This window comes from Nocardioides sp. Soil777 (genome assembly GCF_001428425.1).
In the GTDB taxonomy this organism is placed as follows: Bacteria; Actinomycetota; Actinomycetes; order Propionibacteriales; family Nocardioidaceae; genus Nocardioides; species Nocardioides terrigena.
Map to the genome: position 1 here is coordinate 167,608 of NZ_LMSN01000018.1, position 57,671 is coordinate 225,278.

The following is a 57,671-nucleotide window of genomic DNA, read 5'->3' on the forward strand; positions in this document are numbered from 1 at the left end:
GTGAGGCCGTGCGGGCCTTCCGGGCAGAGGGCCGTCGCCACATCGCGGTCGCGTCCTTCTTCCTGGCACCCGGCTTCCTCCCGGACCGGGCCGCCGAGCTGGCCACCGAGGCCGGCGCCATCGCGGTCTCGGAGCCCTTGGGTGCCCACCCGGAGGTTGCCCGCGCCGTGCTGGCGCGCTACGCCGTCGGCGCGGTGGAGCTCGTCCCCGTCTGATCCTCCGGACCGACCTGCGGGCCCGCGGGCCCGCCGCCGCGGCGGTCCACCAGTCGGAGCGCCTCTCGCCGCGACAACGGCGAGAGGCGTTCGGCGTGCGCGGCGACGTACGCGCGCACCCAGTCGGCGTCGGTGCGGCTGTGCTCGCGCAGCGCCCACCCGATCGCCTTGCGGACGAAGAACTCCGAGCCGTACGTCGTGCCCTCGAGGTTGGCCCCGATCGCGTCCACGAGCAGCACGGTGTCGGTGTCACCGCGGTGCCGGAGCTGTGCCAGGACCGCGGTCCGCCGGAGCCACATGCTGTCCTCGGCGGACGCCCAGCGGCGTACGACGGGCGTGGCCGCGGCCCGGTGACCGGCGAGCACCCCGCCGACCAGGTGGCTCGCGACCTCGTCGACCACGTCCCACCAGGCCCCGGTCTCGATCAGGTGGTGGAGCAGGGGCAGCAGGTCCGGATCGACCCAGGCCGCGTAGTAGCGGTGCCGGAGCAGGGCGATCGTGGCGTACCACTCCTCGCGGTGGGTGGCCCCGTCCCACAGCTCGCGAGCCGTGGCCCGCCACGTGTCGGGGTCGCCGAGGCGATGCCCGGCGAGCACCGGGCGCAGGAGTGTGCGCAGCTCCGGTGCGGAGAGCCCGCGGTAGGGCATGGCCGACTTCATGTAGGCCTGCTGCCGGCGTGCCCGGTCGGGGTCGCCGGCACCGGCCAGGGCGTCGCGCACCGCCTCCACCAGGGCCGACTCGGCACTCATCCCACGAGGCGCTCGAGGAGGTGCTCGAGCTGGCGGGCGGGATCAGTGGTCACGCCGCCGTGGACCGGACCGGGCTGCAGCACCGTGCTCCGGGGCGCCTTGAGGAAGCCGAAGCGCGGGCCGAGCGGCTGTCCCGATGCCGCACCGCCGCGGGAGTCCCCGCGGGCCACGCCCTCGACGAACTCGAGCGCAGTGCACACCTGGCCGGGATCGAGGCCCGGGTCCAGGGCCGCGAGCCGGTCGGCATCGCAGTGCCACGCCACGTCGAGGAAGTCGGCGGACTGGCAGTAGAGGACGACACCGACGTTGAGGAACTCCTCGCGGTCCGGTCGCGGCACGCAGCGCAGGACGACGTACTGGTAGGACAGCCGCTTCACGCGACACCGCCCGGGAGCCACTGGCGGGTGCCGAGGCGCGCGGTGAGGAACTCGACGTACGCCGCGCGCAGGGCGTCCGGGGTCTCGGCGCCCGGCACGGGCTCGAGCCACTCGTCGGGCACCCGGGACAGCACCCGCGCGAAGGTGTCGCGGTCGAGCCGGGGACTGATCTCGGCGTCCGCCGCGGCGACGCCGGCGAGGTGGTTGCCGAGGACGTGGTCGGAGGCGTCCCACGGCTGTCGCGCGAAGCGCGCCGGGTCGGTCACGCCGCTGGCCCAGCCGTGGTGGAAGTAGAGCGAGGCGCCGTGGTCGATCACCCAGAGGTCGCCGTGCCACAGCAGCAGGTTGGGGTTGCGCCAGGACCGGTCGACGTTGGCGCAGAACGCGTCGAGCCAGATGACCTTCGCCGCCTCGCCGTCGGCCGCGGGGCCGTCCGGGTCGAGCACCGTCCCGTCGTAGCCGAAGGCACCCGGCAGGAAGTCGACGCCGAGATTGAGGCCCGCGCTCGCGTTGAGGAGGTCCTGGACCTCCTCGTCGGCCTCGTAGCGCGCGATCTCGGGGTCCAGGTCGAGGGCCACCAGGCGCGGCGTGCGCAGCCCGAGGTGCTCGGCCAGCCCACTGACGATCACCTCGGCGACGAGCACCTTGAGACCCTGTCCCGCGCCCCGGAACTTGCACACGTAGGTGCCCAGGTCGTCGCCCTCGACGATCCCCGGCAGGCTGCCGCCCTCCCGCAGCGGCGTCACGTAGCGCGTGACGAACACTCCGGGAAGGGTGGTCTCCTCGGTCTGCGACGAGCGGGCGGTCACGTGACCGGGTCCTCCTCGACGAGGCGCCTGCGCTCGCCGGCGACGTCGAAGTCGGCAGGGGGCCAGGCCGGGGCGAGGTCCTCGAGAGCCTCGTGCAGCATGGTGGCGACGGCCCAGTTGCGATACCACTTGCGGTCACTCGGCACGACGTACCACGGCGCCTCGGGGGTGTTGCAGCGCTCCAGGGCGATCTCGTAGGCCTCTTGGTAGGCGCGCCACTGCGAGCGCTCGTCGATGTCGCCGGGGTTGAACTTCCAGTGCTTGGTCGGGTCGTCGAGCCGGGCGAGGAGCCGCTCCTTCTGCTCCTCGGCGGAGATGTGGAGCATGCACTTGATGACGGTGACGCCACTCTCGACGAGCTCGGCCTCGAAGCGGTTGATGGCGTCGTATCGACGGGTGATGGCCGAGCGCGTCGTCAGCTCGCGGACACGCGCGATCAGCACGTCCTCGTAGTGCGAGCGGTCGAAGACACCCACGATGCCCGCCTCGGGGACCGCGCGACGGATGCGCCACAGGAAGTCGTGCCGACGCTCCTCGGCACTGGGAGCCTTGAAGGACGTGATGCGCACGCCCTGCGGGTCGATCAGGCCGACGGAGTGACGCAGCACGCCGCCCTTGCCGGAGGTGTCCATCCCCTGGAGGACCAGCAGCACGCGGCGGTGACCGCCCGCCCTGCCGTGGGCGTACAAGCGCTCCTGCAGCTCGGCCAGGGGCTCGCCCACGAGCGGAAGTGCCGCCTTGCCGGCGGCCTTGTCACCGTCGAAGCCGGGCGTGGACCGTGGGTCGATGCTGCCCAGGTCGACGGGTCCTTCCGGCAACCGCAGGAGCGGTCGCACGGACTCCGCCGTGGTGCCGGGGATCTTCGTCTGCTCGGTGGTGGCCACGGGTGCAGTATGTCCCAGCGCACGGGCACCGCGTGGGCGCCGACCGGCGCCGCGCGTCACCGCCGCAGCAGGCCCTCGGCCTCGTAGAGGTCCCGGCCGCGGTCGGTGAGGTCGGCCAGCTCGTCGAAGAGCGCGTCGTCCACGCGGGTGAAGTTGAAGCAGCTCTTGCCCTGCCGCCGTCGGGTCAGCTCGGGGCTGATCGTCGGCTCCTCCGGCGACATGTAGACCGACATGAGGTGGTAGCTGACGTAGCGCTTGCCGATGCGGACGGAGGCGAACAGCTGACCGTCCGGGTATCGGTCGGTCGGCGCCCCCAGGAGCACGTAGGTGTCGGGCGACGGCTCGTCGACCTTGTGGCTGGCCGCGGTGTTGGCGTCCGTGAGGTTGTCGGAGACGAGGAACGCATCCTCGTGGACGCTCAGGCGACGCCGTAGCTCGGCGTGGACCGCCGGAAGATCGGGCATGGGACGAGCCTAGAACTCCTCGTCGAGCCCCGCATCGTCCAGTGCCTCGACGTCCAGCCCGTCGCGCGCCAGCTCGTCCTTGACGATCGCGAAGGCCATGCCCGCTCCATAGCCCTTGCGTGCCAGCATGCCCACGAGTCGCCGGGTCGCCTTCTGCTGGTCGAGACCGCGCACGGAGCGCAGCTTCTTGCGGACCAGGGCCCGGGCCGCGGCGTCCTCGTCGTCGGGGTCGATCTCGTCGAGCGCCTCGCGGGCCACCTCGTCGTCGATGCCCTTGCGACGCAGCTCCTGGGCCAGGGCCCGACGGGCCAGGCCCTTGCCCGGCTGGCGGGAGGCGATCCACGCCCGGGCGAAGGCCTCGTCGTCGACCAGCCCGACCTCCTCGAACCGGTCCAGCAGTGCGGCCGCCACGTCGGCCGGGACGTCCTTCTTCGCCAGCTTGTCGGCCAGCTCCTGGCGGGAGCGGGCCTGACCGGTCAGCGCGTCGAGCAGGATCTTGCGGGCCACCGACTCGGGATCGGCGTCGGGTCCCTGCGCCGCCGTGTCGGGCGGTGCGGGAGTCCGCCGCGCACCCCGGTCGCCGGAGCGTCCGGCGCCCGGCTCGCGAGACCGGAGGGAGCGGGCCGACCGGCTCGAGCGGCGACCCGACCGACCGGTGGGCACCCGCTCGAAGGGCTCGTCCGGCCCGTCTGTCGACGGTGCGGCCGACCTGGTCCAGGCCTCGACACCGTCGTGGACGTCCCCCGCCCACGACGGCATCGGCCTGGACTCACCCGGCCGGGAGGCGTGCTCAGAAGTCATCCACGCCGATGGGGTCGTCTGACAGGTCGGACGGGGCGTCGACCTGCGGCCCGACACCGAGCTTCTCGAGGATCTTCTTCTCCAGCTCGTTGGCCAGGTCGGGGTTGTCCTTGAGGAAGGTGCGGGCGTTCTCCTTGCCCTGGCCGAGCTGGTCGCCCTCGTAGGTGTACCAAGCGCCGGACTTGCGGACCAGTCCCGCCTCGACGCCGACGTCGATGAGGCCACCCTCGCGGCTGATGCCCTTGCCGTACATGATGTCGAACTCGGCCTGCTTGAACGGCGGGGCGACCTTGTTCTTGACGACCTTGACGCGGGTGCGGTTGCCCACCATCTCCTGGCCGTCCTTGAGGGTCTCGATGCGACGCACGTCGAGGCGGACCGAGGAGTAGAACTTGAGCGCGCGACCACCGGTCGTGGTCTCGGGCGAGCCGAACATGACGCCGATCTTCTCGCGGAGCTGGTTGATGAAGATGGCCGTCGTGCCCGAGTTGTTGAGCGCACCGGTCATCTTGCGCAGCGCCTGGCTCATCAACCGCGCCTGGAGACCGACGTGGCTGTCACCCATCTCGCCCTCGATCTCGGCGCGCGGCACGAGCGCGGCCACCGAGTCGATGACGATCAGGGACAGGGCGCCGGAGCGGACCAGCATGTCGGCGATCTCGAGCGCCTGCTCTCCGGAGTCGGGCTGGGAGACCAGCAGGGCGTCGGTGTCGACGCCGAGGGCCTTGGCGTAGTCGGGGTCGAGCGCGTGCTCGGCGTCGATGAAGGCGACGATGCCGCCGGCCGCCTGGGCGCTGGCCACCGCGTGCAGGGCGACCGTCGTCTTGCCCGAGGACTCGGGACCGTAGATCTCCACGACACGGCCACGGGGCAGACCGCCGAGGCCGAGAGCCACGTCGAGGGCGATCGCACCGGTCGGGATCACCTCCAGCGGAGCACGGGTGTCGTCGCCCAGTCGCATGACCGAGCCCTTGCCGAACGACTTCTCGATGTTGGCGAGTGCGGCATCCAGTGCCTTCTCGCGGTCTCCACCAGCCATGTGTGTGTCCTTGTCTTGTCCGTCGGGTAGTCAGGTACGTCTGCGACGCTAGGACGAGCCACCGACAATGCCTGATCAGCACCGCCGAACGCTGTGGACAACCTCGTCGTGCGTCGTACCTGTGGACACAATCTAGCCCGAACAGTTGTTCGAGTCATGGACGGCGCGCCCGCGTGTCGCGACTAGCGGCGGATGCCGGTCCCCTCGGCCGGGGAGGCCGGCCGCGTGGCCGCACCCGCCCGGGCCCCGGCCAGCAGCACGGCCAGCGCCAGCACCCCGGCGAACGCCGCCAGCACGGGGTAGCCGAGCCACCCGACGATCAGGCCGGCGAGGGCACCGCCACCGGCCGCGGTGAGCGACATCGCCATGTCGGCCGTGCCCTGCACGTCGGTGCGAGCGGAGACCGGGGTCAGGTCGGCGATGATCGTCGACGCGGCCACCGTGGCGCACGACCATCCCAGGCCGAGCAGGAAGAGGCCCGCGAAGATCTGCCACGAGGACCCCTCGGGCGCCAGCCCGCACAGCACCAGGGAGACGAGCAGCACCACTCCCCCGGCCTGCAGCACCCGGGGTCGTCCGAGGCGGTCGGAGGCGATGCCCACGAGGGGCGAGAACGCGAACATCCCGAGCACGTGCACCGAGATCACGAAGCCGATCACGTGCAGGTGCGCACCGCCGTGCTCCATGTGCAGCGGCGTCATGATCATCACCGTCACCATCGCGGCGTGGGCGCAGGCCATCCCGGCGATCGCCGCGACCAGGGCCGGCTGCGCGCCGACCGCCGCCGTGAAGCGGGACCACGACCGGCCGGAGCGTGCCTCGGCCGTGGCGCCGGCCGCGGCCTGGGCCAGCAGGAGCGGGTCGGGCCGCAGCAGCACCGCGATCCAGACCGCCGCTGCGACGAGCACCACTGCCCCGATGGCGAAACCGCCGGTGAGCTCCGGGATGCCGAGCCGACGCGCGAGTCCTGCCCCGACCCCCGTGAGGTTGGGTCCGGCCACGGCGCCGATCGTGGTCGCCCACACGACCACCGAGAGCGCCCGGCCCCGGCTCGCCTCGGGTGCCAGGTCGGTCGCGGCGTAGCGAGACCCGTTGTTGACCGCGGTGGTCGCGCCCAGCAGCACGGCCCCGGTCAGCAGGACCAGCATCGAGTCGAGCACCCCGGCGGCGACGCACAGCGCCGCCCCGGAGGCACCCGCCAGGTAGCCGGCCACCAGCCCGGCGCGGCGACCCCGCCGACCCATCAGCCGGGCGAGGACGTAGGCGGCGAGCGCCGTCCCGAGCACCTGGAAGGTCTGGGCCAGGCCGGCCTGGGCGTCCGAGCCCGAGATGTCGCGGGCCAGCAGGGAGGCCGTGGCCACGCCGATGGTCACCCCGACCGCGCCGACGGCCTGGGAGACGACCAGCACCCGCACGGTCCGGGCCTGGACGTCGGCGTGCCGGGCGAGCGGGTCGTCCCCGGTGGCGCTCACCGCTCGGAGTCCGGCAGGTCGAGCACGCGCCAGACGGCGGCCCAGACCTGCTTGGGGGACACGCCGGCGTGGAGCGCCTCGACGACGGTGCGGCTGCCGAGCTCCCCGATGACGTAGAGCTCCGCCCAGGAGCGCGAGGACTCCGTGCCGAGCGCGTGGTCGAGACGGGCCCAGAACTCGGTGTGCCTCATCCGTGCACCGCCACGACCTCGAGCCACTGCTCGGACCCCTTGCCCGGGACACGGACGATCGAGACGTCGACCCAGCCCGCGCCCACCAGGACCTCGCGCAGGGCGTCGGGCCGCCAGTAGGTGAAGTGCCGCGGACCCCGGATCGACCCGTGCGTCGACCATCCCTCGCCGTCGCCCTCCTTGACCGCGACGCGGAGCAGACCGCCGCGCCGGGTGAGCGCTGCGAGACGCGTCAGGACGGCGGGCAGGTCCGGCCGGGCCACGTGCAGCAGGCAGGCGTTGGCCCACACGGCGTCGTACGGACCCTCGTCGGAGGACAGGTCGTCGGTCAACGGGTCGAGGACATCGGCCTCGTGGCCCTGCGCGCGCAACAGCTGCACGAAGGCCGGGGTCACGTCGGTACGACGCACGCGCAGGCCGTGCTCCTCCAGGAGCGCCGCGTCGCGACCTCCCCCGGAGCCGACCTCCAGCACCCGCGCGCCCGCGCCGAGCTCCTCGACGAGGCCACGGACCGCCGCACGCACGGACTCCGGCACGGCCGGTGCGTTGGCGGCGTACGCGGCGGCGTCCAGGTCGTAGGCGCGCACCGTCGCCGAGGCGGCGTCGGTCACGCCACACCCACGTCGTGCACGTGGTGCAGCACGTCGTGGAGGTGGTAGATGCCCAGCGTCTCCACGGTGAACTCGCTCCCGTCGGACCGGAACCCCCGCCGCGCGCCCTCCTCGGCGGTCACCGTGGCGTAGACACCGGCCACGTGTCCGGCCGCCTCGACCAGCTCGGTGTCCACGGTGGCGGGGTCCTGCTCGGCGTAGCGCGAGGCGACCGCCGTCTCGTCCTGGTCCCAGCTGGCGAAGTGCGGCTCGTCCTCCACCAGCATGAGGGCGACGCGCTCGGCGAAGACCCGGTGGACGTCGCGGACGTGGCAGGCGTACTCGAGGGCGGACCACACTCCGGGTGCCGGACGGAATGCGGCGTCGACCCGCGCCAGCACCCGCGACCAGACCATGGCCGAGTCGTGGAGGAGGCCGGGCAGCGCGGCCAGCGTGTGGGCACCGGGGTCGAAGCCGCACTCCGGGCACGGTCGGTCGAGCACCCAGGTCCAGTCCTTGGTGTCCGGTGCGATCGGGTCGGGCTCGGGCATGGCTCCATCCTCCCAGCGGTCGGGGTCGCGCTCCACGTCAGGTGAGGAGGAGCTTGTCGAGACGCCTCCGGACGATCACCAGGCCGATGAGGCCCATGACGAGCAGGTAGACGACCGAGATGACGCTCTCCCAGCCCGGGGTGCCGGTCGTGAGCTCACGGCACAGGACGACCCCGCGGTAGAGCGGCGTGGCCTCGACGATCCAGCGCAGGGCGCCGTCGTACGCGGTGATCGGGAAGAACGTCGCCGAGAACAGGAACATCGGCATCTGTATCAGGGTGATCTTGTCGAAGTCCTGGAAGGACTTCATCCACGTCGTCAGCGCCATGCACACGGCGCTGAAGGCGAACCCGATCAGCATGGCGGCCGGCAGCGCGAGCAAGGCCCACCACGTGTGCAGCATCCCCATCGCGGCCATCACGAGCAGGAAGACCGCCGAGTAGGTCGACCCGCGGATCTGGCCCCACGCGATCTCGCCGCGCGCGATGTCGGCCGTCGTGAGCGGGGTCGCCAGCATCTGGTCGTAGAGCTTCTCGTACTTGAGCTTGAAGAAGACGTTGTAGGTCGAGTCCATCAGGGCACCGTTGAACGCGCTGACCGCGAGCATGCCGGGCGCCACGAACTCGGCGTACGGGATGGCCTGGCCGTTGAACTCGAAGCCGTCGACGAGCTGGCCGACGCCGATCCCGATGGAGAAGAGGTAGAAGACCGGCTCGAGGAAGCCGGTGACGAAGAGCTTCCACGAGGAGCGGTAGGTGATGTAGTTGCGTTGCACCAGCAGGCCGAGGGCCTGGACCGACGTGAGCGGCTCGTAGGGGGTGACCGACATCAGAGCACCAGCCTCCGCTCGAGACCGCGGGCTGCCCAGAACCATCCGAAGGCGGTGACCCCCGCGAGCACGCTCACGTTGACCAGCGCCACCGGCCAGTCGACGGTGTCGAGGCAGAGCATGCGGGACAGGTTGACCCCGTGCCACATGGGGGTGAGGCGGGCCAGCCACTCCATGACGGGGCCGAGGTTGCTCACCGGGAAGAACGCGCCGGAGAAGAGGGTCAGCGGCATCACGCCGAGCCGGAAGATCACCCCGAAGGCCTCCTCGGACCGGACCCGCACCGCGATGCCCATCACGACCGTGGCGAAGGCCATGCCGGTCAGCAGCTGGACGCCGAAGGCCAGGATCGGTCCCCACCAGCTCTCGAAGACGCCGAAGGGCGCCAGCACCACCATGAAGACGCCGCAGGCGGTCGCCAGGCGGAACAGGACGAACATCAGGTGCGCGCCGGCGATGTGGCGGGCCTCGAGCGGGGTCGCGGCCTGTGCCCAGTAGGTCTTGTGCCACTTGAGGCCGCCCATGACCGGGTAGGTCGTCTCCCCCACGGCGATGCCGAGCGCGTGCGCGACCACCAGGCCGGGGACGATGAAGGCGAGGTAGGACGTGGCGCCCTCGAGCTGGGACGGGTCGACCTCGATGAAGCCGCCCAGCAGGACGCCCATCGCCAGGACGTAGAACAGCGGTGAGAAGAACGAGGAGATGATGCCGCCGCGCCACGTGCGCTTGAATACCGTCCACCAGTAGTCGCGCTGGCGCCCGATCCCCTCGGCCAGCGAGAGCCCGCGCGGCTCGGTCGTCGGGTCCGTCGTCGGCTCGGTCGAGCGGTCGGTCGTGGGGTCGGCCATCAGTCCACCAACGTCCGACCGGTGAGCTTGAGGAAGACGTCCTCCAGCGTGGAGCGTCGCACCAGCACGGCGATCGGCTCGAGGCCGCGCTCGTGCACCTTGGCGATGACCTCCTCGCCGTCGGGGCTGTAGACGAGGATGCGGTCGGGCAGCACCTCGAGGCGGCCGAGGTCGCCGATCTTCTCGGCGATCTGCTCGTGGACGTTGCCCTCGTCGACGATGCCGAAGCGGAGCTCGGCGACCTCGCGCGTCGAGTGCTCCTCGATCAGCTGGCGGGGAGAGCCCTCGGCGGCGATGAGCCCCTTGTCCATCACGACCAGCCGGTCGCAGAGCTGCTCCGCCTCGTCCATGTAGTGGGTCGTGATCACCAGCGTCACGCCGGCCTGCTTGAGCCGGAACAGCTGGTCCCACAGGACGTGGCGGGCCTGCGGGTCCAGCCCGGTGGTCGGCTCGTCGAGCAGGAGCAGGTCGGGTCGGTTGACGAGGCTGCGGGCGATCGTGAGCCGCCGCTTCATGCCGCCGGACAGGTCCTCGACCCTGGACTTGGCCTTGTCCGTGAGCTGCACGAACTCGAGGAGCTCGTCGACGCGGCTGTTGACCTCGCCGCGGGGGATGCCGAAGTAGCGGCCGTAGATGAACAGGTTGTCGCGGACGTTGAGCTCGTTGTCGAGGGTGTCCTCCTGCGGGCACACCCCCAGCCGGCCGCGGATCGTCGGACCGTGGGTCGCCGGGTCCATGCCCAGGATCGTCAGCTCGCCGCCGCTGATGGGGCTGACGCTGGCGATCATGCGCATGGTGCTCGACTTGCCGGCGCCGTTGGGGCCGAGGAAGCCGAACGCCTCGCCGCGGCGGACGTCGACGTCGATGCCCTTGACGGCCTCGAAGTCGCCGAACGACTTGCGCAGCCCCCGGGCCAGGATCATGGATTCCGTCACGGACGCGACCCTATAGAGGGCCACCGACATCGCTCGACCCGATGTCCCCGACCCGCGTGGAACACTCCGCAGCATGGACGCGGTCAACGGACAGGTCAGGTCGACGTACGACGCCGTGGCCGCCGACTACGCCCGGCACTTCCCGGGCACCGGGCCCGAGGCGGCGCTGGACCTGGCGACGATCGACCACCTGCTCGCCCTGCTCGGCCCCGCGCCGCACGTGCTCGACGCCGGGTGCGGGACCGGCCGGATGGGGCGCTACCTCGCCGACCGCGGCGCCCGGGTCACCGGCGTCGACCTGTCGTCGGGCATGGTCGCCATGGCTCGTCGGGACCACCCCGACATCGGCTGGGTGGTCGGGACGATCACCGACCTGCCGTACGACGACGGGGCGTTCGACGCCGCGATGTACTGGTACTCGACCATCCACTCCCCCGACGACGACCTGCCGCGCATCGCCGCCGAGGCGCGCCGCGTCGTGCGACCGGAAGGCCTGGTGCTCGTCGCCTTCCAGGTCGGCGAGGCCGCCCGCGACGTCGGTGAGGGCTACCGGGCCCTCGGCCACGACGTACGGCTGACCCGCTTCCACCGGTCGCTGCACCGGTGGTCCGCGGTGCTGGAGGCAGCCGGCCTCTCGGAGGTGGCGCGGCTCCAGCGTGCGCCGATGGGCGAGAAGGATCCACAGGGGTTCCTCCTCGCCCGGCGTCGCGACTAGCCGGGGCCGCTGCCCAGGAGCGAGCGGGTCAGGACGGCGCCGTCCGCCTGCAGCTCGTCGGAGGCGGCCGCGAGGTCCTCGTCGGAGGGCGACCGCTCGGCGATGGCGGCCCGCAGCACCGCCCGGCGGACCAGCTCCTTGGAGTACGACGCGGTGGTGCCCGCGGACGCCTCGGCCGCGGCGGCGATCGCCTCGTCGCTGAAGCCCACCTCGGCGGCGTACAGGCCGATGAGCTGGCGGCGCGCAGAGACGTCCGGCAACGGGATCTCGACGGCGAGGTCGACCCGACCGGGACGCTGGGAGAGGGCGCGCTCGAGGGCCTCGGCCCGGTTGGTGGTCAGCAGGAAGACCACGTCGGCGTCCTGGTCGAGACCGTCCATCGCGTCGAGGAGCGTGAACAGCAGGGGTGACGCGCCGCCTCCGAAGTGACCGTGGTCGCGGTCCTCAGCGATCAGGTCGACGTCCTCGAGGACGACGATCGCGGGCTGGTGGGCGCGGGCGATCTGCGCGGCCTGCGCGACGTACGCCATCTGGGTCCCGGAGAGCAGGACGACCGTGGTGTCCGGACCCGCTCCGACCAGGTGCCGGACCGTGTGGGTCTTGCCGGTGCCGGGCGGGCCGTAGAGGAGGATGCCGCGCTTGAGGTGTTGTCCGCGCCGGCGGAGCTCGTCGCGGTGGACGGCGAGCTCGACGACGTGGCCGCGCACCTGGGTGAGCGTGCCCTCCGGGAGGATGACCCGGTCGGCGGGCAGGTCGGGACGCCGGACGAACGTGATCGCGCCCATGGACGGCTCGTAGGGGTTGCCGGCGAAGCTGATGACCTGGCCGCGGAGCACCGAGCGCGACACGGCGAGGTCGCGGACCTCGGCCAGCAGGGCTGCCCCGACCTCCGGGTCCTGCACGATCACCTCGAGGCGTGCCTCGCCGTGGAACTGCGGGTTGTGGCCGCGCTGGAGGACGACCACCTGGCGCCCGTCGTAGCGGAAGAGGTGCAGCCCGAAGGCCACCGTCGCCCGCTCGTCGTCCGGCCCGGTGGGGACGTTGAGCCGGTCCACCTGTCCCTGCCGGAACCGTCCCCACTCGGCGTTGGCGATGAGGTCGCCCAACGAGCTGTGGTGCCGCTGGTCGCCGCCGCCGACCCCGACCAGCCGTGCGTCGGCGTCACGCCCGGCGATCTCGGCCAGCGCGATGTCGGTGTCGACCCAGCGGTGGACGTCGACCTTCTCGACCACCACCGGGAGCTCGTCGGCCCGCGTGCCGAGGTGCTCGTCGAGCACCTCCAGAAGCGGTGTCCCCCGCTGCGCCGGCTCCTCGCGCGTCAGCTGCCTGACCAGCCGCGCCAGGTCGGCGCGCAGCTGGTCGTCTCCCCCGATGTCCGTCATGGCGCGAGCCTAGGGACTGGCGGGGACAGCCGCGACGAGATTCTGCGGTCCTACTTCTTGCGGGCGGTCTTCCTGGCCGTACGCCGCTGGGTCCCGCGCGCCGCGTCGGCGGCCTCCTCCTCGGTGGTGGCGCCCTCGGTGGAGAGCCGCCCGCCGGCGTTCTCCAGGTGGGCGCGGACGAACCAGTGGAACTGCTCGAGCTCACCGGTCTGGCCGATGAGGAGGTCCTCGGTGACGGGGTCGATCTCGCCGACGACGTCGATCGCCGTGCGGTTGTCCTCGATCACCCCGGTGTAGACGAGGTCGAGGGCACCGAGGTGGGCCTGTGCGGTGTCCTTGCCGAGCGCGTAGTCGTCCCACGAGCGGGCGTCGACGAGCGCGCCGGGCGTGCCGATCGGAGTACCGCCCATGGTGGCGATCCGCTCGGCCACCGCGTCGGCGTAGCCACGGACCATGTCGACCTGCGGGTCCAGCATCTCGTGGACGCCGATGAAGTTGGGGCCCACGACGTTCCAGTGCACGTGCTTGAGCACGAGGTGGAGGTCGGTGTAGGCGTAGAGCCGGTCCTGCAGCGCGGCGACGACGGTGGTGCTCTCCTTGGCGCTGAGGCCGGGGACGTGGAAGGTCTGGGCGGGGGTGCTCTTGGTGGCCATGCCTCGACACTAGGCAGGTCGGGGAAGACCGTGCCCACCCCTGCGGGCGGTGCGACGGTCGTCGCCGGCCAGCGAGGCGGACCCGCTGTCGGTGCCGTAGGACAGACTGGGCCCATGTCAGCCCTCGACCACTTCAGTGCGCCGACGCGCGCCTGGTTCGAGGCCGCCTTCGCGCAGCCGACGACCGCCCAGGAGGGCGCGTGGGACGCCATCGCCGCGGGCAAGCACGCGCTCGTCGTCGCGCCGACCGGCAGCGGCAAGACGCTGAGCGCCTTCCTGCACGCCATCGACTCGCTGCTCACCGCGGAGCGCCCGGACGACAAGACCCGCCGCACGCGGGTCCTCTACATCTCCCCGCTCAAGGCGCTGGCCGTCGACGTCGAGCGCAACCTGCGTGCTCCGCTGACCGGCATCCGGCACACCGCCGAGCGGCTCGGCACCAGTCTGCCCGACCTCACCGTGGGCCTGCGCTCGGGTGACACCTCCCCGGCCGACCGGCGCAAGCTGACGAGCAGCCCGCCGGACATCATGATCACCACCCCCGAGTCGCTGTTCCTGATGCTGACCAGCCAGGCCCGCGAGTCACTGCGCGGCATCGACACCGTCATCCTCGACGAGGTGCACGCGGTGGCCGGTGGCAAGCGCGGCGCCCACCTCGCCGTCTCCCTCGAGCGCCTCGACGCCCTCCTCGACCGACCCGCCCAGCGCATCGGCCTGAGCGCCACGGTCCGGCCGTTGGAGGAGGTCGCCCGGTTCCTCGGCGGCAGCGCCCCGGTGGAGATCGTCTCGCCCCCCAGCGAGAAGCAGTGGGACCTCCGGGTCGTCGTCCCCGTCGAGGACATGACCGCACCCGAGGAGTACGACGAGGAGTCCGGCGACCCGCAGCGCGCCACCAGCATCTGGCCGCACGTCGAGGAGCACGTGGTCGACCTGGTGGAGCAGCACCGGTCGACCATCGTCTTCGCCAACTCCCGCCGGCTGGCGGAGCGGCTCACCGCCCGGCTCAACGAGATCGCCACCGACCGGGCGGCGGGCGACGACACCGACGAGCCCGCGGCCGGCCCGCCGGCCCAGGTGATGGCCCAGTCCGGGCAGAGCAGCGGCGCCGGCACGATCATCGCCAAGGCCCACCACGGCTCGGTCTCCAAGGAGCAGCGCGCCCTCATCGAGGACGACCTCAAGCGGGGCCGGCTCCCCTGCGTCGTCGCGACCAGCAGCCTCGAGCTCGGCATCGACATGGGTGCGGTCGACCTGGTCATCCAGATCGAGTCGCCCCCCAGCGTCGCCAGCGCCCTCCAGCGGGTCGGCCGGGCGGGCCACCAGGTGGGCGAGGTCAGTCGCGGCGTCCTCTTCCCCAAGCACCGCGGCGACCTCGCGCAGACCGCGGTCGCGGTCGAGCGGATGCGCAGCGGCGCGATCGAGTCCCTCTCTGTCCCGACCAACCCGCTCGATGTCCTGGCCCAGCAGGTCGTGGCCTGCACGGCGCTGGAGGACTGGGAGGTCGACGACCTCTACGACCTCGTCCGCCGCGCGGCGCCCTACTCCGCCCTCCCCCGCAGCGCCTTCGACGCGACCCTCGACCTGCTCAGCGGTCGCTACCCCAGCGAGGAGTTCGCCGAGCTGCGACCGCGCATCGTGTGGGACCGCGTCACCGGCGTGCTCTCCGGTCGGCCCGGGGCCCAGCGGCTGGCCGTCACCAGCGGCGGCACCATCCCCGACCGCGGCCTCTTCGGCGTCTTCCTCGTCGGCGACAAGGCGAGCCGGGTCGGCGAGCTGGACGAGGAGATGGTCTACGAGTCGCGCGTGGGCGACATCTTCGCGCTCGGCGCGACCAGCTGGCGGATCGAGGACATCACCCACGACCGGGTGCTGGTCACGCCCGCCCCCGGCATCCCCGGACGCCTCCCGTTCTGGAAGGGCGACTCGCTCGGCCGGCCCGCCGAGCTGGGCGAGGCGATCGGCAGCTTCACCCGCGAGCTCGGCAGCGTCACCCCCGACAAGGCGCGCCAGCAGGCCCGCGACCGTGGCCTCGACGAGTACGCCGCCGGCAACCTGGTCACCTACGTCACCGAGCAGCAGCAGGCGACCAACGCGCTGCCCAGTGACACCCAGCTGCTGGTGGAGCGGTTCCGCGACGAGCTCGGCGACTGGCGCCTCGTCGTCCACTCGCCCTACGGCACACCCGTGCACGCGCCCTGGGCGCTGGCCATCAACGCCCGGCTGCGCGAGCGCTACGACATCGACGGCCAGGCGGTCGCGTCCGACGACGGCATCGTCATCCGGATCCCCGACACCGAGGACGAGCCGCCGGGCGGTGACGTCGTCGTCTTCGAGCCCGACGAGATCGAGCAGCTCGTCACCCAGGAGGTCGGCGGCTCCGCACTGTTCGCGAGCCGCTTCCGCGAGTGCGCCGCCCGCGCGCTCCTGCTCCCCCGCCGGGACCCGGGCCGCCGCAGCCCCCTGTGGCAGCAGCGCCAGCGCAGCGCCCAGCTGCTCGAGGTCGCCTCCCAGTACCCGTCCTTCCCGATCGTCCTCGAGGCGATCCGCGAGTGCCTCCAGGACGTCTACGACCTGCCCGCGCTGGTCAAGCTGCTGACCCGTGTCCAGCGTCGCGAGATCACCATCGTCGACGTCGCCACCCAGACGCCCAGCCCCTACGCCCGCAGCCTGCTCTTCGGCTACGTCGCCCAGTTCGTCTACGAGGGTGACTCCCCGATCGCCGAGCGCCGGGCCGCCGCGCTGTCCCTGGACCAGGGCCTGCTCGCCGAGCTCCTCGGTCGCGCCGAGCTCCGCGAGCTCCTCGACCCGGAGGTGCTCGCCGAGGTCGAGGCCGAGCTCCAGTGGCTCGCTCCCGACCGCCGTGCGCGCGACGCGGAGGCGGTCGCCGACCTGTTGCGGCTGCTCGGCCCGCTGAGCCGTGCCGAGGTCACCGCCCGGTCGACGGACGGCGCCGACGTCGACTCCTGGCTGGCGGCCCTCTCCGACGTACGCCGCGTGGTCCCGGCCCGCATCGCCGGCGAGGAGCGCTGGACGACGGTCGAGGACGTCGGCCGGCTGCGCGACGGCCTCGGCGTGCCCGTGCCGCCGGGCACCCCGGACGTCTTCACCGAGCCCCACGAGGACCCCATCGGGGACCTCATCGCCCGCTACGCACGCACGCACGGCCCCTTCACCACCGCCGACGTCGCCGCCCGGCTCGGCCTCGGCGAGGCCGTCGCGCGCCACGCCCTGCAGCGGCTGGTGTCCCGTGGCCGGCTCCTCGAGGGCGAGTTCCGTCCCGCCGGCAGCGGCAGCGAGTGGTGCGACGCCGAGGTGCTCCGCAAGCTGCGTCGGCGCTCCCTGGCCCGGCTCCGCAAGGAGGTCGAGCCCGTCACCCAGGACACCGTGGCGCGCTTCCTGCCAGCGTGGCAGCGGGTCGGCGGCAAGCTGCGGGGCGTCGACGGCGTGGTCGCCGCGATCGACCAGCTCGCCGGTTGCCCGGTGCCCGCGAGCGCGCTGGAGCCGCTGGTGCTGGCGGCCCGGGTCCGCGACTACGAGCCGTCCTACCTCGACGAGCTCACCGCCTCCGGCGAGGTCGTGTGGGCCGGCCACTCGCCCCTGCCCGGCAGCGACGGCTGGGTCAGCCTGCACCTCGCGGACCAGGCCGAGCTCACGCTCCCCGACATCAGCGACGTCGAGCCGAGCGCCGTGGAGCGGGCCGTGCTCGAGGCCCTCGACCCCGGCGGGGCATGGTTCTTCCGCCAGCTCTCCGACCGGGTCGGCTCGACCAGCGACCCGGAACTCTCCGCGGCCCTGTGGTCGCTGGTGTGGCAGGGCCGGCTCACCAACGACACCGTCACACCGCTGCGGGCGCTCGTGCGCTCGGGCAACGCCAGTCACCGCACCCGGCGCACGCCACCTCGTCTGCGCGGCGGCCGGCGCACCGGCACCGGCCGCATGCCGGTCCGCACCGGTCCCCCCGAGACGGCCGGGCGCTGGGCGCTGCTGCCCGAGCGCGACTCCGACCCGACCCGCCGCGCCCACGCGACCGCCGAGCACCTGCTCGAGCGCCACGGGGTGGTGACCCGTGGCGCGGTGATGAGCGAGCGTGTGCCCGGAGGCTTCGCCGGGGTCTACAAGGTGCTCTCCGCCTTCGAGGACACCGGGCGCTGCCGACGCGGCTACTTCATCGAGGGCCTCGGGGCTGCCCAGTTCGGGTCGGCCGGGGCGATCGACCGGCTGCGCACCTTCAGCGAGCCGGCCGACTCCAAGCCCGACGCCGTCACCCTGGCCGCCACCGATCCGGCCAACCCCTACGGCGCGGCCCTGCCCTGGCCGGAGACGAGCGGTCGCGGGGCCGAGCAGCCCGCCGACCCCGCGACGGCCAAGGCCGCCGAGAAGGCCGGGCACCGCCCGGGACGCAAGGCTGGCGCCCTGGTCGTGCTGGTGGACGGCGACCTCACCATGTACGTCGAACGCGGCGGACGCACCCTGCTGACCTGGAGCGACGACCCCGACCGGCTGGTCCCGGCCGCCTCCGCGTTGGCCGATGCCACCCGCCGTGGTGCACTGGGCAAGCTCGTCGTCGAGCGCGCCGACGGCGCCGCACTGCTCGGCGGCGGGACCACCCCGCTGCGGGCCGCCCTCGACGAGGCCGGTTTCGTGGCCACCCCGAAGGGACTGAGGATGCGTGCCTGAGGGAGACACCGTCTATCGAGCGGCCCGCAAGCTCGACCGAGCACTCACCGGTCACGTGCTGGTCGCCAGCGACTTCCGCGTGCCCCAGCTCGCCACCGTCGACCTGTCCGGCGCCACGGTGACCGGTACGTTCTCGCGCGGCAAGCACCTGCTCACCCACATCGAGCACGAGGAGTCGTGGACCCTGCACACGCACCTCAAGATGGAGGGCAGCTGGCACGTCTACCCCCTCCACGAGAAGTGGCGTCGCCCGTCCACCCAGGCCCGGGTGGTGCTGCGCACCGACGCCCGGGCCGCCGTCGGCTTCTCGCTGGGGATCGTGGAGCTGGTGCCCCGCTCCCACGAGCCCGACGTCGTGGGCCACCTCGGCCCCGACCTGCTGGGCGGAGACTGGGACGAGGCCGAGGCGCTGCGCCGGCTGCGGAGCGACCCCGCCCGCCCGGTGGCAGAGGCGCTGCTCGACCAGACCAACCTGGCCGGCATCGGCAACATGTACATGGCCGAGCTCTGCTTCACCAGCGGGGTTCACCCGCTGCGGCCGGTCGGGGAGGTCACCGATCTCGAGCGACTCGTGCGGCGGGCCAGGCAGATGCTCGACCTCAACAAGGAGCGGGCGATCCAGTCGACCACCGGGGACCTGCGACCCCGCGAGCGGATGTGGGTCTACCGCCGCGACAACGCGCCCTGTCGCCGCTGCGGGACACCGGTACGGGTGGCCATGCGGGGACCCGCCGAGAAGGAGCGGGCGTCGTACTGGTGCCCGCGCTGCCAGCCCGAGGACTGACGCGGGGCAGGGCTCACGCGGCGGTGGTCAGGCGGCGGAGGCGACCACGTCGCCGGCGGCCGTCCGGACCGACGTGATCGGGGTGGCCTCGACGGACTCGACGCGGCGCAGGCCCTGCGCGAGCTCCTCGACGGCGACGGCGTCGGACACCTCGCGGAGGACGTCGGACAGGGGCAGGTCGAGGGCCGAGCAGAGCGAGGCGAGGAGCTCCGACGAGGCTTCCTTCTGGCCGCGCTCGATCTCGGAGATGTAGCCGAGGCTGACCCGGGCGTCGGCGGACACCTCGCGCAGGGTCAGGCCACGCTGCATCCGCTCGCTGCGGAGCACGTCACCGAGGATGCGTCGAAAGAGCACCATGGCGCTGTCCTTCCCGTCCGTCGAAGGGCCCGCTCGTGGCGGGCTCCGTGGTGGCCAACGCTACCCGAGCGCTGGTTCTTCCCGGGTGAGCATGCCCGCAAGCACCGACAACGCGTGCCGGCAGGTCGCCTCCTGGACGGCGGACCGGTCCCCGGTGAGGGTCAGCAGCCTCGTCTCCACGCCGTCCGGGCCGGCCACCGCGACCCACACGTGTCCCGCCGGGTGTCCCTCCTGCTGGTCCGGACCAGCGACGCCCGTGGTGGCCATCGCGTACGTCGTACCGAGCAGGTCGCGGACCCCCGTCGCCATCGCCGCGGCGCACTCGCCCGACACCACGCCGTGCTCGGCGACCAGGTCGGCAGGGACCCCGAGGACGTCGACCTTCACGTGCGTCGCGTAGGCCACGACGCCCCCGGTGACGCACGCGGACGCCCCGGGCACGGACGTCAGCGACGCCGCCAGGCGTCCTCCGGTGAGCGACTCAGCCGTGGCCACGGTGGCGTCGCGAGCAGTGAGCAGCGCCACGATCTGCCGGGGGTCCGTCGCCATGCTGGGGACTCTAGCTACGTTGGCGGGCATGGCACTCCCCATCGAGGACTACGCACTCGTCGGCGACCGCGGCACGGCGGCGCTGGTCGGCCGGGACGGATCGGTCGACTGGCTGTGCCTGCCCCGCTTCGACTCCCCCGCCTGCTTCGCCGCCCTGCTGGGCGACCACGACAACGGACGCTGGGTCATCGCCCCCGCGGACGCCGAGGGGGTCGAGAGCACCCGGCGCTACGTCGGCAACAGCGCGATCCTGGAGACGACGTTCACGACGCCCACCGGCGTGCTCGTGCTGCGCGACGTGATGCCGACCCACGACGGCCGCGCCGACTTCGTGCGCAGCGTGCGGTGCAGCGAGGGGTCGGTCCGGGTGGCCCACGAGTGGGTGGTGCGCTTCGACTACGGCCTGGTCCGGCCCTGGGTGACCCGCCAGAAGGTCGGTGGCCACGAGGTCATCGTCGCCACTGCCGGGCCGGACAAGCTGATGCTGCACGGCCCGCGGCTCCCGCGCGCCGTGGACGGCCACCACGCCGACGAGTTCGACCTGGCGGCCGGCGAGTCCATGACGTTCTCCACCACCTGGGTGCGGTCCTGGCACGAGCTGCCCGAGCCGGTCCCCTTCGACACCCGCATCGAGGCGACCCGGGTCGAGCACGAGCGCTGGGCGCTCACCTGCACCGCCGACATCCCCCACGGCGACCTGGTCCGTCGCAGCCTGCTCACCCTGCGCCTGATGACCCACGACGAGACCGGTGGGATCGTGGCGGCTCCCACCACCTCGCTCCCGGAGGACTTCGGCGGCGAACGCAACTGGGACTACCGCTTCTGCTGGCTGCGCGACGCCGCCCTCACCCTCGAGTCGCTGATCGGAGCCGGTTACACCGACGAGGCGCAGAGCTGGCGCGACTGGCTGCTGCGGGCGGTCGCGGGCGACCCCCAGGACCTCCAGATCATGTACGGCATCGACGGTGGCCGCCAGCTCCCCGAGCGCGAGCTCGACCACCTCGCCGGCTACGCCGGGTCCCGACCGGTGCGCATCGGCAACGGCGCCGTGGACCAGCGCCAGACCGACGTGCTCGGTGAGGTGATGATCGCCCTCGAGGACGCCCGCAACGGCGGGCTCGAGGAGACGCCGCAGAGCTGGGCGTTGCAGCGGGCCCTCGTCGACGAGCTGGCCACGCACTGGGACGAGCCGGACCACGGGATCTGGGAGATCCGCGGTCCGCTGCGCCACTTCACCCATTCCCGGGTGATGGTCTGGGTCGCCTTCGACCGGGCGGTCAAGGCGGTCGAGGAGCATGGGTTCGACGGACCCGTCGACCACTGGCGCACCCTGCGAGACCGCGTGCACGCGGAGGTGCTCGAGCGCGGGTACGACGCGGAGCGCGGCACCTTCACCCAGCACTACGACACCCGGGAGCTCGACGCGAGCCTGCTCAACATCCCGCTGGTGGGCTTCCTGCCCGGCGACGACGCGCGGGTCCTCGGCACCGTCGCGGCCATCGAGGAGGACCTGATGCACGACGGTCTCCTGCACCGCTACCGGACCCAGACCGGCGTGGACGGGCTCGAGGGCGGGGAGCACGCGTTCCTCGCCTGCTCGTTCTGGCTGGTGTCGGCGTACGTCGCGTCCGGTCGCCGCGACGACGCGCGCGCCCTGATGGACCGGCTCTGCGCGCTGGCCAACGACGTCGGCCTGCTCTCGGAGGAGTACGACACCGTGGCCGGTCGGATGGCCGGCAACTTCCCCCAGGCGTTCAGCCACCTCACGCTGGTGCAGGCGGCGCTCGCGCTGCGCTGAGGGTCTCCCCCGGACGCGCCGACGGCCCCCGTCCCACGCTCACGCGCAGGACGGGGGCCGCCGGGAGTGGACCGGTCAGCGTCGGACGCGGAGCCGGACCACCTCGCGCGAGCGCTGGGTCTCGTCGTTGCCGAGGTAGCGGACCACCACGGTGTAGCGACCCGGACGCAGGCCGGCGAGGCGCACGGTGGCCTTGCCGCCCGTGAGCCGGACCGTCTTCTTCACGACGGCCGTGCCTTGGACCGACCGCTTGACGGCGACCTTGACCTTGCCGCGGGCCTTGGTGCCCTGGGCGCCGACCCGGACCTTCACGACCGGCGGCTTGCCGGCCTTGTCCGACGCGGTGGCACGAGCGGCCGACGCCGACTTGAGGACGTCCACGACGACCGTCGACTCGGCCAGCGTGGTGGCGCCCACGACGTACCGGACCGTCAGCGTGTGCTCACCGACGGTCGTGAAGACCGGCAGCTTGACGTTGACGACGCCGTTGGTGACGGGAGCCGAGGCGAGCAGCGTCGCGCCCTCGCGGATCTCGACCGTGCCGTCGGTGGCGTCCTTCTTCGACCCGGTCATGACCTTGACGTGCGCCATGGCCCGGGTGCGGTCGACGACGACCCGCTGGGGGGTCACCTTCGCCTCGACGGTGGCCGTGCCCGGGTCCGTCGGGACGTCGTCCTGGGTGTTGATGCCCACGATCTCCGGGCTGTGGTCCGAGGAGCGGTACGGGTTCGGCGCGTAGAGGTTGGTGACGTTGGTGTTGAAGCGCGCGTACTCGTAGTAGACGGACTCGTAGCCGTTGATGTCCCAGACGTCGACCGCGTCGACGTCCTCGAGCGCCGGCGCGTTGGCCAGGACGTGGTCGAGCGAGCCGACCATGCCGTCGAAGTTGTACGTCTCCTCCTCGGGATCACTGGTCGACTCGAGGTTGGTGTAGCCGGCTGCGTTGAGGATCTGGATCGGGTCCTCCTCGGAGTAGGCGTTGAAATCGCCGGCCAGGAAGACCCGGGTGATGCCGCGCTGGGTCTTGAACGCGTCGGCGAAGGACACCAGTGCGTTGGCCTGGATGACGCGCCGGTCGTTGGCGTTGCCCTGGCCGTCGGGGTCCGGGGTGCCGGAGCCCTTGGACTTGAAGTGGTTGACGATGACGGCGAACGCGTCGGCGTCAGCGGTCCCGACCTGCTTGAAGGCCTGGGCGACCGGCTCGCGGGCGTCCTCGAAGGCCTCGCCGGCCGACGACTGGTCGCTGACGACCACCGACTCACCGACGAGCGACACGTTGGCCGGCTGGTAGATGAAGCCGTTGCGGATCACGTCCTGCTCCTCGGTCGGCGGCAGGGTCGCCGCCGAGGGGACCGCGGCCCACGTGCCGGCACCCGCGTCCGCGTTGAGGGCGGCCACCAGCTCGTTGATCGCGAAGTCGCGCGGCTTGCTGAACTTGACCGAGTTCTCGAGCTCCTCGAGGGAGACGATGTCGGCGTCGGCGGTGTTGATGGCCGAGACGATCTTGTCCCGCTGCCGCACCAGGTTGGCGTCGTTGGCGGCGCCGCGCGGCCCGTCGGGGTTGCAGCGGTTGTTGCTGATCGGGTTGCCGTCCCGGTCGGTGAAGTAGGTGCAGGTGCCGAGACCGGAGGCCTCGAACTCCTCTCCCGTCGTGGGGAAGAAGTTCAGCACGTTGAACGTCGCGAGCGTGACGTCGCCGCCGACGTTCTCGGGGGCGGCCGGGCGGGTCTGCTCGACGTCGATCGCGCCCGTGGGCGCCCCGACGACCTGGGCCTGCGGCAGGATCCGCCAGGCGTTGAACCCGTAGGTGAACACGACCGGCTTGGGGAACGTGATCCCCGCTCCCACCCGGATCGTGTGGTCGGGGGTGAACCACGGGAACGGCTGGTCGCTGTTCTGCGAGGTGGAGTAGGTGAGCGTGGACGCGTCGTCCAGGATGACCCGGTGCGCGTCGTTGTAGCGCTTGCGCTCCGCGACCAGCGCGATCGCCTGGGCGTCGATCACCTCGGTCGGGGCCACCAACGGCTGGTCGCTCTGGGCCGCGACACCGATCTCGCCGCGGAAGGCGGACGAGTTGCTGCCGTTGCTGTAGTAGGGACCACCGTCGTAGACGTCGGTGGCGGTCCACGGCGCGGTCGCCTGGAACAGCTCGCCCTCGGCGACCTCACGGACGGTGTCGAGCGCCGCGCCCGCCAGGCAGTCGGTGCCGGGCAGCGCGCAGTCCGTGCCGGGGACGACCGTCTTGGGGGTCACCGTGCCCAGCGAGGCGACCGGGGTGACGCCGGACTGCGCAGCCTCGATCTGGGTCGCGCCGAAGAACTCGGCGGCCGTGCCGGCCACGCGGACGGAGTCGCCCACGGCCGGGTAGGTCGTGAACCCGCTCGTCCCGCCGTAGACGAAGATCGCGTCCGAGGCGTCCGGGGTGTCGTTGCCCGGGGTCTGGAGGTAGAAGCCGTTGAGACCACCGGTCGGGTAGGACGCGGTCACGACACCCTCGGTGATGACGCTCTGGCCGGCGAAGGGAGTGGCCGCTCCGGTGCCCTGGATCTCCGCGATGGGACGCAGCGACGGGGCCGCGTCGATCGTCCAGGTGAAGGCCACCTGGTCGGTCGCCGGGGTGGGCGTGGCCGAGTCGGTGGCGGTCGCCGTGACGTCGTAGGAGCCGGCCGTCGTCGGCGTGCCCGACACGGTCCCGTCGGCGGCGACGGTGACGCCGGCGGGCAGCCCGCTGGCGGTCCACGTGTACGGCGCCGTGCCGCCCGTGGCCTCGAGGGTGAAGCCGTCGACCGGGGTGCCGACCTGACCCGTCTGGGCGCCGGGTGAGGTGGCGTCGAGCGGTCCGGGGGCGACGGGGTCGGCCTTCTGCGGGTCGGGGATGCCCTCGACGAAGTCGGTGGCGTTGTTGTCGGTGTCGGGCTGGGTCGCCGTGACGACGCGTGCGGCCGACGTCGTGCTGGTCAGCGCGACTCCGGTCGGCGCTCCCTCGAACGAGCTGGCCGCGCCGTAGCCGACCATGTCCACCAGGTCGGCGTTGCCGGCGAGATTGCCGGTGCCGACGGTGCTGGCGGTCGTCGAGCTCACGAGCAGCACCTGGCCGGACCCGCCCGCCATCGCGATGGTTCCGGTCGCGTCCGGCGCCGGCAGCGCGGGAGCCGTGGTGTCAGCGCCGGTGGCCTCGGCCACCAGGTAGCGGGAGTTGGCCGGCACGGAGCCGGTGAGAGGCGTGATGTTGGAGCCCACGGAGGTGCCCCCCGTCGACCGGTACTGGACGGACCAGCCGTCGACGTCGATGGGGCTGCTGGTGGGGTTGTAGAGCTCGATGAAGTCGGAGCGGAACGACGAGCCGGTGCCGTTGCCGCCCGCGCCGTACACCTCGCTGATGACGAGGCCGCTGCCGGCCGGGTTGGCCGTGGCGGTGAGGGGGATCGCGACGAGGCTGGTGGCCGCGACCGCGAGTCCGACGAGCACAGAGCTGCGTCGGAAGGAGGGACGTGCGGGCATGAGGTCTCCGAGAGGGGTGTGGTGGGAGGGGTGGCACCGAGGTGCGGTGGAGCGGTCGAGCAGAGCAGTGGGGGCCCGGCGTACCGGGCCCCCACTGGTCGATCAGCGCTTGACGCGGATGGTGAACCGCTCGGACGCGCCCTGGAACGTGTCGTTGGCACGGAACTTCGCCACGACCTTGTACTTGCCGGGCTTGGCGAACGTGCGGAGCTTGACCTTGGCCACGCCGTCCTTGACCTTGGCGTTGTACTTGCGACCGGCAACCCGGACGGTGACGCGGCCCTTGGCGGCGATGTCGACCGCGGACGTGACCTTGATCTTGACCCGGACCTTGGTCTTCTTGGCCTTGATCATGCGGGCCTTCTTCGGGAAGACCTTGTGGGCCAGCGTCGGCTTGGTGAGGACGACGCTGCGAGCCAGCGTGGTCCCGGAGTCCTGCGCGACGATGCGCAGCTCCTTGCCACCGCGGACGGTGAAGACCGCGCGGGCCTTGCCGCCGACCACCGGGGTGGTGCCGAAGACCTTGGTCGAGCCGTCCTTGGCCACCTTGACCAGGTCGAGGCGCGTGTTGGGCGCGATGCCCGCCGACGTGATGTCGAGCTTGTCGAAGGTGATCTCGGCCTTGTCGCCGGCCCGGTAGCTGTCCTCCAGGCCGGTCGCGAACAGCTGGCGCTTGACCGACGTCGGGGACTTGGTGGTCCCGTCGCCGAAGAAGCCGTTGATCCACACGTCGCGGTCGATGGCGCCGGTGTCGGTGGTCTTGCCCTCCTTGAAGGCGGCGAAGTTGTCACCACCCTGCGCGAGGAAGCTGAAGGTCGAGACCGTGTAGGTCTTGGCCGGGTCCACGAGCTGGCCGTCGATCTTGATCGACGTCACCCGGTCGCCGAGCGGACGCGAGGGGTCCAGGGTCGTCTGGACGTTCTTGGACACCCCCAGGTGCAGGAACGCGTTGCTCGCGGTGGCCGGCTGCCACTGCTGCTCGAAGACCTTCTTCAGCGTCGCGCCGGTGACGTCGACGTAGTTGATGTTGTTGACGAACGGGAGGACCGCGTTGGCCTCCTCGAACGTGACCACGCCGTCGGCGTTCTCGGGGCTGGTCGTCAGGTCGCCCTTGAAGAACAGGTTGTCGCGCAGCCCGCCGGGGTTGACGATGCCGATGGTCGGCGTCTTGGTGACGGCCGGGATCTTGACGTCCCGCAGCGCGTCGGCCACCAGGTTGCCCATGGTCGACTCCGCCTTGCGGTCCTCCTGGATGCCGGGCGCGACCAGGTCGGCGTCGGCGCGGGTGATGTCCGCGGAGATGGTGCCCACCTTGCGGTCACCGATGACGTTGGCCTTGGCGGAGGCGTCCTTGACGATCGCGTCGACGGCGGCGACGCGCGGCAGGGTCAGGTCGGCGGCGGCGACCCGGCCCACGATGCGGGCGCTGCTCACGGCCACCGTGTTGGTGTCCGTGTCGATGTTCATGTCGAGGTCACCCAGCGACGTCCCGTACGGGTCGGTCTGCATGACCGGCCGGGCACCGGCGTAGGCGTAGGGCTGGTGCGTGTGGCCGTTGTAGATGACGTCCACCGCGGGAGCGGTGTCCTGGGTCATCCGGCGGAACGCCAGGGACGCGGCCTCCTGCTGGGCCTGGCTGGCGGCGGTGCCGGGCTGCGGGGCGCCCTCGTGGTAGCTGGCGATGGTCGCGTCGCAGTCGACGCCTGCCGTCTCGAGGCGCGCGACCTCCTTGTTGACCGCGGCCACCGGGTCCGAGAAGGTCAGGCCGGCCACGCCGCCGGGGCTCACCAGGGTCGGGGTCTCCTGGGTGACCGCGCCGATGATGCAGACGTTGGCGGCGCCGAGCGACACCTGCGTCGAGGCGGGGAGGACCGGGTTGCCGCTGGCGTCGAGCACGTTGGCACCGAGCGACGGGAAACTCGCCTGCGGGTAGGGGGTGCCGTCGGGAGCGGTGGCACCGCCGTCGACCACGTGCGACTTGTACCAGGGCCAGCCCTTGTCGAACTCGTGGTTGCCCACCGAGGTGACGTCGAGGTCCATGGCGTTGAGGACGTCGATGGTCGGCTTGTCGTCGTTGAAGGCCGAGGCGAAGAGCGAGGCCCCGATGTTGTCACCGGCGGAGAGGAGCAACGTGGTGGCGTTGCGGTTCTGCTCGATGGTGGTGGCCCACTTGGTGGTGTTGCTGTCGATCCGTCCGTGGAAGTCGTTGAAGTTGAGGACGGAGACGCTCACGATGGCCGCGTTGGCCGGCGAGGCGGTGAGACCCACCACCGCCATCGGTGCGGCGAGGAGACCCGCCGACGTGACGCCTACGGCGAGGCGTCGACCCAAGAATGATGCTGACACGTGTTGCCTTTCGATCGGAACCGGGGTGATCCGCGACACCCTAACCCGGCTCCAACCCCCGTTGAGTCACCTCAACGGGTGTGACACGTGAACGTCAGGTTACCGATCGGGCGTTTCAGCCGGAGCGGTCGTACGACGCTGACGCGCGACGTCGCGGAAGAACTCGTAGCCCGACCACAGGGTCATCGCCACCGCGCCCGCGAGCAGCACCTGGCTGGTGTAGAAGAGCACCTCGCCGGCCGTGCCCCAGTAGTCGAAGTTGCCTCCGTGCGCGTCCCCGTGCGGCAGCGGCATCAGCAAGCCGGCCAGGGCGACGCCCTGCAGGGTCGTCTTGATCTTGCCGCTCTGCGACGCCGCGATGACCACGTCCTTGAGCACCGAGAGTCGCAGCGCCGTCACGCTCCACTCGCGCAGCAGGACGACGATGGTCACCCACCACCAGATGTCCCCGACGATCGAGAGGCCGATGAAGGCCATCCCGGTGATGGCCTTGTCGGCGATCGGGTCGGCGATCTTGCCGAAGTCCGTCACCAGGCCGTGCTTGCGCGCCAGGTCGCCGTCGATCTTGTCGGTGATCATCGCGACGGCGAAGATCGCGAACGCCACCCAGCGCCACAGCGTCGAGTCGCCGCCGTCGTGCAGCAGCGCCCAGCCGAAGAACGGCACCATGACGATGCGCAGGGTGGTCAGCGCGTTGGGCACGTTCCAGTTGGAGACCGTGCGGTCGGTGTCGCTCATGCCGCTGCTCCCGTCGGTCGCGCGATGAGGTCGACCCCGTCGGTGGCCACGACCTCCGCGACCACGATGTCCCCCACCTGTGCGCCGTCCGCGAGCTCCAGCAGGGTCGTGCCGTCGACCTCGGGGCCCTGGTGCTCGGCCCGGCCCTCGACCACACCGTCCTCCAGGGACTCGACGAGGACCGAGACCATCTCGCCGATGCGCTCCTCGGCCCGCTGGGCGTTGAGCTCCTCGACGAGGGCGGTGACGTGCTCGGTGCGGGCCCGCACCTCGTCCTCGTCGAGCTTGCCGTCGTACGACGCGGCCTCGGTGCCGTCCTCGTCGGAGTAGCCGAAGACTCCCGTCACGTCCATGCGTGCGGCCTCGAGGAAGTCGCACAGCGTCTGGAGGTCGTCCTCGGTCTCGCCGGGGAAGCCGACGATCACGTTGGAGCGGACCCCGGCCAGCGGCGCCTGCGCCCGGATGCGGGCAAGCAGGTCCAGGAAGCTCTCCGGGTCACCGAAGCGCCGCATCCGGCGCAGCACGCCGGCGCTCGCGTGCTGGAAGGAGAGGTCGAAGTAGGGCACGACGCCCGGGGTGTCCGCGATGGCCTCGATCAGGCCCGGACGCGTCTCGGCGGGCTGCAGGTAGGACACCCGCACCCGGTCGACGCCGTCGATCGCGGCGAGCTCCGGAAGCATCGTCTCGAGCAGGCGCAGGTCGCCGAGGTCCTTGCCGTACGACGTGGAGTTCTCGCTGACCAGGAAGAGCTCGCGGGCTCCCTGGGTGGCCAGCCACCGGCCCTCGGCCAGGACGTCGCTGGGCCGTCGGCTCACGAAGGAGCCACGGAAGCTGGGGATCGCGCAGAACGAGCAGCGTCGGTCGCAGCCGCTCGCCAGCTTGAGGGGGGCCATCGGTCCGGAGTCGAGACGCCGGCGGACCGTGCGCGGCCCGGTCGCCGGGGCACCCACCCCGATCTCCGAGGCGTCGGCAGGCGTGGTCCCGGCATGCCCGGGGACCGAGATCGAGGAGGCGTCCCGGTCGACGGGGCTGATCGGCAGCAGCCGGCGGCGGTCGGACGGGGTGTGCGCCTCGTGCACCTCCCCCGCCACGATCGAGCGCAGGCGTGCGGCGATGTCGGGGTAGTCGTCGAAACCGAGGACGGCATCGGCCTCGGGGAGCGAGTCGGCGAGGTCCTTGCCGTAGCGCTCGGCCAGGCACCCGACAGCCACGACGGACTGCGGGCGACCGGACTCCTTGAGGTCGGCGGCCTCGAGCAGGGTGTCCACCGAGTCCTTCTTGGCGGCCTCGACGAAACCGCACGTGTTGACCACGACGGTGTCGGCGTCCTCGGGGTCCTCGACGAGGACGAAGCCGTCGGCCTCGAGGCGGCCGGCCAGCTCCTCGGAGTCGACCTCGTTGCGGGCACAGCCCAGGGTCACCACCGCCACGTTGAGGGGGGTGGCGGGGACGGCGCGGCGGGTGTCAGCAGGAGTGGTCGTCATCGCACCCGTGAGTATGCCGTCTCGGCCGTGACACGCCCCAACCCTCGCGGGCGGTCAGGGCATGGCACCGGTCACAGGTCACCGCGCGACGAACGTGCCCTGACCCGCCACGCCGGGCTCGCCGACGGCCCGGGCGTCCTGTCCGTCGAGGGCCACCGTGACGGCCCCGTCGGTCGACTGGACCCGCACGGGCGGGGCCGCGTCGAGCTCGCGGGTGTCCCCCACGGCGAGGTTGCCCTTGAAGACGATCTCGCCCGCTCCGTCGCGGACCACCACGTGAGCACCACCGGCGGCCGCGGTCACAACGACCGGGACGGGGTCGGCGGTGGGCGCCGCGCCGGTGCCGCTGGGGCCGCCGGAGCCGTTGAGGACCGGCGTGGCGTTGCGGAGCTCGGTCGGGGTGTCCATCACCAGCCGGGCGATCGACCAGCACAGCACCAGGGCCATCACCACGGCCACGAGGACCGACCAGTTGGGGCCGCCGCGGGTGCTGCGGATCGAGCCGTTGGCCCCGGTGGCCAGCTCGGCCTCGAAGACCCGGCGCGGGTTGATCGGGGCGTGGGCGTAGCGCTCGTCGTACGACGTGAGCAGCGGCGCGACGTCGATGCCCAGGACCCGGGCCAGCGTGCGCAGGTGACCCCGGGCGTAGAAGTCGCCACCGCAGGGGGCGAAGTCGTCGACCTCGATGGACTCGATGACGTGCGGGCGGATGCGCGTGCGGTCCGCGAGCTGGTCCACGGTCAGACCCAGCCGTGTGCGGGCGGCAGCCAGCTCGGGTCCGACGACGGGGTCGGCGGCCGGCAGGGTGGCGAACTCGTCGATGACCAGCGGCTCCACCACCTCGCCCTGCCGGGAGATCGGGCGGACGCGGTCCCCCCACACCTGGGTGTCCTCGACCAGGCTGACGCTCCCCGGCCGGCGCAGCTCACGCCCGACGACCTCGTCGGCCTCGTCGGGCACCTCGCGGCGCACCTCGGAGCGGCGGGCGCTCGCGGCCTCGCGCAGCGGCGAGGGGGTGGCGCTGGCGACGACGGTGTCGTCGTCGAGCTCGGCCTCTCGGTCGGTGTCCTCGCCGTCGACGACGCTGTCAGTGTCTGCGTCGGGATCGACGTCGTGCTCGACCTCGGACCGCTCGGGACGGCTCGGCACCAGGGCCGCGAGCCGGGCGATGCCGGCGGCCAGGAACGGGCGCGGGTCGCGGACCAGCGGCGGGTGCTCGTCGTGGTGCTCGTCGGTGTCGTCGTGATCGTCGACGACCGGCTCGTGGGTGTCCTCGGTCGACTCGTCGGACGGGGGGCCGTCGAGCACGATGACCTCGGTCGAGCGCAGGGCCACCCGGTCCAGGGCTGCGGCCAGGTCGTCACCTCCGCCGAGCACGCGGGTGGCGAGGCCGAGCGGGACGGCCAGCGGGGCGCCGTACAGGCGTCGGGAGAGCCCGGCCTGGCGACGACCGCGGGCGTCGAGCTCGTCGAGGACGAGCTCCTCGTTGTGGGCGACGACGACCAGGCGTCCGTCGCGCAGCACGCCGCGGCGCGGGGTGTGCTCGACGTGGTGCACCGCGCTCCACGGCAGGCCGCGCCACGTGTGGCCCAGCCGGATCCGCACGCCCTGGGCGTCGGCGACCAGCAGCGGGGTGCGGGCGTCGACGAAGGCACGCAGCCACCCGACCGACACCAGTCCCAGCACCGCGGCCAGGACCCAGTCGAGCACCGCGCCGGTCTGCGCCGCGCGGGCGAGGTAGGCGATGGCGATCGCGGCGGCGACGGCCCCGACGGCGGCGGCGAGCGCGCCGTTGCGGCGCACCTCCACGGCCTCGGGCGCGACCGACAGCGACTCCCCGGCCCCCTCGCCGGTGGTCCGCGATGCCCCCTCGGCGTCGTACAGCTCAGCAGCACCCATCACGCACTCCCCTCGATCGTGGCAATGACGGCGTCGATCTCGTCCGGCTTCACGAGCACGTCGCGAGCCTTCGAACCCTCGCTCGGGCCCACGACGCCGCGGCTCTCGAGGATGTCCATCAGTCGTCCGGCCTTGGCGAAGCCGACGCGCAGCTTGCGCTGGAGCATCGACGTCGATCCGAACTGGGTGGAGACGACGAGCTCGATGGCCTGGACCACCAGCTCCATGTCGTCGCCGATGTCGTCGTCGAGCTCCCGCTTGGCCGCGGCCGGGGCGGTGACGTCCTCGACGTACGTCGGCTCCAGCTGGTCCTTGCAGTGCTTGACGACCTGCTGGATCTCGGCCTCGGTGACCCACGCCCCCTGCACACGCACCGGCTTGCTGGCGCCCATCGGCAGGAAGAGGCCGTCACCCTGGCCGACGAGCTTCTCCGCGCCCGGCTGGTCGAGGATGACCCGGCTGTCGCCGAGCGAGCTGGTCGCGAACGCCAGCCGCGACGGGACGTTGGCCTTGATGAGGCCGGTCACGACGTCGACCGACGGGCGCTGGGTGGCGAGCACCAGGTGGATGCCCGCCGCACGGGCGAGCTGGGTGATGCGGACGACCGAGTCCTCGACGTCGCGCGGCGAGACCATCATCAGGTCGGCGAGCTCGTCGACGATGACGAGCAGGTAGGGGTACGGCGTGAGCGTGCGCTCGCTGCCGGCGGGCACCTCGACCTTGCCGGCCCGCACCGCCTTGTTGAAGTCGTCGATGTGGCGGAAGCCGAAGTTGGCCAGGTCGTCGTAGCGCATGTCCATCTCGCGCACGACCCAGGCCAGCGCCTCGGCGGCCTTCTTGGGGTTGGTGATGATCGGCGTGATCAGGTGCGGCACGCCCTCGTAGGCGTTGAGCTCGACCCGCTTGGGGTCGACCATGATCATCCGGACCTCGTCGGGCGTCGACCGCATCAGGATCGAGGTGATGAGCGAGTTGATGAACGACGACTTTCCGGAGCCCGTGGCACCGGCCACCAGCAGGTGCGGCATCTTCGCCATGTTGGCGACGACGAAGCCGCCCTCGACGTCCTTGCCGAGCCCGGCCACCATCGGGTGGTGGTCCGAGCGGGCCGTGTTGGACCGGAGCACGTCGCCGAGGGAGACGATCTCCTTGTCGACGTTGGGGATCTCGATGCCGATCGCGGACTTGCCGGGGATCGGCGACAGGATCCGCACGTCGGCCGACGCGACGGCGTACGCGATGTTCTTGGAAAGCGCCGTGACCTTCTCGACCTTGACCGCGGGGCCGAGCTCGACCTCGTAGCGGGTGACGGTCGGGCCGCGGGTGTAGCCGGTGACGGTCGCGTCGATGCCGAACTCGTCCATCACCTGCATGAGCCGCTCGACGACGGCGTCGCTGGCCTTGGAGCGGGCCTTGTGCACCGAGCCGGGCTTGAGGACCTCGTTGCCGGGCAGCGAATAGGTGATGTCCCCGGACAGCGCGAGCTGCTCGACGCGCTGCGGCAGCGGGGTGTGCGGCGGCGGCTCGACGTCGCCGGTCGCGTCGGAGCCGGCCCCGACGACCGTGCCGGGGACGACCGGGGTCGCCTCGGTCGGGGCGTCGGCGAAGAGGTCGATGCCGGCGTCGGTGCCGGTCTCGGCGTCCTTCTTGCGGCGACGTCGCTTGACCTCACGGTCCTCGAGCATCGGGGTGTCGTACGCCGGGTCGCCGGCCTCGGGGTCGATCTCGTCGAGCATCCCGCGGCGGCGGGTGCGCATCGGCGTGGTGACGTCCTCGGCAGCGTCGGGTGCCTCGGCGTGCGCGCCCCGGCCGAGGACCTTGTCACGGGCCGCGGCCAGACGGGTCGGGATCTGGTAGACGGGCGTGGCGGTGATGATGAGGACGCCGAAGAAGGCGAGCAGCGCCAGCATCGGCACCACGACGTACGGCGTGCGGAACAGGTCGAGCAGCAGGCTCGAGATGACGAAGCCCACCGCTCCCCCGGCCTGCTGCAGCGAGCTGGCGTCGCCGAGCTCGGGCTGCGGGTTGCCGTTGGCGATGTGGACGATGCCCAGGATGCCGAGGGCGAAGGCGGACCAGCCGATGACCTGGCGGCCCGCGGGGCCGTTGCGCTCGGGGTCGCGCAGGGTGCGCCACCCGGCGTACACGAGGAAGAGCGGGACGAGCCAGCCGACCTTGCCGACCGCGCCGGCGGTCATCGACCGCATGAACTCCATGACCCCGCCGGGCAGCTGCCACCACACGGCGGCGGCGACGACCATGGCCAGGGCGATGACGAACAGGCCGGCACCGTCGCGACGGTGCTCCGGCTCGAGGTCACGAGCCGACTGCCCGACCGAGCGGGCCACGGCGCCGAGCGCGTGGGCGATCCCGAGCCAGACGGACGCGACGCCGCGGCCGAGGCCGCCGAACGTGCGGGCGACCGGGCCGGGACCGTTGCGCACCGCCCGGGGCGCCGGACGCTTCGCGCTGGTGCGAGCGGGCGTGCGGGAGCGGCCCTTGCTCGTGCGGGCAGCGGGGCTCTTGGAGGTACTCCGGGATCGGGTGCTCGAGGACTTGGTCCCACCGCCTCGGGAGGCGGTGGAACGGGACGTGCTCGAGCTCCGCGACCCCGGCGGGGAAGACGTACGGGTCGCCATGCCGCGACCCTACGGGAGAGTCACACCAGCCCCACGGATCACACGGTCGAGCGGGGCGCGTGTCGCGCCGCCGACGCGGGCTCGCGACCGGACCGACACACAGGTGTTACGAGAAACCTCCCTGAGGGGGTTCCCGTGTCACGCCCACGTTCGTAGGGTGGCCGGGATCACTCGGGCAGATCTGTTCCGAGTGACGTCTCGGAACAACTGGAGGAAATGACGTGAAGCTCCTCACGCAGGGGATCGCGCTCGCAGTGGTGGGGGCCGGCTTGTTCGCCGTGCCGTCCCAGCTCGCGCAAGCAGCACCAACGGTCGCCAAGGCCGACTCAGGCATCCAGGCCATGAAGAACGAGGCCCAGGGCACCGTCGCCGTCTCCGACGAGTCGGCCAACGGCAAGATCGGCTTCATCGCCGTCCGGGGACAGGGCGACCTGCTCCCCACGGCCGATGCCGACTCCGCAGGATCCGCGGCCGCCAAGGCCCGCGCCTACCTCGACAAGTACGCCGCCAGCTTCGGCGCGCGTCCCGACGAGCTCCAGCAGAGCTCGATCGCCCGCTCGGCCGAGTCGTGGACCATCAGCTACACCCAGGAGTACCAGGGTGTCCCGGTCTTCGGCTCGCTGCTCAAGGCCAACGTGGACAAGCAGGGTGACCTGACCGCGGTCAACGGCTTCGCCGCCCCCGACCTGTCGCTGTCGACCACGCCCGGCCTCAGCGCCGACAAGGCGGCCGAGCGCGCCGTGGGCACGGTCCGCCAGGACCCGCCCGGCCACGACGGCGACGCCGACACGACCGGCATCAAGGCCGTCTCGACCGACCTCATGGTCTATCGCATGGGCTCGACGAAGGGTGAGGACGGCAAGTCCGTCCTGGCCTGGGTCTCCGAGGTGAGCAACGAGAAGAACGTGCGCGACATGGTCTTCCTCGACGCCAGCACGGGCAAGCTGCTCAACCGCTACTCGCTCGTGCACGACGCCCTCGACCGCCAGCTCTACGAGGCCAGCGGCACCCCGCAGGCTCCCAAGTACACGTTGGTCTGGAAGGAGGGCGACCCGTTCCCGGGCACCCTCAACCCGGACCAGGCCAACGAGGTCGACGGCACCGGCGACTCCTACTGGTTCTTCCAGAACACCTTCGGTCGCGACTCCTACGACGGCGCCGGGCACCGCATGATCACGGTCAACAACGACCCGCGGATCAACTGCCCCAACGCCAACTGGAACGGCTCGACGACCAACTACTGCAGCGGCGTCTCCTCCGACGACGTCGTCGCCCACGAGTGGGGCCACGCCTACACCGAGTACACCCACGGCCTGATCTACCAGTACCAGTCCGGTGCTCTCAACGAGTCCTACTCCGACATCTGGGGCGAGACCGTCGACCTGATCAACGGCAAGCAGGACGCGGGCGAGGGCGACCTCACCACCAAGCGTCCCGACGGCCAGTGCTCCAAGTACACCCGGGGCGCGATCTCCATGACGATCAACTCCCCCACCGGTGCAGCAGGTCCGTGCACCGCTGTGGCGGCCTCCTTCGGCCCCGTCTTCGACAAGGCCGGTGTCACCACCGACATCGTCGTCGCGACCGACGCGGTCGAGACCGGTGGCACCGCCACCGACGGTTGCTCGGCCTACACCAACACGTCGGCCGTCGCCGGCAAGTTCGCGTACGTCGACCGGGGCCTGTGCACCTTCGGCGCCAAGGCCGCCATCGCGGACGCCGCGGGCGCGACCGGCATCATAGTCGGCGACAACGCCCCCGGCCGGGCTCCGATCTCGATGTCGGGCAACGCCGACATCTACGGCGCCATGGTCACCCAGGCCGACGGCGCGCGCATCAAGGCCGCCGGCACCGTCAACGCCACCATCGTCGACTCGGAGACGGCCACCAAGGCCGACTCCTACCGCTGGCTGATGGGTGAGAAGTCCACCGCGTTCGGTGGGGCCATCCGCGACATGTGGAACCCCACCTGCTACGGCGACCCGGGCAAGGTCTCGGACGCCGAGTACTTCTGCGGCACCGAGGACGGCGGCGGCGTGCACAGCAACTCCGGCGTCCCCAACCACGGCTACGCGCTGCTGGTGGACGGCGGATCGTTCAACGGCCAGACGGTCTCCGGCCTGGGCTTCGACAAGTCGGCGGCGATCTACTTCCGCGCCATGACGGCGTACCAGACGCCGACGACCGACTTCAACGACCACGCCGACGCGCTGCTCGCCTCGTGCAACGACCTGGTCGGCGCGCCGATCACCAAGGTCAGCACGGCCGCCAACGGCACGCCCGCGCCGGCCACGCCCGTCGCGGCTGCCGACTGCGGTGAGGTCCAGAAGATGATCGCCGCCGTCGAGCTGCGCACCGACCCCACCGCGCAGTGCGGCTACGTCGACCTGCTCGACAAGAACACCCCGGCGGTCTGCGGTGACGGCTTCAAGTCCAACACCGTCTGGTCCGAGGACTTCGAGGACGGCCTGACCGGCTGGACCGCCGAGCAGGAGGTCGTGTTCGAGGGTGGCTTCGGCCAGGAGTGGGAGGCGACCACGTCGGCTCCCGGCAACCACGCCGGTGGCGTGGCCTACGGTCCGGCCCCGGACCGGGGTGAGTGCTCCAACGGTGCGGAGGACTTCTCCAGCCGCGACTCGATCATCAGTCCCTCGATCGAGCTGCCCGCCAGCAACAAGCTGCCGCGACTCACGTTCGACCACTACGTGGCGACCGAGTCCGGCTACGACGGCGGCAACGTCAAGATCAGCGTCAACGGCGGCGACTTCGCCGTCATCCCGGCGGAGGCCTACACCTTCAACGCCCCGGGCACGCTGACCGGTTCCGCGACCAACACCAGCCCGCTCGCGGGCGAGGACGGCTTCACCGGCACCGACGGTGGCAAGCTCACCGGCTCGTGGGGCCAGTCGCAGGTCAACCTCTCCGAGGCGGGTGCGGCTCCGGGCGACGTCGTCAAGCTGCGCTTCGACATCGGTCGGGACGGCTGCGGCGGCCTCGACGGCTGGTACGTCGACAACGTCAAGATCGTGACCTGCAAGCTCGCGGTCAAGATGACCGGCGTCCAGGCGCCCAACCCGTCGACCTTCGGCCAGGCGTCGTCGGTCGACGTGACCGTGGCGCGCGACGGCTCGGCGGGCGAGGCCCCGACGGGCACCGTCACGCTGACGAAGGCCGACGGCACCGACGTGGGCTCCGGCGTCCTCGCGGGGGGCAAGGCGAGCATCGCGCTGCCTGCCGACTTCCCCGTGGGGGTCACCACCCTCACCGCGTCCTACGCGGGCACCGACGCACTGTCGAGCGCCCAGGCGCCCGTCACGGTCACCGTGAAGGCCGCGTCGACCCCGCCTGCGGGCAAGGTCGACTCGACGACCAAGGCCAAGATCAAGCCGAAGAAGCCTGCCTTCAAGCAGGACTTCCGCACGATCGTCAGGGTCGACGCCGCCGACGACTCCACCGCGACCGGCAAGGTCGTCATCAAGGTCGACGGCACGTGGATGGGCAAGGGCTCGTTGAAGAACGGCCGCCTCGTCTACAAGGTCAAGAAGAACCTGAAGGTCGGCAAGCACAAGCTCGTCGCGATCTACAAGGGTTCCTCGACGGTCGAGGACAGCCGCGACAAGCTGACGTTCCGGGTCACGCGCTGACCTGATCGACAGCTGACGCACAGCAACGCGCGGGGCCCCGGTGGAGAGATCCACCGGGGCCCCGTCTCGTTGCGCACCCCGTCGGGGCGTCGGACTCATCGCAACCCCGCGAGCCAGGGCAGCACCACCAGTGAGGTGGGGAGAGCGAGCAGCGCCGCCGCCCCGAGCGTCACCGCCAGCGCCTGCACCCGGTGGGGGCGTGTGTCGCGCAGCACCGCGACCCGGGCGGCCAGGGTCGCCCCCGTCGCGCCCAGCGCCCCGCCCGGGGTCCGTGACCCGGCCAGGGTGAGCAGTGCCGAGGCCAGCGCCCGCCGGTCGGCGCGGCGTACGGCCGCCTTGTCCGCGAGGACCTCGACCAGCACCTGCACCTCGTGGTGGGCCGCGGCGCTCGACACCCAGCGCGGGAAGGCCCGGTGCAGCACCGTGAAGGCCTCCAGCACGAGGTCGTGACGGGCGCGCAGGTGGGAGCGCTCGTGCGCGACCACCGCCGCGAGCACCGCCGGCTCCAGAGCGGTGAGCGTCGAGCGGGACACCACGATCCGGGAGCCGGACATGCCGGGCACGCAGTAGGCGACCGGCACCTCGTGGTCCAGGACGGAGATCCCCCGGTGGACGATCTCGCGGTCGACCCGGGCGAGCAGGTCCACCTGGTCGCGGTGGCGCCGGCGGAGCCGTCGCAGGGTCGTGCCGGTGCGGTGGCCGCTGAGGAGCAGCCGGCCCGCGACCACGACCGTGACTCCCCCGGCCAGGACGGCCAGCGCGACGTCCGGGCCGTCGACGCGCCCCTCCCACAACCGGTGGGTCACCAGCGACAGGCCGGCACCCAGGGCGGCGAGGACGGCGGCGAGCGCGGCGCTCTGCCACAGCAGCATCGTGGCGACGGGCGTGTGCCGCAGCCGCGTCCAGCGTGCGAGGACCCGGGGCACGGGACTCGCCAGCGCCAGCGCCAGCACGCCGAGGACGAGAGGGGTCAGCACGGACGGGCGCGGGTCAGGCCAGGTCGCCGAGGGCGCGGCGCAGGGCCGCGATGTCGTCGGGACCCGCGTCCTCGACGAAGGAGACCAGCGCCGAGCCGCGCTCGTCGGCACCCATGTCGGACAGCGTCTCGCGCATCAGCTCGGCGGTCAGGCCGGCGCGGGTGACCCGCGGGCGGTAGCGGTAGGCCCGTCCGTCGCGCTGCTGCTCGACGTACTCCTTGCGCGCCAGCCGGTCCATCACGGTCATCACCGTGGTGTAGGCGAGACCGCGGTCGGCCAGGGCCTCGTGCACCTGGCGGACCGTCGCCCACTGCTCGTCGTCGAGCGCCCAGAGCGCGTGCATGACGGCCTGCTCGAGCTCGCCCATCCGGGACCTTGGACCCATGGCACTGGAGTCTAGGGGCCCTGTGCGCAGAAGTACGACACGTCGTAGTATCTACTACGATCTGTAGTAGTACTTCGCCCAAGGAGCCCGATGGACGTCCTCGAGATCGCTCGCTGGCAGTTCGGCATCATCACCGTCTACCACTTCCTCTTCGTCCCCCTCACGATCGGCCTCACCGCGATCGTGGCCGGCTTCGAGACGGCGTGGGTGCGGACCCGCAACGAGGACTACCTCCGCCTCACCAAGTTCTTCGGCAAGCTGATGCTCATCAACTTCGCCATCGGCGTGGTGACCGGCATCGTCCAGGAGTTCCAGTTCGGGATGAACTGGTCCGACTACTCCCGCTTCGTCGGCGACGTCTTCGGTGCCCCGCTGGCCATCGAGGGCCTGCTGGCCTTCTTCCTCGAGTCGACGTTCCTGGGGCTGTGGATCTTCGGCTGGGACAAGCTCCCCCGGGCCATGCACGCGGGCTGCATGTGGATCGTGCACATCGGGACGCTGTTCTCGTCGTGGTTCATCCTCGCCGCCAACTCGTGGATGCAGCACCCTGTCGGCCACATCTACAACCCCGAGACCGGACGCGCCGAGCTCGTCGACTTCTGGGCGGTGATGTTCAACAAGGTGCAGCTCGTGACCTTCCCGCACGTGATCGCGTCGGCCTACCTCACCGCCGGCGCGTTCGTCGTCGGCGTCGCCGGCTGGCTCTACGTCCGTCGCGGCCACGAGGCCGACCGGGGGCTCTACCGCCGGGCGGTCCGCATCGGCGCGACGGTCACCCTGCTCGCCGGCCTCGGCGTCGCGGTCTCCGGCGACATCCAGGGCAAGATCATGACCGAGGTCCAGCCGATGAAGATGGCCGCGGCCGAGGGGCTCTTCGAGACCGAGCAGCCGGCGTCGTTCTCCGTCTTCACCATCGGCACGCCCGACGGTACCGAGGAGAAGTTCGCCATCAAGATCCCCGGGCTGCTCAGCTTCCTGGGCACCGGCTCCTTCGACGGCGAGGTGCGCGGGATCAACGACCTGCGTGAGGAGTACATCGAGACGTTCGGCCAGGACCCGGGCGCGGCCTACTACACGGCCGGCGACTACGTGCCCGTCGTACCCATCACCTACTGGTCGTTCCGCTTCATGATCGGGCTCGGCATGGCCGCCGCGGCCGGGGCCGCCCTGGTGCTGTGGCTGACCCGCCGCGGCCGGGTGCCCGGGGCCCGGTGGTTCCCCTGGCTCGCGCTGAGCCTGCCCGTGCTGTCGGTCGCGGCCAACTCCTTCGGCTGGATCTTCACCGAGATGGGTCGCCAGCCGTGGGTGGTCTTCGGGCTGATGACCACCGAGAACGCCGTCTCCCCCGGGGTCAGCGTCTTCGAGGCCGCCACGTCGCTCCTCGTCCTCACCGTCCTGTACGCCGTGCTGGCGGTGGTCGAGCTCGGCCTCCTCATCACCTACGCGAAGAAGGGCGCCGATCCCTTCGTGGAGCCGCCCGACGTGCCCGTCGGTGGGCACGACGACGACGCGCCCATGGCCTTCGCCTACTGACCCGAGAGGATCGACATGGAACTCACCACCGTCTGGTTCAGCCTGATCGCCGTCCTCTGGATCGGCTACTTCTGCCTGGAGGGCTTCGACTTCGGCGTCGGGATGCTCCTCCCCGTGCTCGCCCGCAACGACACCGAGCGGCGGGTCATGTACAACTCGGTCGGCCCCGTCTGGGACGGCAACGAGGTGTGGGTGCTCGTCGCCGGTGGCGCGACCTTCGCCGCGTTCCCGGAGTGGTACGCCACGCTCTTCAGCGGCTTCTACCTGCCGCTGCTCCTCATCCTGGTGGGGCTGATCGTGCGGGGGCTCGCCTTCGAGTACCGCGCCAAGCGTGACGACGACCGCTGGCGCGCCCGGTGGGACCTCGCGCTCATCATCGGCTCGGTCGTGCCGGCGCTGCTGTGGGGCGTGGCCTTCGCCAACATCGTGGCCGGAGTGCCGATCGACGCCGACAAGGAGTTCACCGGCAACCTGTTCACCCTGCTCAACCCGTTCGGCCTGCTCGGCGGCCTGGTGACGCTCACCCTGTTCGCCACCCACGGGGCGATGTTCGTGGCCCTCAAGACCGACGGGGAGATCCGGCACCGGGCCCGGGAGCTGGCCGTGAAGATCGGCGCCGTGGCCGCGGTGCTCGCCGTCGTCTTCCTGGTGTGGACGCAGGCCAAGACCGGTACGGCGGTCTCCGCGGTGCTGTTCGTCGCCGCAGCGCTCGCACTGGTCGGGGGCCTCGTCGCCGCCCGGGCCGGCCGCGAGGGCTGGGCCTTCCTCGGCACGTTCGTCACGATCGGCCTGGCCGTGGCCGGGCTCTTCGTCGGGCTCTTCCCCGACGTGATGCCCTCGTCGACCGATGTCGCCTACTCGCTGACGACCACCAACGCCGCGGCGACGCCGTACACGCTGGAGGTGATGACCTGGGTGGCGGTGATCTTCACGCCGATCGTGCTGCTCTACCAGGCGTGGACCTACTGGGTCTTCCGCAAGCGGATCGCGGTCCACCACATCCCGACGGCGGCGCCGGCTGCGACGGCGGGTCGCTGACGGTGCGACCGCTCGACCCGCTGGTCCTCCCCCACCTGCTGCCGGCCCGCCGGCCGCTGGCCGTCGTGGTCGGCGCCGGTGCGGCCGCGGGGCTGCTGACCATCGCGCAGGCGGTGGCGATCGGGGCACTCGTGGTGGAGCTGGTCGACGACCCCGCGGGCGGGGCGTGGCACGGCGCCGCGCTCGCGCTGCTCGTGGTGGTCGGCCTGCGGACCCTCGTCGACCACCTGGGCGAGCTCGCGTCCGCCCGGGCCGCCGCTCGGGTGTCGTCGACCCTGCGTCGCCGCCTCCTCGACGCGGCCACGCAGCGCCTCGGGACCGGCGGCCCGGACCCGGACGACCTGGTCCTGCTGGCCACCCGCGGGGCGACCAGCGTCGAGCCGTACGTCACCCGCTACCTGCCCGCGATGGTCCTCGCGGCGACCCTGCCGGCCCTGACCGTGGTGGCCATCTGGTGGCTCGACTGGTTGTCGGGCCTCATCGTGCTGCTGACCCTCCCGCTCGTGCCCGTCTTCGCCGCCCTCGTCGGCATGACCACGCGCGACCGGGCCGCCACCCAGTGGCGCGAGCTCGGCGTCCTGTCGGGCCACTTCCTCGACGTCGTCCGCGGGCTGCCGACCCTGGTCGCGCACCGCCGGGCCGAGGCGCAGGTGGCCCGGATCGGCGCCGTCACCGAGCGCTACCGGCGGGCCACCGTCGACACGCTCCGCCTCGCCTTCGCCTCCTCGAGCGTGCTCGAGCTGGTCGCCACCCTCTCGGTCGCCCTGGTCGCGGTCAGCGTCGGCCTCCGCCTGGCCGACGCCACGATCGGCTTCGAGACCGCCCTGGTCGTCCTGCTGCTCGCTCCCGAGGCCTACTGGCCGCTGCGCCGCGTCGGCGCCGAGTTCCACGCGGCGGCCGAGGGCACCGCCGCGCTGACCGGGGCGAGCGAGGCCCTGGCCGCCCTCGAGGACGGGCCCACCGGCGACCGGGTCCCGGACTCGCCCACGCTGCGCCTCGACGACCTCGCGCCCGGGCACCCCGGGTCGTCGCAGGCCCTGACCCGCGCGCTCGCCCTGGACCTCCCCGACCGCGGCCTGGTCGCGGTCGCCGGGCCGAGCGGGTGCGGCAAGTCGACCCTGCTCCAGACCCTGCGCGGCGAGCTGGCGGCGTACGACGGACGCGTGCTGGTCGGTGGCGTCGACCTGGCCGACGTCGACCCGGCCTGGTGGGACCGGCAGGTGGCGTGGCTCCCCCAGCGGCCGTGGCTGGCCGCGACCACCGTGCGCGACAACCTGCGCCTCGGAGACCCCGGTGCAGAGGACGAGGCGCTCTGGCGGGCCCTGGCGTCCGTGGAGCTGGACGACGTCGTGGCCGCCCACCCCGACGGGCTCGACCGTGTCCTCGGCGAGGACGGCGCCGGCCTGTCAGCGGGCCAGCGGGCGCGGCTGGCGATGGCCCGGGTGCTGGTCGCGGACCGGCCCGTGGTGCTGCTCGACGAGCCGACGGCCCACCTCGACGAGGCCACCGAGCGTGTCCTGCTGGCCGCCATGAGGACCCTCGCGGACCACGCGCTGGTCGTCGTGGTGGCCCACCGTCCGCAGGTCCTGGACGCCGCCGACCGGGTGGTCGAGCTGCTCCCGCGGGCCACCGAGCCCGCACCGGCGATCGCCGTGACCGTCAGCGCGCCTCCCACCCCTCCCGTCGCGGCCGAGCCGGACGACGTGCCGCTGCCCGCCGCCTGGGCCGGACCTCTGGCCACCCTGCTCGGCGTGCTCTCCACCGCGGCCGGGGTGGCCCTCACGGCCACCGCGGCCTGGCTCATCACCCGCGCCAGCGAGCACCCCCCGGTCCTGGTGCTCATGGTGGCGATCGTGGGCGTGCGCACCTTCGGCATCGCTCGGCCCGTCCTGCGGCACGCCGAGCGGGTGCTCTCCCACGACGTCGCCCTGCACGAGCTCGCGCAGCGGCGCACCGCGGTGTACGCCGCGCTCGTGCCGCTCGTCCCGGGCGCCCTCCGGGTCGCCGGGCCGCGACGCGGCGACCTGCTCACCTCGGTGGTCGACGACGTCGACTCGCTGCTGGACGCCAGGCTGCGGGTGCGTCAGCCCGTCGTCACCTCACTGGCCGTGGGGTTGCTGGCCGTCGTGCTGGCCTGGTGGTGGGCGCCGCAGGCCGGGGCCGTCCTCGGCCTCCTCGTCGCCGTCGGCGCCCTCGCCGGGCTGCTCGGACGTCGGGGGGCCCGGGTCGCGGAGCCGGCCCACCTCCGGCACCGCGCCCGGGTGTCGGAGCTGGTGGAGGAGGCGGTCACCGCCCGCGACGAGCTGCGCCAGTGGCAGGCCGCTCCCGAGGCCCTGGCCGCCGTCGATGCCGAGGGCGACGCCCTCGAGCGAGCCGTACGCCGCTCGGTCCGTGGGGTGGCCACGGGCCACACCGCCGTCCGGCTGGCCACCGGCGCGGCCGTCGTCGCCGTCGCGGCCTCGGTGCCGGCGGGTGCGGTCTCCCCCGCGACGCTCGCCCTGCTCGTGCTGCTGCCCGTCGCCCTCGGCGAGGTGCTGGCCCCGCTGGCCGACGCGGGGGCGCTCTCGGTCCGCACCGACGCGGCCCGCGAGCGCCTGGACCGGCTGGCCTCGCTGGCGCCGCTCGTCGAGGACCCGGCCGTCCCCGCCCCGCTGGCCCCGGGCCCGCTGGTCCTGGACGGCGTCAGCGCCGGTTGGGGGCCGGAACCCTGCCTGCACGAGGTGGACCTGGCCCTTCGCCCCGGCGAGCGGGTGGCGGTCTGCGGACCGTCCGGCAGCGGCAAGTCGACCCTCGCTGCACTGCTGGTGCGACACCTCGACCCCTCCACGGGCGCGGTGCGGATCGGCGGTCGCGACCTGCGCGACTCGCGCCTGGACGACGTGCGCGGGCACGTCGGCCTGGCGTCCGACGATCCGCACGTCTTCGCCTCCAGCGTCTGCGAGAACGTCCGCCTGGCCCGGCCGGACGCCACCGACGCCGAGGTGGCCGACGCCCTCGGGCGGGCCCGCCTGGGGGCGTGGGTGGCGTCGCTGCCGCACGGCATGCACACGCTCGTGGGCAGCGCCGGGATCGCGGTGTCGGGCGGCGAGCGGGCGAGGATCGGCGTGGCCCGGGCGCTGCTCGCCGACGCCGCGGTGCTGGTCCTCGACGAGCCGACGGCCCACCTCGACACGGCGACCGGGCGCGAGGTGGCCGACGTGCTGCTGGCCGCGCGGCCGGACCGGACGGTCGTGTGGATCACCCACGGCACGGTCGGGCTCGACCTGGTCCACGAGGTCGTCGACCTGGATGCGCCCGCGGTCGGTGCGCCCGGGGTCAGGGAGTCCGGCGTGGGGCGCGTGGCAGCGCCAGCGTGAAGGTGCTGCCCTCACCGACGACCGACTCGACCTCGATCCGTCCCCCGTGCGACTCCACGATGCGCCGTGAGATGGCCAGGCCGAGGCCGGTGCCCGGGATGGACAGCGCCTCCGGGTTGCTGGAGCGGTGGAACGCCGAGAACAGGTGCACCTGGTCGGCCTCGGAGATGCCCAGACCCGAGTCGCGGACCGAGACGCGCACCTCGCCCTCGTCGCAGGCCACCTCGATCCGGACGGTCCCCCCGGGGCGGGTGTACTTGACCGCGTTGCTGACCAGGTTGTCCACGACCAGCGACAGGTCCTCGGGGTCGCCGCTGACGCTGACCTGCTCGCAGCAGACGACCAGCTCGATGCCCACCCTCCCGGTGTCGGCGAGGTGGGCGACGAGGTCGATGGCAGCCCGGCAGCTGTCGATGACGTCGACGTCGACCCGCACGGCGGCCCGTCGGTCCTGCACGCGCGAGTAGTCGAGGAGGTTCTGCACGAGGCGGTTGAGACGCTCGGCGTTGCGGGTGATCGCCTCGACCGAGCGGTGCTCGTGCAGCTCCCCGAGCAGCTCGGCGTGGCCGATGATCGTGGTGAGCGGGGTCTTGAGCTCGTGGCTGATGGTGGTGATCAGCTCGCCCTTGTAGCGGTCCAGCTCGCGCAGCTCGGAGACCAGGCGCTGCTCGGTCTCGAGCAGCCGGGCGCTGTGCACGCTGCGACCGAGCTCGCGAGCGATCTCGGCGATGGCGTCGAGCTCCGAGGCGCGGAGCGGGCCGCGGCTGCCCGGGAAGCCGATGACGACGTAGCCGAGCAGGGACAGCGCGACGCCCATGGGCATCACCACCACCTGGAAGGCTCCGACCGACGTCATCATCTGCTGGAGCTTGGGGAGGCTGGAGGGGAGCCGGTCGCACGTCTCGTCGCTGACGTGCACGACCACCGGGTCGGCGCTCGGCCACAGCTCCGACAGGTCGGCGCGCAGCGTCGCGACCCCGGCACCCGTCGGGCTGGGTCGCGGGTGGCCGGCCGCCACACCGTTGGCGCGGTCCTCGTCGGGATAGCAGCGGATCCAGACCTGGGTGGCGTCCAGGCCGCGCTGGACGGCCCGGCAGGCGTCGGAGAGGATCGCCTCGATCCCGGGCTGGCTGCCGGCCTGCGCCACCTCCTTGACCGTCGACCCGAGGCGCACCTGCTCGGCCAGCCGCTCGCGTTGCTGGGCGTTGCTGAGGGCCAGTCCCGCCTGCACCACGAACATCTCCAGCAGCTCGCGCTCGTGGACCGACGGGATCCGGTTGCCGGTGGGCAGGTCGACCGCCATGTTGCCGAGCAGCCCGCCGGTCGCGGAGTAGAGGGGGGCGTAGAGCGCGTCCTCCGGGTGCCAGGCCATCGGGTCGTCGTCCGGCTCGAAGTCGGGAATCCAGGCCGCCGTGAGCCGCGCGTTGTCCATCCGGCCGTGCGGGACGAAGCGCAGGATGCCCCACCGGTCGGCCTGCCTGAACTCGTCCAGGATCTCCGCCGCCGGCGTCCGGCGGCCCAGGACCTGGCGTCGTACGTCGTCGGGGCCGGCCACCGCGGTCATCACCAGGGTGTCGCCCTCGAGGCGAGCGATGGCCGCCACCCCGTAGCCGAGGACCTCGCAGACCCCGTGGACGATCTCCTCGAGGACCTCGGCGGTGTCGGTGGAGGAGTTGACCCGGCGGACGAGCTCGGAGAGGCGCTGGAGGGCGGGCGCGGGCGCCGCCTCGTCCGGCCCCGCCGCTCCCGCCGGGGCCACGGGGGCCGCCGGCGCCTCCTCCGCCGTCACGGCTAGGCCTCGATCACGACCGGGATGATCATCGGACGGCGACGGTGGGCCTTGTTGACCCACCGGCCGACGACGCGACGTACGGTCTGCTGCAGCTGGTAGGAGTCGACCGTCCCGTCGGCGACGGCCTTGTCGATCGCGTCGATGATGCCCGGCTTGATGGCGTCGAAGATCGAGTCGTCCTCGGCGAAGCCGCGCGCGTGGATCTCCGGTCCGCCGGCGACCTTGCCGGTGACCATGTCCACGACCACGATGACCGAGATGAAGCCCTCCTCGCCGAGGATCCGGCGGTCCTTGAGGGACGATTCGGTGATGTCGCCGATGGACGAGCCGTCGACGAAGACGTAGCCGCAGTCGACCTTGCCGGCGATCTTCGCGACACCGTCGACGAGGTCGACGACCACGCCGTCCTCGGCCATCACGACGCGCTCGCGCGGCACGCCGGTGGCGACGGCCAGGTCGGCGTTGGCCCGCATGTGGCGGATCTCGCCGTGGATCGGCAGCACGTTGCGCGGCTTGACGATGTTGTAGCAGTAGAGCAGCTCGCCGGCGCTGGCGTGGCCGCTGACGTGCACGAGGGCGTTGCCCTTGTGGACCACGTTGGCGCCCCAGCGGGACAGGCCGTTGATGACGCGGTAGACGGCGTTCTCGTTGCCCGGGATGAGCGAGCTGGCCAGGACGACGGTGTCGCCCTCCTCGAGGTGCACGAAGGCGTGGCTGCGCTGGGCGATCCGGCTCAGGGCGCTCAGCGGCTCGCCCTGCGAGCCGGTGGAGATCAGCACCTGGCGCTCGGGCGGCAGGTCGGCCAGCTCCTTGGCGTCGACCAGCACGCCCGCGGGCACGTGGAGGTAGCCGAGGTCCTTGGCGATGGCCATGTTGCGGACCATCGAGCGACCGACGTAGGCGATCTTGCGGTTGTTGGCGACGGCCGCGTCGATGACCTGCTGGACGCGGTGCACGTGCGAGGCGAAGCAGGCCACGATGATGCGCTGGGCCGACTTGTGGAACACGCGGTCCAGGATCGGCGCGATGTCCTTCTCGGACGTCGTGAAGCCGGGGACCTCGGCGTTGGTCGAGTCGGTCATGAAGAGGTCGACGCCCTCGTCGCCGAGGCGGGCGAACTCGTTGAGGTCGGTGATCCGGCCGTCCAGGGGCAGCTGGTCCATCTTGAAGTCGCCCGTGTGCAGCACGACGCCGGCGCCGGTGCGGATGACGACCGCGAGCGCGTCGGGGATGGAGTGGTTGACCGCGACGAACTCGAGCACGAACGGCCCGAACGTGATGGTCTCCCCCTCCTTGACCACGTGGTGCACGGTCTCCTTGAGGCGGTGCTCGCGCAGCTTGGAGCCCAGCAGGGCCAGGGTCAGCTCGGAGCCCACCAGCGGGATGTCGCCGCGCTCGCGCAGGAGGTAGGGCGTGGCGCCGATGTGGTCCTCGTGGCCGTGGGTGAGCACGAGGGCCTCGATCTTGTCGAGGCGGCCACGGATCGAGTCGAAGTCGGGGAGGATCAGGTCGACGCCGGGGTGGTGGTCCTCGGGGAACAGGACGCCGCAGTCGACGATCAGCAGCCGGTCGTCGTACTCGAAGACGGTCATGTTGCGACCGACCTCGCCGAGGCCGCCGAGCGGGGTGACCCGCAGCGCCCCTTCGGCCAGCGGGGCAGGCGTGGACAGCTCGGGATGGGGGTGGCTCAAGGTTCTCCTCAGATCAGGTCGGACGCGGCGAGCCCGGCACGCAGTGACGCGACCTCGTCGTCGTCGAGCGGAACGAGCGGTCCGCGCACGTTCCGGTTGTCGAGCACGCCGAGCAGCTGCAGCGCAGCCTTGGCGGTCGTGGCTCCGTAGTTGGGGACGCCCATGACGGCGTCGAAGGCCGGCAGCAGCCGGGTGTACGTCGCGAGGGCGGCGTCGATGTCGCCCCCGAGGAAGGCGTCGATCATCTGCTTGAGCTCGTCACCGGCCGCGTGGCCGACGACGCTGACCAGGCCGCAGCCGCCGCTGCTCAGGATGCCGAGGGTGTTGGCGTCGTCGCCGCTGTAGACGGCGTAGCCGAGCTGGACCAGGCGAGCCGTGCGGGCGAGGTCGCCGCAGGCGTCCTTGACGCTGTTGACCGTCGTGATCTCGAGCGCGCGCTCGAACGTGTCGTACGAGATCGTGGTGGCGGCGCGTCCCGGCACGTCGTAGAGCATCACCGGGACGTCGGTGGCCTCGGCGACGCTGCGGAAGTGGTGCAGCACGCCGGCCTGGCTGGGCTTGTTGTAGTAGGGCGTGACCAGCAGCAGCCCGTCGACGCCGATCTTGGCGGCCTGCTCGGCCAGCTCCACCGAGTGGGCGGTGGCGTTGGTGCCGACGCCGGCGATGACGGTGCCGCGGTCACCCACGGCGTCCTTCACGGCCTGCAGGATGCGTCCGTCCTCGGCCACCGTCGTGGTCGGCGACTCGCCGGTCGTGCCGCTGACGACGACGCCGTCGTGGCCGTGGTCGAGGAGGTGGACGGCGATGGCGGCCGTGCCCTCCAGATCGACCTCCCCGTCGTCGGTGAACGCCGTCGCCATCGCGGTCAACAGGCGGCCGAACGGTGCTGCGGAGGTCATGGGGTCAGGCTACCGCGAAGGTGCCGCGACCACGGCGATCGCCACGTCGCACAGCACACCCCCGTCAGCGTCGGCGTCCCGGTGTGGCGGACGCGACCACCTCCCGCAGGGGTGTCGTGCCGTCGTTGTCGGTGGGTGCGCCTACTGTCGGGAGGGTGAGTAGCCGATGAGCAAGATGGACAACCTCCGCGCGATGCGTGAGGCCAAGTACGACGCCAACGCCAAGCGCGCCGCGTCCCCCGGTGCCGGCGCGCCCAAGCGCCCCGCCCCGGTCGCCCCACCTGCCGCGTCCGCACCCGCGTCCTCCGCGCCCGCGGTCGAGGCGCCGGGTGAGACCGACGAGGCGCTCTGCGGCCACCGCAACATGAGCGGGCGCACCTGCACCCGTGAGGCCGGGCACTCGGCCAAGAGCCACCGCTACTCCTGACACGAGCTTCCCTGGGCGGATGCCCGGACGCGGTGGTCCCGCGTCCGGCACACTCCGTGACATGGAGACCAGCCCGCTGCTCGAGAGGACCGTCCGGCCGTCCGGGCGCGGCGTCCTCCGCCTCGCCGTCGTCGGCGGCGTGGCGCAGGCCATGGGCGCATGGTGGGCGTGGACCGTGGTCGACGACTACCCGGGTGCCGCGTGGTACACCTCTGACTTCCTCGACTGGTGCCTGCTCGGCGCTGGCCTCGTCGTTCTTCTCGCTGGCCTCGCCGGAGCCGTGACGCGGCGCTGGCGGGTGGCCTCCTCGGTGGCCGCCGGCTGTGTGCTGGCCATGCTCGTGGGCTGCGCGGTCCTGATCGGCTCCGCGATCATGCACTCCGCCTAGGTAATCCCGCCGGCGTACGCCGCGCGGCGCCCCGACCGCGCGCTGGCCCCCGGTGCTCGGGCCCGACCACTGGTGCCATTGCGTCTCTGGCGCTGCCCTGTGGGTGGCGCGGAGCCCATCGGCCTCGCCGCGCCTCGGGCGTTCGTGGAAGCACCCCCGTGGGCGCGCGGCGACACCTGCCAAGTGCTCGACCGGACCACGGAGCCTGCAGGTCGAAGGCTCGTCCCCGCCGGTCTCTGGGAGGTCGGAAGCGCTGTGTGAAGAAAGGCAGGCAGGCGCCACGCCCACCCGCTGCCCTCTGGCTCAGGACCTGACTGGTCCTGTGGCGCCCTCCCCAGAACTCCGGTGGCTCGGTCTTGGTTCGGTCCAGCCGCCATCGGGTGACTGGGCCGAGCTACTCGGCCGCGTGACTCGGCCTTGGGCGGCTCCCCGGCGCCTGTGGGACTTGGGTCGGCGACGGATCGCACCTTGCTCCGTGGCGGCCGCCGTCAGGTGCTCCGGACGTGCCTGTAGCCCCGCCAATGTCGCTGGGGCGGGGTCCGGGGCGTGGTGGTCAGAGATCAGGCGGTTTGGCGTCGCGGTCAGCGCGCGACTCATCGATTCCGGGCTCGGGCCAGGCGCGCCCGAGGGGTCGGCTGCCGGTGTGGTCGCGGAGGTAGGTGTGGCCGAGCGGACTGGCCCAGACGAACACCCCAGGCTCGGTCATCTCGTACCGCCACCGCCCACGCGTCTTCAACCGATGGTGTCGCCTGCAGAGCGGGGCGAGGTTGTCGGTCGCCGTCGGACCACCGTCCTCGGGATGGTCGTGGTCGTACGGGACCACGTGGTCCAGGTCGCAGAGCCTCGCGTTGCGACCACACCACGGGAAGACACACGTGCCGTCGCGGACGATGACGTGCTCCCGGATCTCCGGCGTGGGTCGGTAGCCCTGACACTCCAGCCGCTCACGCAGGTCGATGACCTTCGTGACGACCACCTGCACGTCAGGTCGACCGCACCAGGCCCGGATCTGGTCCACCGACAACAGCCGCTGGCCGCCCTGCTCGATCCGCCCGCACAACGCCTCATCGGGTGCGTCGGGGCTGTCGAAGTGGGTGATCGCGTCCGCCGAGAGGTGCGCGTACAGGTGGATCTGCGTCACGGGCTTCGCCTTCTTGCGCGACGACCCGGATGATTGCGCGGTCGGGATGGGCCCCAGGGGCCCTTGCTCGACCAGCGGCGAGTCAGCGCCGGCGGTGCCGGCGGTGCCGTCGGTGCCGTCGGGGTGGTCCGGGTGGTCCGGGTGGTCGAAGCCGATGGTGAGCTGGTGCCGGGCCAGATCGCCCAGCGCGGTGGCCCGTCGGCCATCGGCGGTGTCGGTGGACCCGAGCCTCGCGAGGTGCTCGGCCCCGCTCTTCACGGCTTCGGCCAGCGCGAGGGCGTCGGGGATCTCCAGGTCGGCCTCGAGGTGCATCGTCCCGTCGAACGACGCCTGCTCGGTGTCGAACGTGACGTGCCGTTTGTCCGCCGAGTCCTCCAGGGCCTTGTCGACCTGGTCGGGCATGAACCGCACCCTCGCCTCATCCACCACCCGCCGCAGCTGCGACGGCGTGAGCCGCGACGCGCACCAGAAGACCTGCTCGTCGACGTGGGTCGCGGCCTCCAACGTCAGGGCGAGGGTGGTCTGCGCGATGATCCGGGCCCGCCACCCCGCCACCAGCCCGGACAGGACCGCACCCCAGAGCCTGGGCAGGCGGTAGGCGACCTCGACACAGTCGGTCAGGAACCGCCCCGCGGAGTCATTCGTGCGACCCAGCATGGTCGCGAACTCCGGCACACAGAACTCATCGATCGACGGCGATCCCTCGCCGGCGAACGTCTTGGGCGAGGTGAAGCACGCCTCGGCGAACTCGGGGTCCGCGATGTGCAGGTCGGCCCAGTGGACCGCCAGGCGCATCATCTCCACGTCCTCCGCTGCGGCGCGATCACGTGAGTCCTTCACCGCACGCAACAGCTCGGCCGGAGTGTCCGGCAGAGCGGGTGCGGTGGTCGAAGTCATGGCTCCAGCCAATCAGGGACCACCGACAATCAGAGGCCAGGAAGACCCGATCTGACCGGATGGTGGACACGACTTTTCAGCGACCTTCACGGCCGGCGGACAGGGTGGTTTCGAGGCTCGCTGCGCTCGCACCTCAACCACCGACAAGGACGGCGCTCGTTCGGCACCTGAACCACCAACGGTCGGCACTGCGTGGACACCTGAACCACCACTGTCGGTGCCGCGTGGACACCTGAACCACCAACCCGATCGGCGCCGCGTCGGCACCTGAACCACCAACACGGTCGGCGCTGGCTCGCACCTCAGCCACCGGATGCATCGTCCACACCCGTCGAGACCGAGCCGCCGCACCTTCCCGGGCAGCGCTTGCTCGACTTCCGACGACCGCGCACCGCGGCATACTCGGGTCATGGCCTACGACGAAGCCCTCGCGGCGCGAGTCCGCGACGAGCTCGGGGGCGAGCCGGGCGTGACGGAGCGGAAGATGTTCGGCGGGCTCGGGTTCATGGTCGACGGCCACATGGCCGTCGCGGCGGGCAGCACCGGTGACCTGATGGTCCGCGCAGACCCGGCCGCCGGTGAGCAGTGGCTCGAGGAGGACGGCGTCCGGCCCATGGAGATGCGCGGGCGCCCGATGACGGGCTGGCTCCTGGTCTCGACAGAGACGCTCGACGACGACGCGGCGCTGGCCACGTGGGTGGAGCGGGGCGCGACCTACGCCCGGTCGCTCCCGCCCAAGTAGCCCGGAGACGACCGCTCCCACCAGACCCAGTCGAGCCCGAGGTCGGGCCGCGCGAGGCGGCGTACCTCTCGCCACTCGTCGAGCGGGAAGACCGGGTAGGCCGCGTCCCCGGACGGCGAGAGGTGGACCTCGGTGAGCACCTGGTGGGTGGCGACCGGGAGCGCCAGCTCGTAGACCTGTCCCCCGCCGACGACGTACGCCGCGAGGTCGAGGTCGGCGGCCAGCGCCAGCGCCGCCTCGAGGCTGTGGACGACGTGCACGCCCTCGAAGCCCGGGTCGAAGTCGTCGGACCGCGTGAGCACGATCGTGGTCCGGCCCGGCAGCGGTCGTCCGATCGAGTCCCACGTCGCCCGGCCCATGATCAGCCCGCCACCCATGGTCACGGCCTTGAAGTGGGCGAAGTCCTCGCTGATCCGCCACGGGATCGAGCCGGCGTCGCCGATGACCCGGTTGTCGGCGTACGCCGCGACCAGCGTGACCGGGGTCGCGGCCTCAGACGGCAACGGGCGCCTTGATGGCGGGGTGCGGGTCGTAGCCCTCGAGGGTGATGTGCGCGAGGTCGAAGCCGTCGATGGTCGTCACGGACGGGTCGAGGGTGAGCGTGGGCAGCGGTCGCGGCTCGCGGGTGAGCTGCAGGCGCGCCTGCTCCACGTGGTTGGAGTAGAGGTGCGCGTCGCCGATCGTGTGCACGAAGTCGCCCACCTCGAGCCCCGTCACCTGGGCGACCATGTGGGTGAGCAGGGCGTACGACGCGATGTTGAAGGGCACGCCGAGGAAGACGTCGCCGCTGCGCTGGTAGAGCTGGCAGGAGAGCTTGCCGTCCGCGACGTAGAACTGGATGAGCGTGTGGCACGGCGGCAGCGCCATGTCGGGCACGTCGGCGACGTTCCACGCGCTGATGATGTGGCGGCGGCTGTCGGGGTTGGTGCGGATCTGCTCGATCACCTGCGCCACCTGGTCGACGTGCCGGCCGTCGGGGGTGGGCCACGAGCGCCACTGGTAGCCGTAGATGGGACCGAGGTCGCCGTCCGCGTCGGCCCACTCGTCCCAGATGGAGATGCCGCGGTCGTGCAGCCACTTCACGTTGGTGTCGCCGCGCAGGAACCACAGCAGCTCGCCGAAGATGCTGCGCGTGTGCACCTTCTTGGTGGTGACCAGCGGGAAGCCCTGCGACAGGTCGTAGCGCGTCTGGTGGCCGAAGACGGAGAGCGTCCCGGTGCCCGTGCGGTCGTCCTTGGCCACCCCGTCGTCGAGCAGGCGCTGGAGGAGGTCGAGGTAGGACTGCATGCCCTCAGGCTAGTCGCCGAGGTCGACCTCGCCCACGATGCGGGAGACGGTGTCGCCGGCCACCCAGACCGCGTCCCCCTCGCGGGACACGTGGACCCTCCCGGCCCGCCCGATCGCGGTGCCCTGGGCGGCGACGTACGACGACGGCAGCACGCCGCCGGCCAGCCACTGGCCGATCCCGGCGTTGAGGGAGCCGGTGACCGGGTCCTCGGTGACGCCCAGCGCCGGGCACATGGCCCGCACCTCGCACGCGGTGTCGCCGCCGTCCCGGGGACCGACGACGCCGATGTCCATCCCGCCGAACTCGTGCCACGCCGGCTCGAGCGCGAGCACCGCGTCCGCGGACTCCAGCAGCACCCCGACCCAGCCGGGACCGTTGTCGATCCAGGCGCTGTCGAGGACGTCGTCGCGGCCGATGCGCAGTGCGCGCACGATCCGGTCCAGGTCCTCCTCGGACACCGGGCCGCTGCGGACCAGCGGCGGCGCCTCGAAGGCGAGCCGCTCGCCGCGGCGTACGGTCACGAGACCGGCGGCGCACTCCTGCACGACCACGCCGTCGGTGGCCGGCACTCCCCCGGCCTCGAGCCAGGCGTGCGCCGTGCCGAGGGTCGGGTGGCCGGCGAACGGCAGCTCGACGTCCGGCGTCAGGATCCGCACCCGGTAGTCGGCGGCGGGATCGGTCGGCGAGCAGGAACGTCGTCTCGCTGAGGTTGGTCCACCGCGCGAAGGCGCGCATCTGCTCGTCGGTGAGCCCGTCGGCGTCGTGGACGACGGCGACCGGGTTGCCGAGCATCGGCAGGTGGGAGAAGACGTCGACCTGGCGGAAGGGGCGCATGGCGTCACGCTAGCGAGTGCCACCGACATGAAGACCTGTTCATGTCGTGTAGTCTTCACGTAGCCCCGAGCCCGGGGTCGACCCCGGAGGAGCCGGCATGCAGGTGTGTCCGTGAGCGTCCCGCTCTACGAGGCGAAGGCCGAGTTCTTCAAGACCCTCGGGCACCCGGCACGCATCCGGATCCTGGAGATGCTGTCCGAGCGCGACCACGCCGTTCACGAGCTCCTCGAGCGGATCGCCATCGAGCCCAGCAACCTCTCCCAGCAGCTGGCCGTCCTGCGCCGCGCCCGTCTCGTGGTGTCCCGACGCCAGGGCGGTGAGGTCACCTACTCGGTGAGCGCCCCGGAGGTCCGCGACCTGCTGCTGGCCGCGCGTCGCATCCTGTCCGGTCTCGTCCTGGTCGACGACGAGCCGGCGGCCGACCGGTCCCCGAACCGACCCCGGTGAGGGGCTGGCTGCTCACGTCGGTCTCACGCACCGCCCGGCTGGTGCCGCGGCGGTCCGACTGGGCTCACGCCCGTGTCGGCCGCGACCTCAGCGCGGGCCTGATGGTCGGGCTCATCGCGCTGCCGCTGGCCCTGGGCTTCGGCGTGAGCTCGGGCATGGGCGCCGGTGCCGGCCTGGTCACGGCGATCGTGGCCGGCGCAGTGGCGGCCGTGTTCGGCGGGAGCAGGGTCCAGGTGAGCGGCCCCACCGGTGCCATGACCGTCGTCCTGGTCCCGATCATCGCGGCGTACGGGCCCGACGGGGTGCTGGTCGTCGGCCTCCTGGCCGGCGTCATCCTCGTCGGCCTCGGGTACGTCGGCGCGGGCCGGTTCATCCGCTACGTGCCGGTGCCCGTGGTCGAGGGCTTCACGGTCGGGATCGCCGTCATCATCGCGCTCCAGCAGCTCCCCGCCGCCCTCGGCTCCGAGGTGCACGCCGAGAAGGTGCTCGTGCTGGCCTGGCTGGCCGTGCAGGGGTGGGCGACCGCCCCGGTCTGGACCCCCGTCGCCATGGCCGTCACGGTGGTCGCCGGGATCCTCACCCTGTCCCGGATCCGACCCGGACTGCCCGGATCGTTGCTCGCCGTGGTCGCCGCCACCGCCGCCAACACGTGGCTGGACCTCGGCGCCGCCACCATCGGCCGGATCCCCAGCGGCATCCCGAGCCCGTCCCTGCCCGACGTCGCGTTCGGCGACCTCGACGCCCTCCTCCTGCCGGCCGTGGCCGTGGCGGCCCTGGCCGCACTGGAGAGCCTGCTGTCGGCCACGGTGGCCGACGCCATGAGCGTCGGACAGCGCCACGACTCGGACCGCGAGCTCGTCGGCCAGGGGCTCGCCAACCTCGCCGCCCCGTTGTTCGGCGGGATCCCGGCCACCGCGGCCATCGCCCGCACCGCCGTCAACGTCCGGTCGGGCGCCACCTCCCGGTGGGCCGCGCTCACCCACGCCGTCTTCCTCCTGCTCGTGGTGCTGCTGGCGGCGCGCTGGGTCTCCGAGATCCCCCTCGCCGCCCTGGCCGGGGTGCTGGTCGCCACCGCCGTGCACATGGTGCGGGTCTCCAGCCTGCGCGCCCTGGCTCGCTCGACCCGCGGCGACGCGGCCGTGCTGGCCGTCACGGCCGTCGCCACCGTCCTCGTCGACCTGGTGACCGCGGTCCTCCTGGGACTGGTCGTCGCCGGCTTCGTGGCCCTGCGCCAGACGGCCGCCACCGCCCGCCTCGACGAGATCCCCCTGGACGCGGGCGACCACACCGCCGAGGAGCAGTCGTTGCTCGACCAGCAGATCGTCGCCTTCCGCATCGACGGCCCGTTGTTCTTCGCCGCCGCCCACGACTTCCTCCTTGAGCTCGCCGAGGTCAGCAACGTCCGGGTGGTCGTCCTGCGGATGTCCCGCGTCACCACGATCGACGCCACCGGGGCGCACGTGCTGGCCGACACGATCAACCGCCTCGAGGGACGCGGCGTGACCGTGCTCCTCTCCGGGGTCCAGCCCCAGCACGAGCAGGTCCTCCGCGAGCTCGGCGTCCACGACCGCCTCGCGCACGAGCGTCACCTGTTCGACGACACCCCCAGCGCCATCGCCCACGCCCGGGTGCACGCCGCCCGCACCGCGCACGACCCCCTCAGCGGAGCCGCGCCCCCGACTCCACCAGCCGCGTGACGCAGCTGTAGGGCGTGCACAGGAGGAAGACCCGCCGCCCCGTCTCGGAGAGCCGCACGTAGGTGCCGGCCTCCGGGTTGGAGCTGAGCATCTCCACGAGGTGGAGCGTGGTGTCGCTGGGACCGTCCACCGACTGCAGGATCCGGTCGTTGGGGTCGAGCGGCGGGATGTTGTCGGTGGTGTCGCGGCCGAAGTCCACGCTTCCGGAGTACGCCGAGA

47 protein-coding genes and 1 pseudogene (2 of these 48 only partly in view) are annotated in these 57,671 nt (G+C 72.1%); 14 read left to right on the top strand and 34 right to left on the bottom strand.

The genetic code is table 11. From position 1 onward, the window contains the following. Window positions 1–215 carry the 3' end of a sirohydrochlorin chelatase gene (locus ASG88_RS17850; RefSeq protein WP_056888789.1) on the top strand. It extends 529 nt beyond the left edge of the window, so only the last 215 of its 744 coding nucleotides appear in the window; its start codon lies off the left edge, out of view; the stop codon is at window positions 213–215. Here the strand turns inward: ASG88_RS17850 and ASG88_RS17855 are convergent. The 14 genes from ASG88_RS17855 to ASG88_RS17920 all read right to left on the bottom strand — a co-directional run bounded on the left by ASG88_RS17855 (window position 179) and on the right by ASG88_RS17920 (window position 10,784). Then, on the bottom strand, window positions 179–964 hold the full coding sequence (locus ASG88_RS17855) for a DNA alkylation repair protein (RefSeq protein ID WP_082600659.1): 786 nt from the start codon (window positions 962–964) through the stop codon (window positions 179–181). The two genes, ASG88_RS17850 and ASG88_RS17855, sit on opposite strands and share 37 nt — an antisense overlap. Continuing rightward, window positions 961–1,341: a DUF3037 domain-containing protein gene (locus tag ASG88_RS17860; protein WP_056888790.1), complete on the bottom strand. Its 381-nt coding sequence runs from the start codon at window positions 1,339–1,341 to the stop codon at window positions 961–963. Before ASG88_RS17860 ends, ASG88_RS17855 begins: the two co-directional genes overlap by 4 nt. Further along, entirely contained in the window at window positions 1,338–2,150 is an 813-nt protein-coding gene (locus ASG88_RS17865; protein ID WP_056888791.1) for a HipA family kinase, read from the bottom strand. The genes ASG88_RS17860 and ASG88_RS17865 overlap by 4 nt, the downstream gene beginning before the upstream one ends. Then, window positions 2,147–3,034 carry a PPK2 family polyphosphate kinase gene (locus ASG88_RS17870; protein ID WP_082600661.1) on the bottom strand — a complete coding sequence of 296 codons (888 nt, stop codon included), beginning with the start codon at window positions 3,032–3,034 and terminating at the stop codon, window positions 2,147–2,149. Before ASG88_RS17870 ends, ASG88_RS17865 begins: the two co-directional genes overlap by 4 nt. Before the next feature lie 56 nt (window positions 3,035–3,090). After that, complete coding sequence (locus tag ASG88_RS17875; protein WP_056888792.1) at window positions 3,091–3,498, bottom strand: hypothetical protein; 408 nt, start codon at window positions 3,496–3,498, stop codon at window positions 3,091–3,093. A 9-nt stretch (window positions 3,499–3,507) separates the two neighbouring features. Continuing rightward, window positions 3,508–4,299, bottom strand: a complete 792-nt coding sequence (locus ASG88_RS17880) for a regulatory protein RecX (RefSeq protein WP_056888793.1) — start codon at window positions 4,297–4,299, stop codon at window positions 3,508–3,510. Continuing rightward, entirely contained in the window at window positions 4,289–5,338 is a 1,050-nt protein-coding gene (gene recA / locus ASG88_RS17885) for a recombinase RecA (RefSeq protein ID WP_056888794.1), read from the bottom strand. Before recA ends, ASG88_RS17880 begins: the two co-directional genes overlap by 11 nt. Window positions 5,339–5,520: 182 nt before the next feature. Then, window positions 5,521–6,810: an MFS transporter gene (locus ASG88_RS17890; protein ID WP_056888795.1), complete on the bottom strand. Its 1,290-nt coding sequence runs from the start codon at window positions 6,808–6,810 to the stop codon at window positions 5,521–5,523. After that, a complete protein-coding gene (locus tag ASG88_RS17895) occupies window positions 6,807–7,001 on the bottom strand; it encodes a DUF3046 domain-containing protein (protein WP_056888796.1) in 195 nt (64 codons plus the stop codon). Before ASG88_RS17895 ends, ASG88_RS17890 begins: the two co-directional genes overlap by 4 nt. Continuing rightward, on the bottom strand, window positions 6,998–7,612 hold the full coding sequence (locus tag ASG88_RS17900) for a class I SAM-dependent methyltransferase (protein WP_056888797.1): 615 nt from the start codon (window positions 7,610–7,612) through the stop codon (window positions 6,998–7,000). The genes ASG88_RS17895 and ASG88_RS17900 overlap by 4 nt, the downstream gene beginning before the upstream one ends. Beyond that, complete coding sequence (locus tag ASG88_RS17905) at window positions 7,609–8,142, bottom strand: DinB family protein (RefSeq protein WP_056888895.1); 534 nt, start codon at window positions 8,140–8,142, stop codon at window positions 7,609–7,611. The genes ASG88_RS17900 and ASG88_RS17905 overlap by 4 nt, the downstream gene beginning before the upstream one ends. Before the next feature lie 37 nt (window positions 8,143–8,179). Then, on the bottom strand, window positions 8,180–8,971 hold the full coding sequence (locus ASG88_RS17910; RefSeq protein WP_056888798.1) for an ABC transporter permease: 792 nt from the start codon (window positions 8,969–8,971) through the stop codon (window positions 8,180–8,182). Next, a complete protein-coding gene (locus tag ASG88_RS17915) occupies window positions 8,971–9,819 on the bottom strand; it encodes an ABC transporter permease (protein ID WP_082600663.1) in 849 nt (282 codons plus the stop codon). Before ASG88_RS17915 ends, ASG88_RS17910 begins: the two co-directional genes overlap by 1 nt. After that, window positions 9,819–10,784 (bottom strand): ABC transporter ATP-binding protein, encoded by a 966-nt coding sequence (locus ASG88_RS17920; RefSeq protein ID WP_056888799.1) that lies wholly within the window; start codon window positions 10,782–10,784, stop codon window positions 9,819–9,821. The genes ASG88_RS17915 and ASG88_RS17920 overlap by 1 nt, the downstream gene beginning before the upstream one ends. Before the next feature lie 43 nt (window positions 10,785–10,827). On the opposite strand from ASG88_RS17920, the gene ASG88_RS17925 reads away from it, so the two are divergent. Beyond that, entirely contained in the window at window positions 10,828–11,469 is a 642-nt protein-coding gene (locus ASG88_RS17925) for a class I SAM-dependent methyltransferase (protein WP_056888800.1), read from the top strand. Here ASG88_RS17925 and ASG88_RS17930 read toward each other — a convergent pair. Together ASG88_RS17930 and ASG88_RS17935 are read right to left on the bottom strand one after the other, a co-directional pair. Continuing rightward, on the bottom strand, window positions 11,466–12,851 hold the full coding sequence (locus tag ASG88_RS17930; RefSeq protein WP_056888801.1) for an AAA family ATPase: 1,386 nt from the start codon (window positions 12,849–12,851) through the stop codon (window positions 11,466–11,468). The genes ASG88_RS17925 and ASG88_RS17930 overlap by 4 nt on opposite strands. Window positions 12,852–12,901: 50 nt before the next feature. Beyond that, on the bottom strand, window positions 12,902–13,504 hold the full coding sequence (locus tag ASG88_RS17935; RefSeq protein WP_056888802.1) for a Dps family protein: 603 nt from the start codon (window positions 13,502–13,504) through the stop codon (window positions 12,902–12,904). Between the two features lie 114 nt (window positions 13,505–13,618). Here ASG88_RS17935 and ASG88_RS17940 point away from each other — a divergent pair, with 114 nt between their 5' ends. Together ASG88_RS17940 and ASG88_RS17945 are read left to right on the top strand one after the other, a co-directional pair. Next, window positions 13,619–18,181, top strand: coding sequence for an ATP-dependent helicase (locus tag ASG88_RS17940; RefSeq protein ID WP_056888803.1), 4,563 nt, complete (start codon window positions 13,619–13,621; stop codon window positions 18,179–18,181). Next, window positions 18,174–18,965, top strand: coding sequence for a DNA-formamidopyrimidine glycosylase family protein (locus ASG88_RS17945; RefSeq protein WP_056888804.1), 792 nt, complete (start codon window positions 18,174–18,176; stop codon window positions 18,963–18,965). Before ASG88_RS17940 ends, ASG88_RS17945 begins: the two co-directional genes overlap by 8 nt. A gap of 27 nt (window positions 18,966–18,992) precedes the next feature. On the opposite strand, the gene ASG88_RS17950 is transcribed toward ASG88_RS17945, so the two are convergent. Together ASG88_RS17950 and ASG88_RS17955 are read right to left on the bottom strand one after the other, a co-directional pair. Beyond that, window positions 18,993–19,322, bottom strand: a complete 330-nt coding sequence (locus ASG88_RS17950; RefSeq protein ID WP_056888805.1) for a helix-turn-helix domain-containing protein — start codon at window positions 19,320–19,322, stop codon at window positions 18,993–18,995. A 60-nt stretch (window positions 19,323–19,382) separates the two neighbouring features. Continuing rightward, the gene (locus ASG88_RS17955) at window positions 19,383–19,871 is read right to left on the bottom strand and encodes a CinA family protein (protein ID WP_056888806.1); all 489 of its coding nucleotides are present in this window, start codon (window positions 19,869–19,871) and stop codon (window positions 19,383–19,385) included. 28 nt (window positions 19,872–19,899) lie between these two features. On the opposite strand from ASG88_RS17955, the gene ASG88_RS17960 reads away from it, so the two are divergent. Next, the gene (locus ASG88_RS17960) at window positions 19,900–21,669 is read left to right on the top strand and encodes a glycoside hydrolase family 15 protein (protein WP_056888807.1); all 1,770 of its coding nucleotides are present in this window, start codon (window positions 19,900–19,902) and stop codon (window positions 21,667–21,669) included. Window positions 21,670–21,744: 75 nt separating this feature from the next. Here the strand turns inward: ASG88_RS17960 and ASG88_RS17965 are convergent, their stop codons facing one another. From ASG88_RS17965 to ASG88_RS17990, 6 genes are all read right to left on the bottom strand, one after another. After that, window positions 21,745–25,170: an ExeM/NucH family extracellular endonuclease gene (locus tag ASG88_RS17965; RefSeq protein WP_082600665.1), complete on the bottom strand. Its 3,426-nt coding sequence runs from the start codon at window positions 25,168–25,170 to the stop codon at window positions 21,745–21,747. A gap of 102 nt (window positions 25,171–25,272) precedes the next feature. Then, entirely contained in the window at window positions 25,273–27,501 is a 2,229-nt protein-coding gene (locus ASG88_RS17970; protein ID WP_157559808.1) for a bifunctional metallophosphatase/5'-nucleotidase, read from the bottom strand. 114 nt (window positions 27,502–27,615) lie between these two features. Further along, window positions 27,616–28,254, bottom strand: a complete 639-nt coding sequence (gene pgsA / locus ASG88_RS17975) for a CDP-diacylglycerol--glycerol-3-phosphate 3-phosphatidyltransferase (protein ID WP_056888810.1) — start codon at window positions 28,252–28,254, stop codon at window positions 27,616–27,618. After that, entirely contained in the window at window positions 28,251–29,738 is a 1,488-nt protein-coding gene (gene rimO, locus ASG88_RS17980; protein ID WP_056888811.1) for a 30S ribosomal protein S12 methylthiotransferase RimO, read from the bottom strand. The genes pgsA and rimO overlap by 4 nt, the downstream gene beginning before the upstream one ends. 78 nt (window positions 29,739–29,816) lie before the next feature. Next, on the bottom strand, window positions 29,817–31,637 hold the full coding sequence (locus ASG88_RS17985) for a helix-turn-helix domain-containing protein (protein WP_056888812.1): 1,821 nt from the start codon (window positions 31,635–31,637) through the stop codon (window positions 29,817–29,819). Further along, the gene (locus tag ASG88_RS17990; protein WP_200956490.1) at window positions 31,637–34,276 is read right to left on the bottom strand and encodes an FtsK/SpoIIIE family DNA translocase; all 2,640 of its coding nucleotides are present in this window, start codon (window positions 34,274–34,276) and stop codon (window positions 31,637–31,639) included. Before ASG88_RS17990 ends, ASG88_RS17985 begins: the two co-directional genes overlap by 1 nt. A 221-nt stretch (window positions 34,277–34,497) precedes the next feature. On the opposite strand from ASG88_RS17990, the gene ASG88_RS24105 reads away from it, so the two are divergent. Then, on the top strand, window positions 34,498–37,920 hold the full coding sequence (locus tag ASG88_RS24105; protein ID WP_056888814.1) for a M4 family metallopeptidase: 3,423 nt from the start codon (window positions 34,498–34,500) through the stop codon (window positions 37,918–37,920). 95 nt (window positions 37,921–38,015) lie between these two features. Here the strand turns inward: ASG88_RS24105 and ASG88_RS18000 are convergent, their stop codons facing one another. Together ASG88_RS18000 and ASG88_RS18005 are read right to left on the bottom strand one after the other, a co-directional pair. Further along, entirely contained in the window at window positions 38,016–38,897 is an 882-nt protein-coding gene (locus ASG88_RS18000) for a M48 family metalloprotease (protein ID WP_056888815.1), read from the bottom strand. Window positions 38,898–38,910: 13 nt separating this feature from the next. Beyond that, the gene (locus ASG88_RS18005) at window positions 38,911–39,282 is read right to left on the bottom strand and encodes a BlaI/MecI/CopY family transcriptional regulator (protein WP_056888816.1); all 372 of its coding nucleotides are present in this window, start codon (window positions 39,280–39,282) and stop codon (window positions 38,911–38,913) included. Between the two features lie 90 nt (window positions 39,283–39,372). On the opposite strand from ASG88_RS18005, the gene ASG88_RS18010 reads away from it, so the two are divergent. Genes ASG88_RS18010 through cydD form a run of 3 tightly spaced genes read left to right on the top strand, consistent with a single transcriptional unit; the run spans window position 39,373 to window position 45,209 of the window. After that, entirely contained in the window at window positions 39,373–40,815 is a 1,443-nt protein-coding gene (locus ASG88_RS18010) for a cytochrome ubiquinol oxidase subunit I (RefSeq protein ID WP_056888817.1), read from the top strand. 15 nt (window positions 40,816–40,830) lie between these two features. Further along, entirely contained in the window at window positions 40,831–41,853 is a 1,023-nt protein-coding gene (gene cydB / locus ASG88_RS18015) for a cytochrome d ubiquinol oxidase subunit II (protein WP_056888818.1), read from the top strand. 2 nt (window positions 41,854–41,855) lie between these two features. Then, window positions 41,856–45,209 carry a thiol reductant ABC exporter subunit CydD gene (gene cydD, locus ASG88_RS18020; protein WP_082600666.1) on the top strand — a complete coding sequence of 1,118 codons (3,354 nt, stop codon included), beginning with the start codon at window positions 41,856–41,858 and terminating at the stop codon, window positions 45,207–45,209. Here the strand turns inward: cydD and ASG88_RS18025 are convergent. From ASG88_RS18025 to dapA, 3 genes are read right to left on the bottom strand one after another with little or no spacing between them, the layout of a single operon-like run. Then, window positions 45,169–46,998 (bottom strand): GAF domain-containing sensor histidine kinase, encoded by a 1,830-nt coding sequence (locus ASG88_RS18025; protein ID WP_056888819.1) that lies wholly within the window; start codon window positions 46,996–46,998, stop codon window positions 45,169–45,171. The two genes, cydD and ASG88_RS18025, sit on opposite strands and share 41 nt — an antisense overlap. Window positions 46,999–47,000: 2 nt before the next feature. Continuing rightward, the gene (locus ASG88_RS18030; RefSeq protein WP_056888820.1) at window positions 47,001–48,692 is read right to left on the bottom strand and encodes a ribonuclease J; all 1,692 of its coding nucleotides are present in this window, start codon (window positions 48,690–48,692) and stop codon (window positions 47,001–47,003) included. An 8-nt stretch (window positions 48,693–48,700) separates the two neighbouring features. Next, on the bottom strand, window positions 48,701–49,591 hold the full coding sequence (dapA, locus tag ASG88_RS18035) for a 4-hydroxy-tetrahydrodipicolinate synthase (RefSeq protein WP_056888821.1): 891 nt from the start codon (window positions 49,589–49,591) through the stop codon (window positions 48,701–48,703). A 166-nt stretch (window positions 49,592–49,757) separates the two neighbouring features. Between dapA and ASG88_RS18040 the strand changes: the two genes are divergently transcribed. Both ASG88_RS18040 and ASG88_RS18045 read left to right on the top strand, forming a co-directional pair. Then, window positions 49,758–50,018: a hypothetical protein gene (locus ASG88_RS18040; RefSeq protein ID WP_056888822.1), complete on the top strand. Its 261-nt coding sequence runs from the start codon at window positions 49,758–49,760 to the stop codon at window positions 50,016–50,018. Between the two features lie 61 nt (window positions 50,019–50,079). Next, window positions 50,080–50,406 carry a hypothetical protein gene (locus ASG88_RS18045; protein WP_056888823.1) on the top strand — a complete coding sequence of 109 codons (327 nt, stop codon included), beginning with the start codon at window positions 50,080–50,082 and terminating at the stop codon, window positions 50,404–50,406. 553 nt (window positions 50,407–50,959) lie between these two features. On the opposite strand, the gene ASG88_RS23925 is transcribed toward ASG88_RS18045, so the two are convergent. After that, entirely contained in the window at window positions 50,960–52,444 is a 1,485-nt protein-coding gene (locus tag ASG88_RS23925; protein ID WP_157559809.1) for an HNH endonuclease signature motif containing protein, read from the bottom strand. Window positions 52,445–52,853: 409 nt separating this feature from the next. On the opposite strand from ASG88_RS23925, the gene ASG88_RS18055 reads away from it, so the two are divergent. Continuing rightward, the gene (locus ASG88_RS18055) at window positions 52,854–53,186 is read left to right on the top strand and encodes a TfoX/Sxy family protein (RefSeq protein ID WP_056888825.1); all 333 of its coding nucleotides are present in this window, start codon (window positions 52,854–52,856) and stop codon (window positions 53,184–53,186) included. On the opposite strand, the gene ASG88_RS18060 is transcribed toward ASG88_RS18055, so the two are convergent. The 3 genes and pseudogenes from ASG88_RS18060 to ASG88_RS18070 form a co-directional block, all read right to left on the bottom strand. Then, window positions 53,159–53,689 carry a dihydrofolate reductase gene (locus ASG88_RS18060; RefSeq protein ID WP_056888826.1) on the bottom strand — a complete coding sequence of 177 codons (531 nt, stop codon included), beginning with the start codon at window positions 53,687–53,689 and terminating at the stop codon, window positions 53,159–53,161. The two genes, ASG88_RS18055 and ASG88_RS18060, sit on opposite strands and share 28 nt — an antisense overlap. Next, window positions 53,679–54,473, bottom strand: coding sequence for a thymidylate synthase (locus ASG88_RS18065; protein ID WP_056888827.1), 795 nt, complete (start codon window positions 54,471–54,473; stop codon window positions 53,679–53,681). The genes ASG88_RS18060 and ASG88_RS18065 overlap by 11 nt, the downstream gene beginning before the upstream one ends. A gap of 9 nt (window positions 54,474–54,482) precedes the next feature. Further along, window positions 54,483–55,308: pseudogene (locus ASG88_RS18070) on the bottom strand (PhzF family phenazine biosynthesis protein). A 111-nt stretch (window positions 55,309–55,419) separates the two neighbouring features. Between ASG88_RS18070 and ASG88_RS18075 the strand changes: the two are divergent. Then, a complete protein-coding gene (locus ASG88_RS18075; RefSeq protein ID WP_056888897.1) occupies window positions 55,420–55,755 on the top strand; it encodes an ArsR/SmtB family transcription factor in 336 nt (111 codons plus the stop codon). Then, entirely contained in the window at window positions 55,752–57,452 is a 1,701-nt protein-coding gene (locus ASG88_RS18080; RefSeq protein ID WP_056888828.1) for a SulP family inorganic anion transporter, read from the top strand. The genes ASG88_RS18075 and ASG88_RS18080 overlap by 4 nt, the downstream gene beginning before the upstream one ends. Here the strand turns inward: ASG88_RS18080 and ASG88_RS18085 are convergent. Beyond that, a protein-coding gene (locus tag ASG88_RS18085) for a hypothetical protein (protein WP_056888829.1) crosses the window boundary here: on the bottom strand, window positions 57,415–57,671 show its 3' end. 463 nt of this gene lie beyond the right edge of the window; only the last 257 of its 720 coding nucleotides appear in the window; the start codon falls outside the window, past its right edge; its stop codon occupies window positions 57,415–57,417. The genes ASG88_RS18080 and ASG88_RS18085 overlap by 38 nt on opposite strands.

Excerpts from the sequence above, each read along its gene's own strand:
- ASG88_RS17855 (WP_082600659.1), bottom strand. The coding sequence starts at position 964 with ATGAGTGCCGAGTCGGCCCTGGTGGAGGCGGTGCGCGACGCCCTGGCC.
- ASG88_RS17875 (WP_056888792.1), bottom strand. The coding sequence starts at position 3,498 with ATGCCCGATCTTCCGGCGGTCCACGCCGAGCTACGGCGTCGCCTGAGC.
- ASG88_RS17880 (WP_056888793.1), bottom strand. The coding sequence starts at position 4,299 with ATGACTTCTGAGCACGCCTCCCGGCCGGGTGAGTCCAGGCCGATGCCG.
- recA (WP_056888794.1), bottom strand. The coding sequence starts at position 5,338 with ATGGCTGGTGGAGACCGCGAGAAGGCACTGGATGCCGCACTCGCCAAC.
- ASG88_RS17895 (WP_056888796.1), bottom strand. The coding sequence starts at position 7,001 with ATGAGGCACACCGAGTTCTGGGCCCGTCTCGACCACGCGCTCGGCACG.
- ASG88_RS17905 (WP_056888895.1), bottom strand. The coding sequence starts at position 8,142 with ATGCCCGAGCCCGACCCGATCGCACCGGACACCAAGGACTGGACCTGG.
- ASG88_RS17910 (WP_056888798.1), bottom strand. The coding sequence starts at position 8,971 with ATGTCGGTCACCCCCTACGAGCCGCTCACGTCGGTCCAGGCCCTCGGC.
- ASG88_RS17915 (WP_082600663.1), bottom strand. The coding sequence starts at position 9,819 with ATGGCCGACCCCACGACCGACCGCTCGACCGAGCCGACGACGGACCCG.
- ASG88_RS17920 (WP_056888799.1), bottom strand. The coding sequence starts at position 10,784 with ATGTCGGTGGCCCTCTATAGGGTCGCGTCCGTGACGGAATCCATGATC.
- ASG88_RS17925 (WP_056888800.1), top strand. The coding sequence starts at position 10,828 with ATGGACGCGGTCAACGGACAGGTCAGGTCGACGTACGACGCCGTGGCC.
- ASG88_RS17930 (WP_056888801.1), bottom strand. The coding sequence starts at position 12,851 with ATGACGGACATCGGGGGAGACGACCAGCTGCGCGCCGACCTGGCGCGG.
- ASG88_RS17935 (WP_056888802.1), bottom strand. The coding sequence starts at position 13,504 with ATGGCCACCAAGAGCACCCCCGCCCAGACCTTCCACGTCCCCGGCCTC.
- ASG88_RS17940 (WP_056888803.1), top strand. The coding sequence starts at position 13,619 with ATGTCAGCCCTCGACCACTTCAGTGCGCCGACGCGCGCCTGGTTCGAG.
- ASG88_RS17950 (WP_056888805.1), bottom strand. The coding sequence starts at position 19,322 with ATGGTGCTCTTTCGACGCATCCTCGGTGACGTGCTCCGCAGCGAGCGG.
- ASG88_RS17955 (WP_056888806.1), bottom strand. The coding sequence starts at position 19,871 with ATGGCGACGGACCCCCGGCAGATCGTGGCGCTGCTCACTGCTCGCGAC.
- ASG88_RS17960 (WP_056888807.1), top strand. The coding sequence starts at position 19,900 with ATGGCACTCCCCATCGAGGACTACGCACTCGTCGGCGACCGCGGCACG.
- ASG88_RS17965 (WP_082600665.1), bottom strand. The coding sequence starts at position 25,170 with ATGCCCGCACGTCCCTCCTTCCGACGCAGCTCTGTGCTCGTCGGACTC.
- pgsA (WP_056888810.1), bottom strand. The coding sequence starts at position 28,254 with ATGAGCGACACCGACCGCACGGTCTCCAACTGGAACGTGCCCAACGCG.
- rimO (WP_056888811.1), bottom strand. The coding sequence starts at position 29,738 with ATGACGACCACTCCTGCTGACACCCGCCGCGCCGTCCCCGCCACCCCC.
- ASG88_RS17985 (WP_056888812.1), bottom strand. The coding sequence starts at position 31,637 with ATGGGTGCTGCTGAGCTGTACGACGCCGAGGGGGCATCGCGGACCACC.
- ASG88_RS17990 (WP_200956490.1), bottom strand. The coding sequence starts at position 34,276 with ATGGCGACCCGTACGTCTTCCCCGCCGGGGTCGCGGAGCTCGAGCACG.
- ASG88_RS18005 (WP_056888816.1), bottom strand. The coding sequence starts at position 39,282 with ATGGGTCCAAGGTCCCGGATGGGCGAGCTCGAGCAGGCCGTCATGCAC.
- ASG88_RS18010 (WP_056888817.1), top strand. The coding sequence starts at position 39,373 with ATGGACGTCCTCGAGATCGCTCGCTGGCAGTTCGGCATCATCACCGTC.
- cydB (WP_056888818.1), top strand. The coding sequence starts at position 40,831 with ATGGAACTCACCACCGTCTGGTTCAGCCTGATCGCCGTCCTCTGGATC.
- dapA (WP_056888821.1), bottom strand. The coding sequence starts at position 49,591 with ATGACCTCCGCAGCACCGTTCGGCCGCCTGTTGACCGCGATGGCGACG.
- ASG88_RS18040 (WP_056888822.1), top strand. The coding sequence starts at position 49,758 with ATGAGCAAGATGGACAACCTCCGCGCGATGCGTGAGGCCAAGTACGAC.
- ASG88_RS18045 (WP_056888823.1), top strand. The coding sequence starts at position 50,080 with ATGGAGACCAGCCCGCTGCTCGAGAGGACCGTCCGGCCGTCCGGGCGC.
- ASG88_RS23925 (WP_157559809.1), bottom strand. The coding sequence starts at position 52,444 with ATGACTTCGACCACCGCACCCGCTCTGCCGGACACTCCGGCCGAGCTG.
- ASG88_RS18055 (WP_056888825.1), top strand. The coding sequence starts at position 52,854 with ATGGCCTACGACGAAGCCCTCGCGGCGCGAGTCCGCGACGAGCTCGGG.
- ASG88_RS18065 (WP_056888827.1), bottom strand. The coding sequence starts at position 54,473 with ATGCAGTCCTACCTCGACCTCCTCCAGCGCCTGCTCGACGACGGGGTG.